Source organism: Dehalococcoidia bacterium (assembly GCA_022449765.1).
Lineage (GTDB): Bacteria > Chloroflexota > Dehalococcoidia > Lucifugimonadales > Australimonadaceae > UBA2963.
The window spans coordinates 1-44,802 of record JAKUPZ010000014.1; the positions used below are offsets into that span (position 1 = coordinate 1).

55 protein-coding genes and 3 tRNA genes are annotated in these 44,802 nt (G+C 42.6%); 17 read left to right on the plus strand and 41 right to left on the minus strand.

The annotated features are described in order from the left end of the window. A partial coding sequence (locus MK127_06805; protein MCH2532501.1) for a hypothetical protein occupies positions 1–508 on the minus strand: 508 nt, incomplete at its 3' end. Positions 509–586: 78 nt separating this feature from the next. On the opposite strand from MK127_06805, the gene MK127_06810 reads away from it, so the two are divergent. Further along, positions 587–1,246, plus strand: coding sequence for an LON peptidase substrate-binding domain-containing protein (locus MK127_06810; protein ID MCH2532502.1), 660 nt, complete (start codon positions 587–589; stop codon positions 1,244–1,246). Here MK127_06810 and MK127_06815 read toward each other — a convergent pair. Next, a complete protein-coding gene (locus MK127_06815; protein MCH2532503.1) occupies positions 1,243–1,782 on the minus strand; it encodes an NUDIX hydrolase in 540 nt (179 codons plus the stop codon). The genes MK127_06810 and MK127_06815 overlap by 4 nt on opposite strands. Beyond that, entirely contained in the window at positions 1,769–2,668 is a 900-nt protein-coding gene (locus tag MK127_06820; GenBank protein ID MCH2532504.1) for an NAD(+)/NADH kinase, read from the minus strand. Before MK127_06820 ends, MK127_06815 begins: the two co-directional genes overlap by 14 nt. A gap of 90 nt (positions 2,669–2,758) precedes the next feature. On the opposite strand from MK127_06820, the gene ispH reads away from it, so the two are divergent. Next, positions 2,759–3,721 (plus strand): 4-hydroxy-3-methylbut-2-enyl diphosphate reductase, encoded by a 963-nt coding sequence (gene ispH, locus MK127_06825; GenBank protein MCH2532505.1) that lies wholly within the window; start codon positions 2,759–2,761, stop codon positions 3,719–3,721. A gap of 10 nt (positions 3,722–3,731) precedes the next feature. Here the strand turns inward: ispH and MK127_06830 are convergent, their stop codons facing one another. Next, positions 3,732–4,802, minus strand: coding sequence for an isocitrate/isopropylmalate family dehydrogenase (locus tag MK127_06830; protein MCH2532506.1), 1,071 nt, complete (start codon positions 4,800–4,802; stop codon positions 3,732–3,734). 79 nt (positions 4,803–4,881) lie between these two features. Between MK127_06830 and MK127_06835 the strand changes: the two genes are divergently transcribed. Next, positions 4,882–5,790 (plus strand): inositol monophosphatase, encoded by a 909-nt coding sequence (locus tag MK127_06835; GenBank protein ID MCH2532507.1) that lies wholly within the window; start codon positions 4,882–4,884, stop codon positions 5,788–5,790. A gap of 52 nt (positions 5,791–5,842) precedes the next feature. Here MK127_06835 and MK127_06840 read toward each other — a convergent pair whose 3' ends face one another. The 5 genes from MK127_06840 to MK127_06860 form a co-directional block, all read right to left on the minus strand. Then, entirely contained in the window at positions 5,843–6,613 is a 771-nt protein-coding gene (locus MK127_06840; GenBank protein ID MCH2532508.1) for an SCO1664 family protein, read from the minus strand. Continuing rightward, entirely contained in the window at positions 6,613–7,101 is a 489-nt protein-coding gene (locus MK127_06845; protein ID MCH2532509.1) for a DUF3090 family protein, read from the minus strand. The genes MK127_06840 and MK127_06845 overlap by 1 nt, the downstream gene beginning before the upstream one ends. A 3-nt stretch (positions 7,102–7,104) precedes the next feature. After that, positions 7,105–8,055, minus strand: coding sequence for a ribose-phosphate pyrophosphokinase (locus MK127_06850; protein ID MCH2532510.1), 951 nt, complete (start codon positions 8,053–8,055; stop codon positions 7,105–7,107). A 77-nt stretch (positions 8,056–8,132) separates the two neighbouring features. Next, positions 8,133–9,227, minus strand: a complete 1,095-nt coding sequence (purM, locus tag MK127_06855; GenBank protein ID MCH2532511.1) for a phosphoribosylformylglycinamidine cyclo-ligase — start codon at positions 9,225–9,227, stop codon at positions 8,133–8,135. Positions 9,228–9,425: 198 nt separating this feature from the next. Next, entirely contained in the window at positions 9,426–10,292 is an 867-nt protein-coding gene (locus MK127_06860) for a hypothetical protein (GenBank protein MCH2532512.1), read from the minus strand. A gap of 130 nt (positions 10,293–10,422) precedes the next feature. Here MK127_06860 and MK127_06865 point away from each other — a divergent pair, with 130 nt between their 5' ends. The 6 genes from MK127_06865 (at position 10,423) to dapA (ending at position 16,583) form a co-directional block, all read left to right on the plus strand. Next, on the plus strand, positions 10,423–11,394 hold the full coding sequence (locus tag MK127_06865; GenBank protein MCH2532513.1) for an ROK family protein: 972 nt from the start codon (positions 10,423–10,425) through the stop codon (positions 11,392–11,394). Positions 11,395–11,487: 93 nt separating this feature from the next. Continuing rightward, positions 11,488–12,774, plus strand: a complete 1,287-nt coding sequence (locus MK127_06870; GenBank protein ID MCH2532514.1) for an adenylosuccinate synthase — start codon at positions 11,488–11,490, stop codon at positions 12,772–12,774. A 32-nt stretch (positions 12,775–12,806) separates the two neighbouring features. Then, positions 12,807–13,751, plus strand: coding sequence for a fumarylacetoacetate hydrolase family protein (locus tag MK127_06875; protein ID MCH2532515.1), 945 nt, complete (start codon positions 12,807–12,809; stop codon positions 13,749–13,751). 51 nt (positions 13,752–13,802) lie between these two features. Further along, a complete protein-coding gene (gene dapB, locus MK127_06880) occupies positions 13,803–14,591 on the plus strand; it encodes a 4-hydroxy-tetrahydrodipicolinate reductase (protein ID MCH2532516.1) in 789 nt (262 codons plus the stop codon). 40 nt (positions 14,592–14,631) lie between these two features. Further along, positions 14,632–15,648 (plus strand): aspartate-semialdehyde dehydrogenase, encoded by a 1,017-nt coding sequence (locus MK127_06885; GenBank protein ID MCH2532517.1) that lies wholly within the window; start codon positions 14,632–14,634, stop codon positions 15,646–15,648. A 38-nt stretch (positions 15,649–15,686) separates the two neighbouring features. Beyond that, positions 15,687–16,583 (plus strand): 4-hydroxy-tetrahydrodipicolinate synthase, encoded by an 897-nt coding sequence (gene dapA, locus MK127_06890; protein ID MCH2532518.1) that lies wholly within the window; start codon positions 15,687–15,689, stop codon positions 16,581–16,583. Here dapA and MK127_06895 read toward each other — a convergent pair. From MK127_06895 to rpsO, 3 genes are all read right to left on the minus strand, one after another. Then, the gene (locus MK127_06895) at positions 16,580–16,882 is read right to left on the minus strand and encodes a hypothetical protein (protein MCH2532519.1); all 303 of its coding nucleotides are present in this window, start codon (positions 16,880–16,882) and stop codon (positions 16,580–16,582) included. The genes dapA and MK127_06895 overlap by 4 nt on opposite strands. A 47-nt stretch (positions 16,883–16,929) precedes the next feature. Continuing rightward, complete coding sequence (locus MK127_06900; GenBank protein ID MCH2532520.1) at positions 16,930–19,137, minus strand: polyribonucleotide nucleotidyltransferase; 2,208 nt, start codon at positions 19,135–19,137, stop codon at positions 16,930–16,932. Between the two features lie 86 nt (positions 19,138–19,223). Then, positions 19,224–19,490 (minus strand): 30S ribosomal protein S15, encoded by a 267-nt coding sequence (gene rpsO, locus MK127_06905; protein ID MCH2532521.1) that lies wholly within the window; start codon positions 19,488–19,490, stop codon positions 19,224–19,226. 165 nt (positions 19,491–19,655) lie between these two features. Here rpsO and MK127_06910 point away from each other — a divergent pair, with 165 nt between their 5' ends. Continuing rightward, positions 19,656–20,747, plus strand: coding sequence for a mandelate racemase/muconate lactonizing enzyme family protein (locus MK127_06910; GenBank protein ID MCH2532522.1), 1,092 nt, complete (start codon positions 19,656–19,658; stop codon positions 20,745–20,747). A 42-nt stretch (positions 20,748–20,789) separates the two neighbouring features. On the opposite strand, the gene MK127_06915 is transcribed toward MK127_06910, so the two are convergent. Beyond that, the gene (locus tag MK127_06915) at positions 20,790–21,143 is read right to left on the minus strand and encodes a P-II family nitrogen regulator (GenBank protein ID MCH2532523.1); all 354 of its coding nucleotides are present in this window, start codon (positions 21,141–21,143) and stop codon (positions 20,790–20,792) included. Positions 21,144–21,194: 51 nt separating this feature from the next. Then, positions 21,195–22,388, minus strand: a complete 1,194-nt coding sequence (locus MK127_06920; protein MCH2532524.1) for an ammonium transporter — start codon at positions 22,386–22,388, stop codon at positions 21,195–21,197. A gap of 146 nt (positions 22,389–22,534) precedes the next feature. Here MK127_06920 and MK127_06925 point away from each other — a divergent pair, with 146 nt between their 5' ends. Beyond that, a complete protein-coding gene (locus MK127_06925) occupies positions 22,535–23,443 on the plus strand; it encodes an AEC family transporter (GenBank protein MCH2532525.1) in 909 nt (302 codons plus the stop codon). Positions 23,444–23,447: 4 nt separating this feature from the next. On the opposite strand, the gene MK127_06930 is transcribed toward MK127_06925, so the two are convergent. Together MK127_06930 and MK127_06935 are read right to left on the minus strand one after the other, a co-directional pair. Beyond that, positions 23,448–23,702: a hypothetical protein gene (locus MK127_06930; GenBank protein MCH2532526.1), complete on the minus strand. Its 255-nt coding sequence runs from the start codon at positions 23,700–23,702 to the stop codon at positions 23,448–23,450. Positions 23,703–23,732: 30 nt separating this feature from the next. Beyond that, positions 23,733–23,981, minus strand: a complete 249-nt coding sequence (locus tag MK127_06935) for a hypothetical protein (GenBank protein ID MCH2532527.1) — start codon at positions 23,979–23,981, stop codon at positions 23,733–23,735. 93 nt (positions 23,982–24,074) lie between these two features. On the opposite strand from MK127_06935, the gene MK127_06940 reads away from it, so the two are divergent. Next, entirely contained in the window at positions 24,075–25,781 is a 1,707-nt protein-coding gene (locus MK127_06940; GenBank protein MCH2532528.1) for an MFS transporter, read from the plus strand. Here the strand turns inward: MK127_06940 and MK127_06945 are convergent. From MK127_06945 to MK127_06965, 5 genes are all read right to left on the minus strand, one after another. After that, positions 25,778–26,533: a hypothetical protein gene (locus MK127_06945; protein MCH2532529.1), complete on the minus strand. Its 756-nt coding sequence runs from the start codon at positions 26,531–26,533 to the stop codon at positions 25,778–25,780. The two genes, MK127_06940 and MK127_06945, sit on opposite strands and share 4 nt — an antisense overlap. A 17-nt stretch (positions 26,534–26,550) precedes the next feature. Further along, positions 26,551–27,306, minus strand: a complete 756-nt coding sequence (locus tag MK127_06950) for a TrmH family RNA methyltransferase (protein MCH2532530.1) — start codon at positions 27,304–27,306, stop codon at positions 26,551–26,553. 20 nt (positions 27,307–27,326) lie between these two features. Then, positions 27,327–27,402, minus strand: a tRNA-Cys gene (locus MK127_06955). A 48-nt stretch (positions 27,403–27,450) separates the two neighbouring features. Continuing rightward, positions 27,451–28,503, minus strand: a complete 1,053-nt coding sequence (locus tag MK127_06960) for an Ldh family oxidoreductase (GenBank protein ID MCH2532531.1) — start codon at positions 28,501–28,503, stop codon at positions 27,451–27,453. A 75-nt stretch (positions 28,504–28,578) separates the two neighbouring features. Then, positions 28,579–28,664 (minus strand) — tRNA-Leu (locus MK127_06965). Positions 28,665–28,791: 127 nt separating this feature from the next. Between MK127_06965 and MK127_06970 the strand changes: the two genes are divergently transcribed. Further along, positions 28,792–29,154, plus strand: a complete 363-nt coding sequence (locus MK127_06970) for a hypothetical protein (protein MCH2532532.1) — start codon at positions 28,792–28,794, stop codon at positions 29,152–29,154. Here MK127_06970 and MK127_06975 read toward each other — a convergent pair. Genes MK127_06975 through MK127_07025 form a run of 11 tightly spaced genes read right to left on the minus strand, consistent with a single transcriptional unit; the run spans position 29,151 to position 36,550 of the window. Further along, entirely contained in the window at positions 29,151–30,563 is a 1,413-nt protein-coding gene (locus MK127_06975; protein MCH2532533.1) for an SDR family oxidoreductase, read from the minus strand. The two genes, MK127_06970 and MK127_06975, sit on opposite strands and share 4 nt — an antisense overlap. 8 nt (positions 30,564–30,571) lie before the next feature. Continuing rightward, entirely contained in the window at positions 30,572–31,996 is a 1,425-nt protein-coding gene (locus MK127_06980) for a DNA photolyase family protein (protein MCH2532534.1), read from the minus strand. Further along, positions 31,989–32,333, minus strand: coding sequence for a DCC1-like thiol-disulfide oxidoreductase family protein (locus tag MK127_06985; protein ID MCH2532535.1), 345 nt, complete (start codon positions 32,331–32,333; stop codon positions 31,989–31,991). Before MK127_06985 ends, MK127_06980 begins: the two co-directional genes overlap by 8 nt. 1 nt (position 32,334) lies before the next feature. After that, complete coding sequence (locus MK127_06990; protein MCH2532536.1) at positions 32,335–32,784, minus strand: SRPBCC family protein; 450 nt, start codon at positions 32,782–32,784, stop codon at positions 32,335–32,337. Then, complete coding sequence (locus tag MK127_06995) at positions 32,777–33,547, minus strand: SDR family NAD(P)-dependent oxidoreductase (GenBank protein ID MCH2532537.1); 771 nt, start codon at positions 33,545–33,547, stop codon at positions 32,777–32,779. The genes MK127_06990 and MK127_06995 overlap by 8 nt, the downstream gene beginning before the upstream one ends. Then, the gene (locus tag MK127_07000) at positions 33,528–34,283 is read right to left on the minus strand and encodes a DUF1365 domain-containing protein (GenBank protein MCH2532538.1); all 756 of its coding nucleotides are present in this window, start codon (positions 34,281–34,283) and stop codon (positions 33,528–33,530) included. Before MK127_07000 ends, MK127_06995 begins: the two co-directional genes overlap by 20 nt. Further along, complete coding sequence (locus MK127_07005) at positions 34,273–35,541, minus strand: FAD-dependent oxidoreductase (protein MCH2532539.1); 1,269 nt, start codon at positions 35,539–35,541, stop codon at positions 34,273–34,275. The genes MK127_07000 and MK127_07005 overlap by 11 nt, the downstream gene beginning before the upstream one ends. Continuing rightward, positions 35,541–35,993, minus strand: coding sequence for an SRPBCC family protein (locus MK127_07010; GenBank protein MCH2532540.1), 453 nt, complete (start codon positions 35,991–35,993; stop codon positions 35,541–35,543). Before MK127_07010 ends, MK127_07005 begins: the two co-directional genes overlap by 1 nt. A gap of 13 nt (positions 35,994–36,006) precedes the next feature. Beyond that, entirely contained in the window at positions 36,007–36,165 is a 159-nt protein-coding gene (locus MK127_07015) for a hypothetical protein (GenBank protein ID MCH2532541.1), read from the minus strand. Further along, on the minus strand, positions 36,162–36,347 hold the full coding sequence (locus MK127_07020; GenBank protein MCH2532542.1) for a hypothetical protein: 186 nt from the start codon (positions 36,345–36,347) through the stop codon (positions 36,162–36,164). Before MK127_07020 ends, MK127_07015 begins: the two co-directional genes overlap by 4 nt. Before the next feature lie 11 nt (positions 36,348–36,358). Further along, positions 36,359–36,550, minus strand: coding sequence for a hypothetical protein (locus tag MK127_07025; protein ID MCH2532543.1), 192 nt, complete (start codon positions 36,548–36,550; stop codon positions 36,359–36,361). Between the two features lie 99 nt (positions 36,551–36,649). On the opposite strand from MK127_07025, the gene MK127_07030 reads away from it, so the two are divergent. Both MK127_07030 and MK127_07035 read left to right on the plus strand, forming a co-directional pair. After that, positions 36,650–37,525 (plus strand): cobalamin-dependent protein, encoded by an 876-nt coding sequence (locus tag MK127_07030; protein MCH2532544.1) that lies wholly within the window; start codon positions 36,650–36,652, stop codon positions 37,523–37,525. 60 nt (positions 37,526–37,585) lie between these two features. Then, positions 37,586–38,332 carry a class II aldolase/adducin family protein gene (locus tag MK127_07035; protein MCH2532545.1) on the plus strand — a complete coding sequence of 249 codons (747 nt, stop codon included), beginning with the start codon at positions 37,586–37,588 and terminating at the stop codon, positions 38,330–38,332. Positions 38,333–38,389: 57 nt separating this feature from the next. Here MK127_07035 and MK127_07040 read toward each other — a convergent pair whose 3' ends face one another. The 4 genes from MK127_07040 to MK127_07055 all read right to left on the minus strand — a co-directional run bounded on the left by MK127_07040 (position 38,390) and on the right by MK127_07055 (position 39,863). Beyond that, the gene (locus tag MK127_07040) at positions 38,390–38,683 is read right to left on the minus strand and encodes a hypothetical protein (protein ID MCH2532546.1); all 294 of its coding nucleotides are present in this window, start codon (positions 38,681–38,683) and stop codon (positions 38,390–38,392) included. Next, on the minus strand, positions 38,680–39,192 hold the full coding sequence (locus MK127_07045) for a pyridoxamine 5'-phosphate oxidase family protein (GenBank protein MCH2532547.1): 513 nt from the start codon (positions 39,190–39,192) through the stop codon (positions 38,680–38,682). The genes MK127_07040 and MK127_07045 overlap by 4 nt, the downstream gene beginning before the upstream one ends. A gap of 66 nt (positions 39,193–39,258) precedes the next feature. Continuing rightward, a complete protein-coding gene (locus MK127_07050; protein MCH2532548.1) occupies positions 39,259–39,453 on the minus strand; it encodes a YqaE/Pmp3 family membrane protein in 195 nt (64 codons plus the stop codon). A 334-nt stretch (positions 39,454–39,787) separates the two neighbouring features. Further along, positions 39,788–39,863: transfer RNA gene (locus MK127_07055), tRNA-Trp, on the minus strand. Positions 39,864–39,992: 129 nt separating this feature from the next. On the opposite strand from MK127_07055, the gene MK127_07060 reads away from it, so the two are divergent. Both MK127_07060 and MK127_07065 read left to right on the plus strand, forming a co-directional pair. Continuing rightward, on the plus strand, positions 39,993–40,409 hold the full coding sequence (locus MK127_07060) for a MaoC family dehydratase N-terminal domain-containing protein (protein MCH2532549.1): 417 nt from the start codon (positions 39,993–39,995) through the stop codon (positions 40,407–40,409). After that, complete coding sequence (locus tag MK127_07065) at positions 40,406–40,840, plus strand: dehydratase (protein MCH2532550.1); 435 nt, start codon at positions 40,406–40,408, stop codon at positions 40,838–40,840. Before MK127_07060 ends, MK127_07065 begins: the two co-directional genes overlap by 4 nt. Here MK127_07065 and MK127_07070 read toward each other — a convergent pair. The 5 genes from MK127_07070 to MK127_07090 all read right to left on the minus strand — a co-directional run. Further along, the gene (locus tag MK127_07070; GenBank protein ID MCH2532551.1) at positions 40,830–41,363 is read right to left on the minus strand and encodes a GNAT family N-acetyltransferase; all 534 of its coding nucleotides are present in this window, start codon (positions 41,361–41,363) and stop codon (positions 40,830–40,832) included. The two genes, MK127_07065 and MK127_07070, sit on opposite strands and share 11 nt — an antisense overlap. Beyond that, positions 41,356–41,796, minus strand: a complete 441-nt coding sequence (locus MK127_07075) for an NUDIX hydrolase (protein ID MCH2532552.1) — start codon at positions 41,794–41,796, stop codon at positions 41,356–41,358. Before MK127_07075 ends, MK127_07070 begins: the two co-directional genes overlap by 8 nt. Beyond that, positions 41,786–42,730, minus strand: a complete 945-nt coding sequence (locus MK127_07080) for a HEAT repeat domain-containing protein (GenBank protein ID MCH2532553.1) — start codon at positions 42,728–42,730, stop codon at positions 41,786–41,788. The genes MK127_07075 and MK127_07080 overlap by 11 nt, the downstream gene beginning before the upstream one ends. A gap of 1 nt (position 42,731) precedes the next feature. After that, positions 42,732–44,063: a TldD/PmbA family protein gene (locus tag MK127_07085; GenBank protein MCH2532554.1), complete on the minus strand. Its 1,332-nt coding sequence runs from the start codon at positions 44,061–44,063 to the stop codon at positions 42,732–42,734. A 5-nt stretch (positions 44,064–44,068) separates the two neighbouring features. Further along, positions 44,069–44,802, minus strand: a 734-nt coding sequence (locus MK127_07090; protein MCH2532555.1) for a TldD/PmbA family protein, incomplete at its 5' end; no start/stop codon positions are given.

A 44,802-nucleotide genomic window follows, 5' to 3' on the forward strand; every position in this document is an offset into this window, starting at 1 on the left:
AAGCAGGGAAGCCAAAAGTTCCACAGCACGCATCTCTAGCGCCATGAGTGCAAATAAAAAACTCGCGATTACCAGCGGTTTCATTCTTGAAAGAGTCAAATTTCTGCAAATCATCAGTATCAAGTTGTAAGGCACGGATAAGGCCTGCAACTTCTGCTTCTGGAACAAGATAATCGTCTTTTTCAAATCCAGAAAATAATCCTTCTGGCCTGGACCAGCGAATCACATGCCGGAATCCCTCCACCGAGTAGTCGTCATCTGGAACCAGACCTAAGACCGTAAGATCCTGGCCTGAGTCCGCGACTTCTTTCACCACGCTTGGAACACCTTCAGGGATCGAAGCAGCTTCAACAAAATTAGATGGCCATGGGAGAGCGGATTCTAGGAAAATTAAATGATTAGGAAATCTTGCCTGCCCTATAGCCTCATCACCGCTTGACTCAGAAAACGGAGAACACTTCTGCATCGAATCAAAAGTGTCCTTATCAACAGTAATTTGATCTACCATATTAACCTCGCACTATCGTTTACTTAGCATATGATACCTCATCTTTAACATCCTGCTTAGACTGTGTAGACTTTTACGATGAGCGAAAATCAAGAATCGAAAAATTTAAGGTTATTCCCTTTACAGTCTGTAGTCTTATTTCCAGGTATGGAATTGCCATTAGTGGCCTTTGAACCGCGCTACCTGCAATTGGTTAGCGAATGCGTAGAAGCAAATGAGCCTTTCGGCGTATTACTTCTTAAAGAAGGTTTTGAAGTAGGCGACAATGACCTTAGTCCATTTGAAATAGGAACCACAGCTCACCTCTTAAACACTGAGAATACCCCCGATGGGCGTATTCGACTAACAGCAATCGGCGGATACCGATTTAAAGTAATCTCATTTCATTACGATATGCCGTATCTTTCTGCAGCCGTCGAATATATCGAGGACAGCAGCCATGAAATGATAGACCCTTCATTAACCGAGAACGTGATGCATGATGCCGGCTCATTTGTAAAACAATTTATTGCCTCTCAGGGAGGCTACATCCGTGAAGTCCCATTCCCGGAGGACCCAGTGATACTTTCCTACCAAGTTGCGCAGCTTTTTTCAGGCAACCCAGTCAAGCAGCAAAGGCTCTTAGAAACATCCACTTTTGATCGCCTATGGGAGGAATTAGATCTGCTGAAAGAGGCACGAGAACAGCTAAAAACTAAAAGGAAACATAATCCAAAGAGCTCTTTTTCTAACAACTAGTAATTACTGAGATGCTTCCTCACAAGTAGTAAAGAGGCTAAAGTTTTCCCGTCAATCACCTCACCAGCATCAACCATTTCCATCAATCGTGTATAAGGGATTCTTTCAAGGCTTATTCTTTCATCTTCGTCAGGGGGCAGCGGACTTGAATATAAATCAGTTGCATAGTAGGCATAAAGTTTCTCAGTAAGTGTCCCCGGGGCAGCAAAAAATTCTCCAAGCAAGACAAGCTTACCTGCATCTAATCCAGTTTCTTCTCTTAACTCGCGTCGAGCAGCCTCTAAAATACTGTCATCATCATCAATCACACCCGCAGGTAATTCCAGCAATACCAAGTCGGCTGCTTTACGAAACTGCCGGACCATAACAATATTCTGTCCTTCATCAATCGGAACAATAACAACAGAATTAGGATGGTAGATTACATCTCTCACCGACTCAGTACCGTCATCTAATAAAATAACTTCCTGACGAACGTTAACTCTTGTTCCCGTATATTCATTTAAAACACGGATAGTTGGTTCAGTTTGATCCAAGTCTTTTTGCATCCTCTTCTGCTAGCTGTCGAGCCAAATTCACGGACTGCTCCGCACCTCTCCTCAATCTATATACCAAGGTCTCATAAAAGCTATCAGCTGATCCTTTTCTTAAAAACTGAGTCCGATATGGACTACTACTCACCTGAATGTAGTTGCCTTGTGACATTGGAACGTCCATGAATCCATCAGCAGTCATAAAGGCATCATGATCGCTTTTAATCGTTAGCCGGATATTACTTCCTTCTGGAACAACTACTGGGGCATCTAGGTCACCGTGGGTAGCTACAGGTACAATGACGATATCTCCAGACGATGGGTACAAGATCGGCCCCCCCGCAGACAAAGCATATGCCGTGCTACCCGTTGCAGTAGCAACAATCACCGCATCAGCCTGGTAAGTCGTGAGCTCAACGTTGTTGATTGAAACGCTAATTCTTGAAAGATTAGCTATTCTACCTCTACCAACAACTACATCATTAAGTGCATGCATAGAAGTATGTAATCCATTGAAATTAGCTGTTTGGCAACTAATCATACGACGCTCATCAATCCAAAAAGCGTCATCCCCTGCTAGGTATTGGGGTACCTGCTCAATGGCATCGTTAGCTTCAATCTCAGTTAAGAAACCAAGCCGCCCTAAATTCACTCCCAATAACGGAACATTATGCCCAGCTGTTAGCCGAGCAGCACGCAACAAAGTTCCATCGCCGCCGATGGTTATCATTATTTTAGTCGCCTCAGGTAAATCAGTCGCCGGTTCATCTTTCGTTGAGAGAAGCGGAAGCCTTGCACCTAACATGCTGGCCAATTCATTGGCTAAAGGTAATGCTAAGTCAGAGTCTGAATTATAGAGAATTGAAATTTCATGCTTTTCTATACGCAAAATTATTTACCCCACTCAATTATAGACAATCACACAATCCAATAGGAATGAATAATAATTGAACCATTGTTATGATATCTAAGAAGACTTATGAAAGTATTACTTAGTGCACCCAGAGGTTTTTGCGCAGGAGTCGTTCGTGCAATTGATATTGTTGAAATTGCATTAGAAAAGTTCGGCTCGCCTGTATATGTGCGACATGAAATTGTCCATAATCAATACGTTGTAAATAGCTTGAAGGCCAAAGGAGCGATTTTTGTAGAAGAAATCGATGAAATACCCTTTGATAGTACGGTGATTTTCAGTGCACATGGGGTTGCGCCTGAAATCTGGCATTCTGCTAAATCTCGTAATCTACGAATTATTGACGCTACCTGCCCATTGGTTATAAAAGTCCACAATGAATCTCTCAAGTATGCAAATGATGATTATTCTGTAATTGTTGTAGGGCACCAAGGGCACCCTGAGGTCATTGGAACTGTAGGCCAATCACCAGATAAGTCCATATTGGTTGAAGATGAAATTGACGCATCCCAGCTTGAAATTAAGAATCCCGACAAAGTTGTTGCGTTAACACAAACTACTTTAAGTGTGGATGACACTAAAGAAATTATCGGAGCATTAAAAAATAGGTTCCCAAATATTGTGGCAAGAAACGATATCTGCTATGCAACAACTAATCGACAAGATGCGACAAAATTATTGGCACAAAAAGTAGAGGTTGTGCTGGTCATAGGAGCTGAGAACAGTTCAAATTGCAATCGACTTAGAGAAGTCGCAGAGCTTTCTGGAGTACCTGCGTACCTGATCAATGATGCAAAAAGCATCAACCCCGACTGGTTAGCGGATATCAATACAGTCGGTATCACGTCGGGTGCATCCACACCCGAGTCACTGGTTGAAGAAGTAATTGATCTTTTAAAACCAGAGTCAATAGATACACTTGAAATTACAAAGGAAGATGTTGTTTTTGTACTGCCCAAGGAATTGCGGGGAGGAACTGAGAATGAGAAATGGGCATGGCAAAGGCAAGGTGACCAAGCAGTTAGGTAAACCTTATTTTCTAGATCATATTAGCGATTATTTCACCTGCCCTTGCGGTGCCGCTTTCAGGCTGCCCTAGTCTATTGATTTTTAATTCTCCAGATCGGAGCGCGTCATTCACAGCGATTCTAATCGCATCACCTGCGCTAATTTCCCCTAAATAGTCATACATCATGGCCAAAGTCAAAATCTGCGATATGGGGTTAGCCTTATCCATTCCAGCTATATCAGGAGCAGATCCGTGTATTGGCTCAAAATAAGCATGCTCGTCTCCAATATTTCCGGAAGAACAAAGCCCTATCCCGCCAACAGTTGCTCCACCTAAATCACTGAGAATGTCACCTATGAAATTTTCCATTACCAGCACGTCAAACCGATTAGGGTTCAGTACTAGCTCTTGAGCTGCAGCGTCTGAATATAAATGTTCCTTTTGTATTTGGGGAAAAGTCTCGCCAACTTCGTCGAAAATTCTCCGAAAAAATGCCATCGATGGCAGCACATTTGCTTTATCTACACAAGTAACTCGTCTAATACCATCTCTAGGTGATCCATTACGTTTTTCCGCAATTTGAAAAGCACGCCTTACGACACGTTCTGTACCTTTACGCGTAATCATTAAGGTGTCTGCTGCAGCGGTATCCGTCTGCACACCTTTACCCCGTGACAGATATAACCCCTCAGTATTCTCCCTAACAATCACGTAATCAACTTCACCAGGGTTCGCATTAATTGGTGCCAATACCCCTGGTAATAATCTAATGGGCCTTATATTTGCATAAGTGTCTAATCCTGTGCGAAGCACACCACCAAGCACTCCAGCTTCAGTACCGTCAGACAACCTAACTTCAGGTAAACCCACGGGCCCTTTCATAGTGGCATCTGCGTTTCTAATGGCATTTAAGGTATCAATACTAAGATTACTTCCCGTGTTTTTAAAATGCAGGGCTCCGCCGGGCTCGATATCAATTTCAAGCCTAAACGTCTTAAATCTTGTTTCAATAGAACGTAAAACTAATGAAGCAGCATTCATTAATTCAGGGCCTATTCCATCTCCGTTTATAAATATTGCCTTATAAATTTGTTGCTGCATAATTCCCTCAGATATCTTATAAATTGGAGTATATCAACCGAGCAACATACATGTAGTGCATGTAGAATTAAATTATAAAATGATTGACCAACCTGAACTGAAAGAAATTGAATCGAAAGCCATTGAAATCGCTAGTAATGCCGGCGAATTGCTGCTTCAATATTTTGATAAACCATTGTCAGTAGATTACAAATCTGCAAATGGCCGGAACCCTGTCACAGACGCCGACCATGCGGCAGACGAATTAATAAGAAATGAAATTTCCAAATATTTCCCATCGCATACCACTGTTACCGAAGAAACAGAAAATACATCGAATGAAATCGGCCAATTTACCTGGGTAGTCGACCCATTAGATGGAACCACTAATTTTCTACATGGACTTCCGATTTTTGCGTCCATGCTGTGCCTGTTGCTTAATGGTGTTCCCGTAGTGAGCGCGGTTTACTTGCCCAAAATTGGAAGTGCAAAAGGGACCATCTACCATGCAAGCCATGGAGGCGGTACCTTCGAAAATAATATTCCTGTCCGATTAGATAATAGCGAGCAAGGTAGATTGATGGCTTCAGTCCCTGGGTATTTTTTGAGAATGTTTAATTATCACAAAAGCTTAAGAAGAAAATTAGGGGATATTAGAAGTTTAGGTAGTGCAGGCTTCGAACTGGTAATGACAGCTAAGGGTACCACTGATTACATGGTGTCAAGCGGCCCGCGTGTATGGGATATTGCCCCTGGCCTTCTTTTGATACTAGAAGCAGGTGGAGCTGCTCTGGTGAGAAATAAAAACACTCGCAACTGGGAAAACTTTGAATCGTTTTGTTCTTCACCTGATTTAGATCCCTCTCCGGAGGAGCTGAGAGATTGGAAAGAAACTCTAATACTAGGGAAACCCTATGCGGTAGAAAAAATCGCATCGGGTTTATCCGTACGTTCCTACCCTTTGCGCAGCCTACGCAACAAAATTTACGCGATGACTAAGCACTTCTAAAGGTATAGAAACCATCTTCGGTTATTCTAAACCGCGGTTCTCATAAGCTTTATTACACTAACGGCCATGGTAAATCTCTCCGGGTCTGAGGAGAGGGCAATTCTGGTTTTTCTATATACGCATCAAGTCGCTCTATTAACGATGTTATTTCCATGGGAAGTAAATAAGAGCTTATCTTCACTTTTTCAGTATCTTCGATAAGTTGAAAATGAAGATTTCTCATATCCGATACCAAATTATCAGGTATTTTTTCACCAGCAAAATCCCAAATAACAGTACGCAATTTATGTTCCAAATGAAACGTAAGGCCATTATCAATAGCCCAAATTTTCCCATCAATTCCTAGCAAGCAATGACCTCCTTTCCGATCTGCATTATTTATAAGCAAATCGAATACAGCTAATTGTAATAATTCCTCTTTGTGTTCTTCAAAAAATGTAAAGTAATGGGAATTGTTTTGATTTGGAATAAATAATTGAAGTGATCCAATTCCTGCCTCGCCTTCTCGTACTACAGTAGGTGGAACCAACCTCCAATTTAGCGCCTTACTCAGTTCGTACGTTGCACATTCACGCAAATACAAACTCCCAGGAGGAAAATCCCTAAGAGGAGCTTCTCCGATCTGGGGTTTGTAAACACCTAAGCCTTTGCCTTGTTCAGAGAGCAGCTCAACGATGAATGTATAATTGGACGCTCCGGGGTGTAACCAACCATCTCCAATTTCAGCGCCCACGAGAAATGATTCTCCATCTTGCAATAAAGCTGGCGCATAGGTATCTATATTCACTAATGCTTGGTCAGGGTAATTCGAATAAAGAGTCATTAGTTATAGCGGGGGCAAGAATGAGCTTTGTCATCTGCAATAAGTGAGTGGCATAAGGGACACTTAGAACGACCCGAACCATGAACTTCAAACGCACGATCTGCAAGCCAATTCATCACACTCGGTTCTAACCACATCAGTACAGCATCTTCGATTGAACCGGGGATTGAAGCTAATATCATATACCGTCCGGACTCTTGATCGTAACCAAGCGAAAGACCTGTGACTTTCTGGTCAACATCAACATCGATTCCCACGTCGGCACTATAAGTTGGTTCTCCAGTTTCTCTAACTGGGCTTCTTAATAGTTGTTTGATAGTAAGAGCAAGTTCGTATAATTCTTCTTTTTCTAGCCAAAGAAGTGCTGATTCATTCTCACCTAGTACGTAAAGGCGAAAGGTACGAGCCCCTGGAACCCCAACGAATTGCGGCTCAATTAAGCTACAAACTCCTAAATCATATCGAGCAAAAGACCACTCATTTACCATGGATCACTTATCAAACATTGCTCCCACAGACATCCCACGATGTATACGGTAAATAGCTTCTCCGATCACATTGTCAACGCTCACAATTTTTATCTTGGAGGTATTCTCCGTTGAAATGAACGGAATCGTATCAGTACACACTAGTTCATGAATTGGGCTTCCTTCGAATTTTGTAACGGCACCACCAGAAAGCACAGCATGTGTAGAAGAGGCGTATACGCCTTTGACACCCGCCTGTAAAAGCGCAGTCGCTGCGTTAACCATGGTTCCACCTGTATCTACTTCATCATCCATCAAAATAGCTGTACAGCCTTCCACGTCACCGATGATATTCAGCAATTCTGATTTATCTTCATTACCCATCCTTCTTTTTTCGATAATAGCTAGGGGAACGCCAAGTTTTTCCGCCATATCCCTAGCTCGCTTAGAAATACCAATATCTACGGCTACAACTATAGGGTTATCTAATTTAAGATTTTCAAAATAATGCACAATAATTGGCAATGCAGTCAATTCATCTACAGGTATGTTGAAAAATCCCTGTATCTGCCCCGCGTGTAGATCCATAGTAAGTACACGATTAGCGCCTGCAGTTGTAAGTAAGTCTGCAACAAGCCTAGCTGTAATAGGAACTCGTGGTTGATCTTTTTTATCAGTTCTTCCGTATCCGTAATAAGGAATGACTGCGGTAATACGACCAGCAGACGCCCGCTTGGCAGCATCAATCATAATCAGCATTTCCATAATACTGTCGTTCACAGGCATGCAAAAAGACTGAATTAGGAAAACGTCCCGCTCCCTGATATTTTCCTGAATCCTGACAAATGTATTGTCATTACTAAATTTGAAAGCCTCAATGGTTCCTAGGTCGATATCCAAGTACTCAGCGACTCTAGTCGCTAGAGGATTATTAGAATTCCCCGAAAAAACTTTTAATTCCTCATATATAGCCATTGGTGTTCTCCAAATAAATAGCGCATTACGCGTAGTTTCGGCCTGATTCTACACTCATCCCAGTTAGTTTAAAGTTCCTAGGTACTGACAAAATACCCTCGTTCGCCAAGGAGGCTGTATTCTTCAACAATCACATTACGTTTCCCTTTTTCTATACGCCCAATTACCTGAACATCGTCGCCGTCATTCTGAATCAACGATAACGCTAAATCTACTTGCGCTTCAGGTATAACTGCACAAAATCCCACTCCCATATTAAATACACGAAACATTTCTTCATTGCTGATTTTGCCTATTTCTTGAATTGCATTGAATATTGGTGGAATAGTAATCATATTATCGATTCGGTAAGTTACTTCAGCATCAAGGCGAAGCAAATTCAATAAACCATCGCCAGAAATATGCGCAAGCCCATGAATATCTACGCCAGAATTCATCATCTTCATCACTTGAGGTATATAAATTGCTGTAGGTCGTAACAATTCCGTCGCTACGGTATTTCCTGTACCTTTTATAGGAGTATCAATCTCACTGGAAGTGGATGTATTAAATATTTTCCTTGCCAAGGTCAAACCATTGGCATGTATCCCATTACTTGGAAAACCTAGAACAATGTCTCCTAGTTTTATACCCGCACCTGTAATTGGCTCTTTGTTTTCCAAAATTCCAATACAGGTTCCCGAAATATCAAATGCGTAACCGTCCCTTGGTCCTATCAGAGTATCCGGATGTTGTGAAAGTTCACCACCAACAATGGAAATGCTTGCTCTTTTAGCAGCATCACGCATTCCACGTCCAAGTTCCGATAACAAATCCTCATGCGGAAACTGCAGTGCAATGTAATCAACCATAGCCAATGGCGTCGCCCCTGTACAAATCACGTCATTCACATTGACTGCAACACAATCCCAACCAATTGCACTAAAATCACCCGATAGTTGAGCTAAGGCGCTTTTTGAACCTACTCCATCAGTAGAAATTGCGATCGAAAAGTTATCAGAAATTCTCAATACATTCGCAAAAAAACCTGAGGGGACTACCTGCTTCCCACGATCTTCAGAGAAATTTTTTGTCTCAGCGATCCATCGCAACAAACCAGATAAGCCTCTACCCGCAGCCTCAGTATCAACGCCCGAGCTCGCATATGTATTGATTGATTGGTCTTCATTCATGTCTGCACATTCTATTACGAAATCAACTATACCCCGAGGATTAGCAATTCGACGTAGAAATTACTTTTAAATCAGAGTATCTAGAATATTCTTCCCGCAAAATGACAATTATTCTCCAAAAATTCCTGAAGTTTCTCTACCTAAAAATCCCGTAAAACTAATGTACATTCAAGAAGTAATTAGGTATTATCTCGGCCGCTAAAAACCGTGCAAGGAATCATTCCCTTGCTTGTAACTCTGTAGCGATTGCATAGGGTTACGATTCACCAATGCCCTACCGTACATAGGGTGCAACATACTACGAACTTCGTGTTCAAGGTCGTACAATTTGTTTCCTGTTTTGAGGTCGGTAATCGAATCAAATCTATACTGTGATTCATTACTTTCCTCGGTAATTAATCCCATTTCATCTAGTCTTTGGTGAGGGCCCGAAAAATCAGCAATATATATTGCGATATGATGCCTATCATATTGCCTCTGGGGAGATTCGGATTCCCGGAAAATCAACGCCTGCCTTTTCCCCGCAGAATTAATTGTTACTGACTTGGCTCCCCTTCTTTCACCAAATACTACATCTGCTCCAAGGATGCTTTCATAGAAAGCACCTATTCCTTCTGCTGTACCCGAAGGCACGTTAAAGAGTAAGTACTCAAGACCAATGCTACGACCACCTAAATGTGTCCCTTGCTGATGACATCGAAATTCATTCCCCCAGGGATCACGCACGTCTACATAAGTGTCATGCAATGTAAATTCAAATTCAGATGTGTGGAGTTGAGGCTTAATTCCAATTAAGCGTGTTATAAGTTCGTGTATGTCGGGTACTACTAATCCAATTCTTCCTCTGAGTATTTGAGGTGTTTCACGTGTGGGTAAATGAAATTGCTGTTCTCCTGCATTAATCCACATATTGTTCAAGCCAACTGTCATATACGGATCACGGGTAAAACCTAAGCCCTCCACATAAAAGAGAGTAGCAAGTTGCTGATCAGGAACAGTCAAATTTAAGTGATCTAATGCAATAAGATTTCCCATATCCTGCGCAGTACGATCGTATTTGCCCATTTAAATGACCTCCTATCAACCCGCTACTTGTTACTCAACAATTGAATTAGAATTAGAGACCTACAATACTTCGATAAAAATCACAATATGATTATCAACTTTACCAACAGACTACCAGAAGGTACCTATATTGAATGAAGACTATTACATAGGAATTGATGTCGGCGGAAGCAAAATCTTGGCCCTAGTGGCAAACGGTAATGGAGTCATTTTGAGTTCAGCTACTCGAAAAACACCATCGCAAGACAAAGCAGAGTCTTTAATTGAAGCAATGGCAATGACGGCTAGAGAAGCTGCTTCTTTGGCGGATATAGAAATGGTCGGTATATCTGCAGTAGGGGTAGCAGCTGCGGGAGCTGTAGATCCTGACAACGGCACAATCGTATTTTCTCCTCACTTACCGTCAATGGATACAACACCAGTGGGAGCCATGTTAAGTAGTGAATTACAACGAAAAACATTCATGGGGAATGACGCAAATCTTGCGGCACTGGGTGAACAACATTTTGGTGCCGGACAAGACGTAAGCAATTTTATTTTCATCACCATAAGCACTGGAATTGGTGGAGGGATCGTATTGGACGGCAACCTATGCACAGGAAATTCTGGTTTTGCAGGAGAAATCGGCCATATGACTGTAGATGCTAATGGACCTTACGGAGTAAGCACGACTCCAGGAGCCTGGGAATCTTTGTGTTCAGGAAGTGCTCTGGTACGGATTGCAAAAGAGAGTATTGCGAAAGGTTCTGTTACTTCACTTACTGAAACAGATGAGACAGGGATTCGTAATGAAATAACAGCAAAGGAAATATTTTTAGCAGCAAGATCCGGTGATAATTTGGCCAATGAAATCATTGCTGAAGCTACTAAGTATTTGGGTACCGGACTTACCAGTATTGTCAATTTATTGAGCCCAGAAAGAATTATCATCGGCGGAGGGCTTGCAAATGAATGGGATAGCTACATTTCACCCGCTATAAATCTTATGCGTGATCAATCTTATGCTCGTATTGGCTATTCGGTCGACATCATACCGGCAGCTCTAGGACCTAACGCAGGAGCCTTAGGCGCTATTGTATTGGCATCCCACACCATTCAATAAACTCGCGAAATTCTAACTGTCTGATATACTCTGCTCGGCCTGTGCCTAAAGTGCAGGTAAATTTTTTGCCTTAGAGGCAAAAGGAGCGTGCCGTTGCCAGCATACGGCATCGTCGGAGCCCAATGGGGCGATGAAGGTAAAGGTAAAATAGTCGACTTCCTCGCTGAGAACGCCGATATGGTGGTGCGTTACTCCGGAGGGAGTAATGCTGGACATACCGTCATTAATCAAATGGGCGAATTTGCTTTGCATTTAGTGCCCTCTGGAATATTCCACAAAACTGTTGATGTAGTTATAGGCCCTGGTGTGGTTGTGGATGCTCCAGTACTACTGAAAGAGCTTGAAGGGCTTCATGCTAATAATGTCGATACGAGTCGACTCCTCATAAGCGACCATGCTCACGTAGTGATGCCATATCATTTAATGCTTGATCAGCTTGAAGAAAAAGAACGCGGCGGCAGTGCTATCGGTACTACTGGTCGTGGAATTGGGCCAGCATATGTAGATAAAGTGGCACGAGTTGGTATACGAGTTGGAGATTTGCTAGACCCTTCCTATTTGTCAGAGCGCCTAGAAAATGTTCTTCGTACTAAGAATAAGATTTTAGAAAAAATTTACGGAGCAGATCCCATACAATTCGAAAAACTTTACAAAGAAGCACTTGAATGGGGACAGGCATTACAACCATATGTCGCCTCTGTTGAGCAAAGAATTTTGGATGCTCTTTCTGTAAAATCCAAGATTGTCCTGGAAGGCGCGCAAGGCGCTATGTTAGACCTTGATCACGGAACGTATCCATATGTCACTTCTTCTTCGGTCTCTATTGGTGGTGCCTGCACCGGACTAGGCATACCGCCTTCACAAATAATTGGGATCATAGGTGTTTACAAGGCGTATTCCTCAAGAGTCGGAGCCGGTCCAATGGCTACAGAATTAAATGACTCTATGGGTCACGAAATACGCGAAAAAGCATGGGAATACGGAACAACAACTGGAAGGCCCCGCCGAGTTGGCTGGTTTGATGGCGTAGCAGCAAAATACTCGTCAACGATCAATGGCTTCACGTCTGCTGTTTTGACTAGACTAGACGTATTAGACGGCATTGACCCTGTGAAAATTTGCGTTGCCTATGAAATTGACGGTAAGCGAGTTGAGAATTTCCCTAGTCAATCAAAGCATCTGAGTAGTGCTGTCCCAATTTGGGAAGAGATGTCTGGTTGGTCAAAGCCTACGGCTGGCGCTACGAATTTAGCGGATTTACCAAATGAAGCCAAAGCATACGTAGAGCGGATTCAAAAAATCATAGGATGCCCCATAGATATAATTTCAACTGGGCCGAAGCGCGATGAAAGTATTATCGTCCGATCCTTAGTTGAATGATAGATATTTAAAGGTAACACTGGGAGGTCAATATGAAATTAGGTTTCTATAATGACGGAACGAATGACTGGATTCTAGGCGTTGTAAAAAACGATACTCATATCGTTGATGTATCCGAAGCGCTTGAAGGAGTACATGCTCACGGCGCACAGGAATTAATTACATTAATTATTGCCAATTTTGATAAAGTTAAAGATACCTTCCAGAAACTTGTTGATGTATCTGATGGCATACCACTAGAGCAAGTAAAAATTCGCCCTCCTTTACCAAGGCCTGATCAGATTTTTTGCATGGCTGTTAATTATCTTGAATTCGGGCAACGCCCAATGCCTCAAATAGATGCATTTCAAAAGTCTTCTGACTGTGTCATTGGGGATGGTGATACCGTCCGCCTAGATCCGAATTGTGAAGCAACAATTTTCCATCATGAAGCTGAGCTAGCAGTAGTTATTGGCTCAGATGCAAAAAATGTCTCCCAGGCAGACGCTATGGATAAAGTTTTTGGTTATACAGGCTTTATAGATGTATCAGCGAGGGGTTTTGAACCAGGCGGGCGAACAAGTTTTTTCCAGGTGAAATCATGGCCTACTTTCGGACCTATGGGCCCATTCATCATCACAAAAGATGAAATTGAAGATCCTCATGCAATCAGCCTTCACATAACCAACAATGGAGAAGAACGGCAGGCCTTCAGCACCGATGATATGGCTCACAAAATACCTGAATGCATTGAATTCATTACCCGCATAGCACATTTGGGTCCGGGGGATGTCATTAGTACAGGCACAAATCACCAAGGACTGGGTGCACTTCAACATGGTGATCAGATCCAATTCACCGTGGAAAAAATTGGCACCCTCAGCGTCAATGTCGACGACCCGGCCCGCAGAGAATGGCGAAGGGGCGTAGACGAAGAAATGGCTGCGAGAATGCGAACATCTGACGGAACTTCAATGGGCATGGGGGATAGAAAATAGCCCTCTGTCTATTGCATGCTAGCCCTTGATATACTATGCATGTGAATTTCAATGGCTAATAAAGAAAAAATTAAAGTCGCGGTTCATGGAGCTGCGGGGCGAGTCGGTCAAGAAGTAATTTCTGCAGTAGACAAGGCTGCAGATTTAGACCTGACCTGCGCGATAGATAAAATCAGCGAGTATCAAAGCAATGTGCAAGTCCCTTATTACAATAATGTGCACGAGGCTTTATCAAATCACCCTTCAGACGTCATCGTAGATTTCAGCCTAGCAGCTGCATGCTTGGAAATGATTCCGCAGGCAGTTGCCCTTCATGTCAGCCCTGTAATAGGTACAACCGGTTTCAATGAAAGCGACTTGGAGACGATCAAAAAAACCTGCAATGGAAACAACGTCCCAGGGTTTATTGCACCTAATTTCACGATAGGTGCAGTTCTGCTCGGAAAATTAGCTGCGATGGCTGCACCTTATTTCGAATATGTCGATCTAATAGAAGAACATCACGAGAATAAAATCGATTCTCCGTCTGGTACTGCTATCCAAATAGCAAAGGCAATTCATGATGCGCATCCAAATTCTTTTTCTCAAAATAATCCGCAAAGAGAACCTCTGGAAGGAGCTAGAGGAGCTTCATTCCATGGAATAAATATTCATTCTTCCCGAATGCCAGGACGCCTAGCACATCACCAAGTTACTTTCGGAGGCCCTGGCCAAACTCTCGTTGTCCGACATGATACTAACGATCGAGAGTGTTACATGCCTGGAGTTCTACTAGCGGTACGTCGAGTTTTAACTTTGAGTACATTCACTACGGGACTAGAACAATTACTGGATTTTTAAATTCCAAAAATAAATGTAACGGCAATTACGCTTAGGAGGCATGGTGGCAGATCCACGAGTAACAATTATCGGAGCAACAGGTGCCGTAGGGAAAATTGCACTTGAAGTCTTATCTCAAAGAAATTTCGCAATGAGCAATCTGAGATTAACTGCTTCAGAAAGATCAGTAGGGAAGAAAATAGATTTTGCTGGAACTTCAATTACTGTTGAAGCCACGACAGAAGAAGTTTTTAAAGAGACTGATATTGCATTTATATCAGCGAACGATGATATAAGCAGAGCGCTAGCGCCGATTGCCCGACAAAACAACTGTATAGTCATCGACGATAGCGGTGTTTGGCGTATGGACGAGAAAGTTCCCCTTGTCGTACCTGAAATTAATGCTAGTGATTTAATTGAACATAGCGGAATTGTTTCAATACCTAACTGTTCCACCACCCCACTAGCTATGGTTCTGGACGCCTTACGAAAAGAAAACAACATTATTCGCGTCATTGTAGCCACTTACCAATCAGTATCAGGAACAGGTGCAGCGGCAGTCGCTGAATTAGATCAGCAATCACGGAATATTTTAGACAACAAACCTTTAAAAATAGAGCAATATCCCTATCAGATCGCCTACAATCTTATACCGCAAATTGGATCGTTTAATGAAAATGGCTACACTTCAGAAGAGTTAAAAATGCTCAATGAAACTCGTAAAATTTTGCACGAACCATCTTTACCAGTTTCAGCCACGTGCGTCAGGGTGCCAGTGAATATTTGCCATAGTGAATCGGTAAATATTCAACTCGAGAGACCATTAGAAGTCGCAAAAGCACGTGAATTACTTGCTAATTATCCCGGTATAGTAGTGATAGACAATCCTGAAGATAATTCGTACCCGATGCCGATTGATTGTACAGGGGAAGATGAGGTTTTTGTTGGCAGGGTTAGGCAGGACAATGCTTTGGAAAACGGACTCTCGTTGTGGATAGTTTCTGACAATTTACGTAAAGGTGCAGCAACTAACGCAATTCAAATCGCTGAAGAGATAATAAAACTCAATGCCTGGTAGATTGGCATTATAGCTTTGTGAAAACAAGAGGAGTGTAGATGTATATCGGAAGATTACTTACAGCAATGGTTACACCATTTGATGCCTCTTTAAGAGTTAACTATCAACAGGCTAAAATTTTGGCGAATTCATTGGTACGTTCAGGAAGTGAAGGACTGGTCGTTACCGGCACTACAGGAGAAAATCCCGCACTAGATCATGAAGAGAATTATTATCTTTGGTCTGAAATTAAAGAAAGCGTCGGCAATGATATCCCCATCATTGCAGGCTCGGGGACTAACGGGACTGGGGAAACTATCAAGCTCGCGCAAATGGCTGAAAAAGCTGGTGCTGATGCGCAATTACTTGTAGTTCCTTATTACAACAAGCCCACACAAGAGGGGCTCTATCAACACTTTAAAGCTGTAGCAGAAAGTACCTCATTACCATGCATTTTATATAACGTCCCTAGTAGGACAATTGTAAATATGACACCTGAAACAACGCTTCGTTTAGCGGCAGATGTTCCGAATATAATCGGTACCAAGGAAGCTTCTGGTGATCTAGGGCAAATTAAAGAAATTATCGACCACGCGCCTGCTGAATTTCGAGTCTGGAGTGGTAACGATAGCGATACATTCGATATTTTAAAGCTAGGTGGGTGGGGTGTTATAAGTGTCGCATCTCATCTTATTGGAAGTCAGATCCAAAACATGATCACACTTGCCACTCAAGATAAATGGGACGAAGCAGAAGAAGAGCATAAACGGCAACTCCCGATTTTCACCGGCCTATTCACAATAACCAGTCCCATTCCAGTGAAATATTGCCTAAACAAAATTGGCTTTAATGTAGGAGGATTGAGGCTGCCATTGGTGAATGCCGACAAAGAAACTTCTTTGTTTTTAGATGAATTGATATCAAAATACGAAATTGACCTACCTTTGAGTAGCTAGGAGTAACGTAATCCGATCAATCCAATTCCAATCAACCCTATGACTATAGTCATACCTGTTATGAATTCTGAGCCACCTACACGCTTTAATTGTGCTTGGGCAAAATAGTTCGTAAAAGCTGCAGCGATTGCACCAAAAAACGCAAGCCATAAACCTATTACGGTTCCATTAAATGCTGCAGTTGCCATATCAACACGACCGTCTTCAGTCCAAAAAACTGAAATTGCCGCGCCTGAACCCGCTCCTATAGGCAAAGCTATAACTAACCAAAGTACCAACCGTTTAACGAAACCGCTCATCAATAAACCATCTATAAATAGTCGTTATATAAACTTTGATTCAACTATTAGTCTCTAGGGCGTCTAGGACCCCTGTCCCTGTCCCTGTCTCTGCCGCCTCTTCGGTCGCCTCCATCACGTGAACCGCCAGAGCTTCGGCCGCTTGGACTTGGTCGCCTTGCTACGACTTCTTCTGGACTAGAATCCTCTAATATTGCTCTATGGGACAAATTAACTCTACCCATACGATCAACTTCATAAACCAAAACATCTAGTTCGTCACCAATTTTAAGGACGGATTCAACTGACTCGACTCGCTTTGTATCTAGTTCACTTACGTGAACTAGTCCATCTTTCCCTGGGAGGATTTCAACAAACGCACCGAAGTTCTCAATACGGGTAACCTTACCGGTATAACGCTCTCCGGTAACAACTTCTTTCGTCAGCCCTTCAATCATTTTTATTGCTTCTTCAGCTGATGCTCCATCGGAGGAGCCAATAGTTACAGAACCGTCATTATCAACATCTACCGAAGCACCTGTAGCTTCTATAATCCCTCGGATATTCTTGCCGCCGGGTCCAATTAAAGCACCAATCTTATCAACGGCGATGGTTAGTCGAGTCATTCGCGGAGCATTTGAGTTCAACTCGCTTCTTGGTTGCTCAATAGTACTTAGCATATGGTCGAGGATGAACGATCTTCCTTCTTTTGCTTGCGCTAAGGCCTGGCGAAAAATTTCCTGAGTGATTCCCGCAACTTTTATGTCCATTTGGAGCGCAGTAATTCCTTCGGTAGTACCAGCAACTTTAAAATCCATATCTCCGAAGAAATCTTCAACGCCTTGAATATCAGTGAGTACTTGAAAATTACCATTCTCATCTGTCATTAATCCCATTGCCACACCAGAAACTGGCCGCGTGATTGGGACACCAGCATCCATCAAGGACATTGTGCTACCACACACACTTCCCATCGAAGTGCTTCCATTTGAAGCTAAGGCCTCAGAGACTACTCTGAACGCATATGGGAAATCCACTTTATCTGGGATCACCGGCAATAATGCTCTCTCTGCTAAAGCGCCATGCCCGATCTCGCGCCTGCCAGTACCCATCCTACGGGCTTCACCTGTTGAATAAGGAGGGAAGTTGTAGTGGTGCATATAGCGCTTAGTATCTTCAGGATTCAAGCCGTCGAGCTTTTGTTCCAATGTCAGAGAACCCAAAGTTGCAATTGTTAATATTTGAGTTTCACCCCGTTGGAAAAGAGCAGAGCCATGAGTACGTGGTAGTAGCCCAACTTCACTTGACAATGAACGCACCTCGGTAAGCTTTCTTCCGTCAGGGCGTTTACCTTCCTTAATCACTTTTTCACGAACTATTTTCTTAAGAACTTCATCAAAAACTTTAGCAACGTCTGACGATTCATATTCCTCTGCCAGAGCAGTAATAGCCGAATCCTCAGCTTCCTTTATATTTTCGTTCCGCTCTCCTCTTCCCTGGCCACGGTCAATAACACCTTCAATTGAAGAACGCACTATGCTGTCAACTTTAGATACTAGGTCTGGGTCAGATTGACTCGCTAGCGTAACCTCTGCTTTTGCCTTACCAATATCTTTTACGAGCTGATCTTGCAATTCGATAATCTTGACATTAGTTTCTTGGCCAATTCTCAAGGCTTCCAACACGATTTCTTCACTAACTTCTTTTGCTCCAGCCTCAATCATGATTACCGCATCTCGACTGCCAGCAATAGTCAAATCTAATTTACTTTCCTCTAATTGTTCAAATGTGGGATTAACCACTACCTCATCATTTACATAACCCATACGAGTCGCGGCTACAGGGCCATTGAATGGAATTTGGGACGTAGAAAGAGCAGCTGATGCACCAATTATCCCAAGAATATCTGGTTGGTTTACTTGATCAGCAGATAACACCGTAACTATTACTTGAACTTCATTTCGCATGCCTTTTGGAAAGCGTGGGCGCAATGGCCTATCGGTCAAGCGTGCAGCCAAAGTAGCTTCGGTAGTAGGACGACCTTCCCTTCGGAAGAAACTCCCCGGAATTCTACCGACAGCATAAAGACGCTCTTCGTACTCAATTGTGAGAGGGAAGAAATCGAGTCCTTCACGAGACCCTCCCATAACGGCAGTAACTAAAACCACCGTATCTCCATACCTGACAACTGCTGAGCCATGGGCCTGCGGTGCAAGTTTTCCGGTTTCTATTGAGAGAGTTCGCCCCCCAATTTCGATTTCATGGTAAGTAGGCATGTATTCTCCTCGCTTATACAAGCAGCACTAATCTATCTATGAATTTGATTCGGTAAAAACGCTAGTGTCGAAGAATAAAGTATGGCTTAGCCGCGTAGGCCCAAGCTTTCCACTACGCTTCGGTAACGACCAACATCCTCTTTTGCAAGATATCGCAGTAAGCGACGTCGTTGTCCAACCAATTTCAAAAGACCTCTTCGTGTTGCATGGTCTTTGTGATTCTGGCGGAGGTGATCTGTCAGGCCGCGTATTCGCTCAGATAGAAGCGCAACTTGCACTTCTGTAGAACCAGTATCTCCTGGCTTCTTCTGGTATTGACTAATAATCTGTTGTTTTGTTTCTGTACTTAACATTACTGGTCCGCGGACCGAGTCCTTCTTTTTCCGCTCTTTTCTTATTTCGAATTCATTATAACATGACTGTGCTAATTGTCCCACAAAACGTACTTTTAAGAGTACCAAGCGTATCTCTGATTAGCATAATTCAATGTTTTCGTTCTTTTATATGAGGGAGTTTAAATGAAGATCACCAGAGTGTTAGCCACTACCCACAATGTACCTGTACCAGTACCACTTCTTGAAGAGCCTGTAATGAGGCCATTAGTTTTCTGTTCAATCGAAACAGACACAGGGATTTCAGGCTATGGTATTTCTGGTCCAATTCAACGTAATGCTGTACGTGAGCACATTAATACTGAAATGGGTCCAATGATCTTAGGTTCTGATCCGTTCAATACTGAACGAATATGGCACCAACTCTATGTCGAGCATAACCCTCGATCTCAAACTGGTACTTGGTCGTCTGCAATAAGCGCAATTGATATTGCGCTGTGGGATATAAAAGGAAAAGCTACAAATCTACCAGTATGGAAATTACTTGGAGGAGCGCAATCAATAGTGCCAGCGTATATCACATTTGGTCTCCCTGAGTATTCACAGGAACAATTAGTAGAAGTAGCAAAATCTTTTGTTGATCAGGGAGAGGATAAGCTCAAAATGGTAGTGGGCGTCGCAGGTGATCATCAAGGATGGAAGGAAGATTCAAAAAGAGTACATGCGGTCAGAGATGCTATTGGCCCTGATGTGCAGCTCTCTATGGATGCTAACTACATGTTCCAATTCAATAATGCACTGAACCTGGCGAAAGCAGTTGAAGAATGTAATATTGAATGGTTTGAAGAGCCCGTATGGGGAAATGATGCTCAATTGTTGCATGATCTAAGGATGCGCACCAGCATTCCTATATCTGCTGGTCAGAACGAAGGCCATCGCTTCCGTGCGCGAGATCTATTGGTGAACAAGTCTGTAGATATTTTACAACCAAATGTTGCCTATTGCGGTGGGTTTTCAGAGGGTATGAAATTTGCGACTCTTGCGCACTCGTTCAACCTTCCAATTGCTAATGGCGGAGGCTGGCCCCACCACAATATGCATCTGCAAGCAGCAGTGCCCAATGGCTGGCGCATTGAGTATCACTACGTAATGTGGAAATGTGGCGAAATATTATTTGACGGATGCGTGGGACCTGAAAAAGGGTGGACAATTATGCCTGAAGCCTCTGGCTTAGGACTTGACCCTAAATGGGACGCATTAAAAGAATACCAAGAGTAATTTAAAAGGGGCCAGATATCGATCTGGCCCCTTTTAAAACCGTTAAATTGCAGATTCCCCTCGTTCTCCGGTTCTAACACGCACAAGATCAGATACAGGAGAAACAAATATTTTCCCGTCTCCAATTTCTCCTTCATCAGGACTACGGGCTGCATCAATAATTGCATTAATTACCACTTCCTGCATGTCGTCATTGACTACCGTTCGTACTAATGTTTTTGGCACCGAAGATCTACTTGCCATACTTCCCCCGCGGCCGACAAATACTTCAACGCCTCTTTGTCTCCCCTGGCCCGTAACATTGTAATAGTAGAAACCCTGACACCCTACAGCTTCAAGAGCTGCGGTAACTGAACCCACTCGCTCAGGTCTAATAACAGCTTCAATACTAATCATTTTATCCCTCATTCTAAGACTGATGTCGCAAGTCTTTTTAATTGTTATTCTTTAGTCAGCACCGTCATGGACATATGCTCTTTCACCATGAGCAGAAACGTCTAGTCCCTGATCCTCTTCTCTTGCTGAAACTCGTAAACCTAACCCAGGAATAACATCCAATATTTTAAGAATGATCAAGCTTGCTACAAATGAGTAAACCAGCGTAGCTCCTACACCAGTTAATTGAATGCCAAGTTGGGCAAAATCACCCTCAATCACTCCTTTTACCCCTGCAAAAGCCTCCACGGTGAAAATCCCAGTAGCAATGGCACCCCAAATACCACCAATTCCGTGAACAGCAAAGACGTCCAGTGAATCGTCTATACCTAATCTAGGGCGGAGTAAAACCGCACCGTAGCACAATAATCCAGCACCAATACCAATACCCAAAGCGCCCATAACACCAACTGCACCAGCAGCAGGAGTAATCGCTACCAATCCTCCAACTGCACCTGTTGCTACACCCGCAGCGCTCATTCGATTATGCTGAAATTGTGAAAGTAATCCCCAAGTAAGCGCAGCCGAAGCTGCAGCTGTATTAGTAACTAAAAATGCGTTGATCGCCACACCGTCAGCCGCCAATCCTGACCCCGCATTGAACCCAAACCACCCAAACCACAGAAGCGCCGCACCAATAACAACGTAAGGTACATTCCCAGGTTCAAGTCCTGGATTTCTTCGTTTACCAATCAGAAGAGCCGCCGCTACCGCAGCTACTGCCGCATTTATATGAACCACTGTCCCACCGGCAAAATCCAATGCACCTAATTCGAATAGCCATCCCTTTTCAGCCCATACCCAATGGCAGATAGGTGCATAGACCAATGTTATCCAAGCAACTAAGAACACTAGGTATGTGGTGAACTTGAACCTCTCCACAACCGCACCAGTTATAAGTGCTGGAGTTATAATCGCAAACATCATTTGGAATATTGCGAACAACATATCTTCACCTGGTTCAATCCCGCTAAGACCTAAAAGGCTAAGATCTCCAACCCAGGCATTGCCTTCACCAAAAGCTACGCTGTATCCCCATAGTACCCATACAACACTAACTACTGCCATACTCATAAAGCTCAGCATGATCGTGCTAAGGACATTTTGACTTCGGACCAAACCCCCATAAAAAAAGGCTAATCCTGGAGTCATCAGTAACACTAAAGCTGAGGCTGTTAATAACCAAGCTATTGAACCACTATCCATAATGGCAACTCCTTTTAAAAATTCTATGAACTTACAATGCCATCCAAGTTTTACGTAAGTGTTACTTCATGGTTACAAACATGTAACAAAAATAGACTGGTATATTTTGACTGCTGGGTATTAGACTCCTTGCACAGAAGGCCATATTGCTAAACGTATTCTTCACAGTTGTACTGCCCATATTCTTGGTCGCAAGCTCAGGTGCTCTATTGCAGCGCCTCCGGCCAGGTGTATTAGGAATGCTGGGTCCAGCTGCGCTATACCTACTCAGTCCTGCACTAGTATTGGATGGGCTTCTAGAAACAAATCTGTCAGCTGATGTCTCTCTCAAAATAATTGCAGCCACTGTTAGTGCAGTCATTTCAATGGCCGCAGTTTCATGGCTTGTATCCAAACTTCTCAAGCATGACAGGCCAACTCAGAGTGCATTCCTGCTAACGGGGACGTTTGCAAATGCCGGGAACATGGGATTACCAATTGCATATCTTGCGTTTGGTGAAGAAGGCCTAGCCGTAGCAATTTTAATTTTTGTGGCACAGGGGTCTTTAAGCTGGCCTTTAGGTATATACCTAGCTGCTAGAGGACGCACGAAAGGTTGGCAACCATTGATTAAGGCAATCAAGGTTCCTACTCTCTATGCAGTACCGCTAGCCCTAATAATTAGGGCTTTTGGGTGGGATTTACCTCAAACATTTGATACCACTATCAGCTTAATGGCCGACGCGACGATTCCTGCAATGCTACTTGTATTAGGCTACCAACTTGCTCAAGGCATACAGCTGGACAAAGCACTCAGCCTAGGCAGTGCACTTTTTACAAGGCTAGTGCTAGGAGCCATTATTAGCATAGGTCTTGCTGAATTGTTTGGTCTCGACGGTACCGCACGTAATACTGTAGTAGTGGTATCTGCAATGCCTACAGCAGTATTCACCACAATTCTTGCTACAGAATTCCAAGCCATGCCAAGGTTCGTCGCAAGTGCAGTCGTAACCAGCACGCTAGCCAGTCTTATAACCCTTACAGTATTAATTGATTTATTACAGAAGTACGGCTAGTAATCTAAAGAGGGTTTCCATTTAAAGTAATGACTGTTGTCGTTTCAACATTTTGAATCATTGACTGCATTGCAAAACAACTAGATTCTGCCATTTTTACCAAATGTTGAATTTTGTCAGGAGGCTCGGAAGATTCAATATCGAGATTGGACTCAAGTCCGACTGGCCCTCCAGTTAGGGTTCCAGCCAAAGCCGATCCATCTCTGTAAAATCTTGCTGTCTGTTTTACTCTTGCCTTCGTGTATTCAATGTGCAACATCTCGCTCAACCGAGCAAGCTGTGTAAGCAGTCAGAAAGCTATACCTGCAGAAAAATACGCTAATGGAGGGGGAGCAGTATCATCTCCTCCTAAATATTGTCCTTCATCAGATAGCATCTCGAATGTGCTACCGCGCCCTGCATGAACCCTTGCAATTTTTTTCTGACGATCCAAGGTTTCTGCTTCTAAGCTAATGACTATCTCCCGGCGAGATCCATCTTGACCTCCTAAGCCTGGCTCAGATTCTTTTAACTCTATTTTTCTAACAATTTGTTCCACAATATCACCCAATCATTTAACAGCTACTATGTAATGATCACACGATGAGTTACTATCTCATCGCTATCAGCATACCGTAAACCGGAGCATTTGTTGAAACTATCGGATCTATCGAAGCAAGAACGTAAAATTATTCGCGCGTGGTGCATGTACGACTGGGCAAACTCAGCGTTTGCTACCAGTGCGATTACAGCGATACTACCTGTTTATTTCGTTTTCCTTTTTCAAGATGCTCTCGGATCTGAATTGCTGATAGGCGGATTTTCATTCACCGGAAGTTCTCTTTGGAGCCTAGGGGCCGCGCTATCAACATCAATCGTTGCAGTCACTAGTCCTGTTTTAGGTGTGTTGGGCGATAGAATGGCCATCAGGAAAACCCTATTGGCTATCTATATGACAGCAGGATCGCTTTTCACAGTACTTGCGTTTTTTTCTGCATATACTTCGTCTCCATGGGCTTGGCTACTAGGGACATTTTTCTTAGGTAATATTGGCTTCGCAGGAAGCCTAGTCTTCTACAATTCTTTGCTCCCTCATGTATCCCCAAATGATGAGCTTCTAGATGATATTAGTTCACGGGGATATGCATATGGATATCTAGGAGGAGGTCTTCTTCTTCTCGTACATCTTGGCCTTAATTTAGCCTTCTCAGGTTCCTCATTCGCAGATTTGGTTACTCGGCTATCTCTCGCATCCGTTGGAATATGGTGGTTTCTTTGGGGTCTGTGGACGATTAAAGTTGTTCCTGAGCCGCCACTTTTGAATGCAAATAAAGCTGCTCCATTTAGTTCTGCCTTCAAAGATTCGTTCAGCCAATTAGCAAAAACTTTCAGAGAACTGAAAAATTTTAAAGTTATGCTTCTGTATTTTGGGGCGTTTTTATTATTCAACGATGGAATTCAAACAATCCTAGCAGTAGCCGGTGCATTTGCGGCAGATACCTTAGGCATTTCACTGACCTTCAACATGATTACTATATTAACCATTCAGTTTGTTGCTGCATTTGGAGCAATGCTATTTAGTCGCATAGCCAAATTAACCAGTACCAAAAAGGCTCTTACTGTTTCCCTAGTCGGATGGTCTTTCATAGTTTTATTAGGAGTAGGAATTGCACCTTTGGAGCCAAGTAAGCTAGAGGATCATGACTATCAATTTGTTTATGTAGAAAATACAAATATTTACAAAGTAGATGTAGCTCCTGATCTGAGTGATTCAAAGCTTGATAAAGAATGGGAGCAAAATATTGAAGGCCTCATAGATGCAAATACTAAGACCTTATCGATTGATCAAGCGCACAGCTTGCACAACTTAGTTGCAGAAAAATCGCAATATAGCAGTATGCTTTTCCAAGGACCGCTCAACGTATTAAATGGTGCCAGTGCAATTGGTCCAAATCATCCTTCCACATTAGGGTCAGGGACATTGGACTGGTGGCCAATCGCATTGCGCGAAACTGTATGGAAGCCTTTAGGCATTCCTGCAGACTTTCAATGGTTATTGCTCGGTATCGGCGTAGGCCTTGTTATGGGAGGTAGTCAAGCGCTTGCCAGGAGTTTATTTGCGCAAATTGCTCCTAAATCAAGAAGTGGAGAATTCTTTTCTTTCTTCGGTTTCCTTAATCGCGCTTCATACGTTTTTGGTCCTGTCCTGTACGCATTAGTTACGGGCATACTGGACACCCGTACAGCTGTTTTTTCGATACTAGTAATAATTGTTGCAGGCGCAATTCTTTTAAGTCGTGTAAATGTTGAGGAAGGGATACGCGTTGCTAAAGAAGAAGATGCGAGGATGGGACTCTAAGCATATCCAAGGCTTTGGCGTGCAATGGACGGCCAGTTTACGGTGATTCCATGTATTCCAAGCGAAGAAGCTCTTTCGATATCGCCTTCTGATTCAATACCCCACGCACCGACAAAAAGTTGATTACCAATTGCCTTGTTAACAATCTCTTGTTGCATCATACCTATATAAGGTAAAAACCCTTTGATTTGATTATCAAGGCAAAATTCGATCGCGTCATTTGACGGCTCGATCATTAGGAACCCATGCATCGCAGCACCAGGAATTATTTCTTTTGCACGAACAATCTGATCAGGTAAAAAGGAAATTAGCGATACTCCAGGTACAGGTATTTCCGTGTATGTCTGTTTTTCCAATGGATCTATCCAGCCCTGTTCAATAAGAAGCTCCCCAACCGTTTCCAATAGAGCTTCTTCATTAGATTTAATTTCGATAAATATGTGTGCTCTGTTCTTATATCGGATGAGAATTTCCTCCAACGTAGGAACCTGTTGATTGGAATATGCAACATCGAACCAAGAGCCTGCATCGAGTTTCTTAATTTCTTCTAGTGTCAATGAATTAATGGGCCCTGTACCATTAGTGGTTCTATCAACGTCAGAGTCGTGCATAACCACGGGAATTTTATCTAGCGTTAAATGTGTATCGAGTTCAATCAAGGGAAACCCAGAATTTACAGCTAAGTCAAAGCTAGCAATCGTATTTTCTGGCCTTTCAGCTGAATAGCCTCTATGAGCGATTATTTCAATCAATTTTACCTCGAATTTATTTATTTCTTGTGCATAATTGCTGTGTATAAAACTATCCCGACAGTTGCAGCTAAGTTAATACTACTTACTCCATGTCTCATTGGTAGTCCCAAAGCCACATCAGCTAAATCCGCCAAATTACTACTCAGCCCCTCTCGTTCGGTTCCAAATGCAAAAATTGCATTCTCAGGTAAATCATACTCCGTAATAAGAGATCCTTCTGGGTCTAAAGCAATAATTGGACGTCCAGAACCTATCAATTGATCTAAAGTCGCGGTTACCACTGGAATTGCAAATTGGAGGCCAGCTGCCCCGCGTATTGCAGCTGGTTCCCAAGGAGATGCACCGCTAATCAACATTACTCCAGCAGCTCCAGTTGCAGCTGCAATACGTATGCAAGCACCTAAATTCCCATAGTTATAGGGATTTTCCAATAACACAATGTGGCCAGGTGTCTTTAATACATCAGGTACCTTGTAATCAGGGCGTACTGCCACGCCATAAACACCCGTCCAATGAGAACGAGTTTTTCTTAATTTATCAACTATATTGGGCTTAATTATTTTGCATCGTCCCAAAAATTGACTATCTAGGTCAGGAGCATAATCGCGAATAAGGTCCTTGAGTTTTGAAGGATATGCACAAGCGATAAGCTCAATCTGCGCATCAAATCGCAACGCATGTTTTACAGAGTGAAAGCCATCCAAAAATACTAATTCATCGCGTTGAAGTGCATTAATTAGCAGATTATGGTCGTCTGTTGTTATGGGATTCATAAAAGAAGAATTATTAAATTTGGAGGCGACGGGCAGAATCGAACTGCCGAATAGGAGTTTTGCAGACTCCCGCCTTAACCACTTGGCTACGTCGCCTTACAAACACGTAGGTTACTGAGATGTCATTAGAGTCGTCAAATCATTCTACAGTTCTAGTAATTCACTAACGTCATATTCAACTGATAAATCAACTAATTTCCCCCACGTTGAATCCTCAACAAATATTCCATCCTGTAATCTTTTTTGAGTATTACGATGCTCTATTTCACCCGGGTATAAGATCTCTTCAAAGCCAGCAGCCATTTTTGAAGCTTTCAAATAACCTGCGAGATCGGTCACTTGTTGCTTGAATTCCTCAATAGGCCTGAACGCAGATACATTGAAAACCGCCATAAAACACCCATCGTTATGAAAACCTCGCGGGTCATGACCGAACCCAAGACCAGTCAATATTCCTGACAAAATCTCTACAATTACGGATAAACCGTATCCTTTATAACCCTCAGACCCGCCTAAAGGCAGGAGTGCGCCACCTTTTTCTCGCAACACCGATGGATCTGTAGCAGGGTTTCCTTCACTATCTACTACCCAACCTTCAGGTATATCAACTCCTCGTGCTTTTGCAAGCTCTACCTTCCCCGCAGCAACTGCGCTTGTTGCCATATCGATAAATAACGGACCATCTAAATTACTGGGCACTGCCACACATATAGGATTTGTACCCAATCTGGGTTCTCTTCCACCAAAAGGTGCGACGGCTTTGGCAGTTCTCCCAGAATCCGCAGTCATTAGTCCAATTAGCCCCTCCTTAGCGGCCATTAAGGGATAATCAGCTACTCTACCAACATGACTTTGCCTGTACACTGTTGCAGCAGCAGCCCCTTGTGTCTTCGCCTTTTCTATAGTCATTCGCATAACATGTTCGGAGACTACATAACCGAAGCCCCAGTGACCATCCGCAACAGTGGTAGAGGGAGTTTCTTGGACAATATCAAAAGGAGCCCCTGGGATAATATGACCGCGCTTTACCCTATCTATGTAAGTAGGTATTTGAATAATCCCATGCGAGTCGTGGCCTGCTAAGTTAGCACCAATAACATGCCGTGCAATAATTTCAGATTCATCTGAGCTTGCTCCTGCGCATTGCAATAATTTATCTGTAATCTCTAAGAGACGCTTGTGTCCCACAATAGGCATTGTTTCACCATGTTTATCTTTTAGTAGGGTTAAAATTGGAAGCCCCACTTGCCTTGCATGGAGCGTTGTCAGTAATGGTGCGCAGGAAGAGACTCGAACTCTTACGGGATTGCTCCCACTGCCCCCTCAAGACAGCGTGTCTACCATTCCACCACCTGCGCGGGATATGAATTGTAGAACGCAAACGCAGCTCTGCCAACAGGTATAGCTTTAATATCATTAATTACTATAAAAACACCAGTGTAAAAAAGAGCATATACTCGTACAAAAATTACAAAAGGAGCACAGATGGGAACTTCGAGGATGTACGCTGATGTTAACGGCGACACGACTTGGCAACCGATTAATTTAGATGATCACCCAGAATGGATAGATGGATTTGAAGCTAAAGATATCAAATTTGGAATTAGACAGCCTGATATTGAGCAAGATTGGCATCCTGCACCAAAACGTCAGTTCGTAATTATTTTATCAGGGGCTCTTCAAATCACTTATCCGGATGGTTCTAAAAAAGTCTTCGGATCGGGAGAAGCACGTCTTATGGACAATATTACAGGCAAGGGCCATAAAACAATTGCTGTCGGTGGAGTTCCTTGCATAACGGCAACTGTAGTACTGAACGATCAGGAGCCCCGTATCGGAGCTATTTAAGTGAGCGATCGGTGCTTTCGAGAAGCTAAGTAAGCAACTCTCTTTGCCAATCCATCAAAGACAATCCTGTGGATTGGCAAAAGGGCATACCAGTAAATAATTCCAAAGGATCCCTTGGGAGCAAAATAAGACTGCTGTACAAGAGTATTAGTTTCGCCGTTTGCGATCACTCTGAATTCCAACCATGCGTTACCAGGTACTTTCATTTCTGCCCGGAGCAAAAGCCGTGAATTTCTTTCAATACTTTGTACACGCCAAAAATCTACTGCATCACCAACTGAAAGCATTCCATCCGGCCGACCTTTGCGCAATCCTATACCACCGAATATACGGTCTATAAATCCTCTTAATCTCCAGCCCCAATTAAGGTACCAACCGCTAGAACCGCCTAAAGAGCAGAATGCTTGAAAAATTTCCTCTACAGTAGCATTCACTTCTACTTTTCGTGTTTCAACAATCATGCCTCGCTGAACAGATTTGCTAAATTTGGATCGCGCTAATGGATTGTAATTGAGTTTATCGGGGTTTAAATCTTGCAAAGCAATTCGAACCGAATCTCGGTACCCTAACGGGTTAATTCTGGGGAAAATCTGTTGGCTGTCCTTACTTCTTAAAACTACTTCACTTCTTAAACCTTCGACTAGAGGTCGAGCAAAGCTGGCTTTCAATGGAGTGACCCAGTGTACCCAATACGACGATAGCCTAGGTGTTAAAACAGGGACTCGAATCATCGCACGTTTCAATCCCCGTTCTTTCGCATAACCTGTCATCATTTCTCCGTAGCTAAGTACCTCTGATCCTCCTATTTCAATTACTTGATGGCCTTGTTGCGAAATATTCAAACTACTAACTAAATATTCCAATGCGTCGCCTAAGCCAATTGGTTGAACTTGTGTGAACACCCATCTCGGGCAAATCATTATTGGCACTCTTTCAGTCAGGTAACGCACCATCTCGAATGGCAAGCTACCAGCTCCTACTACAGGACCTGCCCTCAATTCTATGACATCAGCGCTAAATTTCGCTAAAGCCTTCCCTGTTGCATGGCGAGATTTCAAGTGTGATGTGAGAAGGGAATCGGGATTTCCCAATGCGCCTAGGAAAATTATACAAACTGAATTGGACGCGGCCGACTGGCCAAAAGACTCCGCTGCCTTTATGTCGTCGTGATGAAAAGAATTGCTTGAACCACGCATACTATGAATCAAATAATATGCGACTTCCACCTCATTAAGAGCAGCGTCTACAGCATCTTTATTGCGAGCGTCCCCCACAAATATTTTTATTTTTGATACCCATTCAAAAAATTCCAATTGTTGGGGATCACGAACCAGTACTGAAACATCATGTCCATCGTCTAATAATTGAGGTACTAAGTTGCTCCCAATATAACCAGTCACACCCGTCACTAGAATCCTCATCGATTGTTTCCTCTAGTAGTTTTGTATACCGATAGCGCTCGATCGCGGGCTGCATTTAAATCTACAATTGGAGAAGGGTAGTTCTCTGAGTCAGAATTTTTTCTATTTTGTTCATTAAGCAACCAGGGTTCATGAATATTTTGAGATTGGATAGATGCAAGCTCAGGCACCCAACGTCTCACGTATTCTCCATGGGGATCGTATTTCTTCGCCTGAAGTACCGGATTGAAAATTCTGAAATAAGGAGCAGAGCCAACGCCTACTCCAGCAACCCATTGCCACCCTCCTGAATTTGCAAAAGGATCTCCATCAATTAATTTTTTCATAAACCAATCGGATCCCCAGCGCCAATCGATAAGTAATTGCTTGGTGAGGAATGACGCAGTTACCATTCTTGCCCTATTAGAAATCCAGCCCTCGCTGCACAATTGGCGCATAATTGCATCAATAATTGGTATTCCCGTCTGGCCGGCGCACCACTTTTCATACTGTTCAGTATCGTATCTCCACGGAAAATATTCTGACGAATCTGATCTTTCTATTTTTTTTGAACTAAGAAAGTGATGGGTTTTGCTAATATAAAAATCTCGCCAAGCTAATTCAGAAATCCACGAAGTGGCACCTGTAAAAGTACTGGCATCTGTACGCAGAATTTCAATAGCCTTTTTCGCCATTAGCCTTGGAGAAATTAGACCAAATCTCAAATAAGGGGACATTTGAGAAGTCGCAGTCATATCTAATCTATCTTTATATGAATTGTAATTAGATAACATCGAACCCGATTCAGCATTGGAAAAAAATAACGAAAGTCGTCGATTCGCTTCTATTTCAGACGCAGGAAAATTTTTGTTCAATCGAGTTGGAAAGCTACCAAGCAGTGAACTCTCACCAGAATTTGTAAATCTTCCTATATTCAATGATTCGTCAGCCTTAGTGATTTCAATCAGTGCTTTGGGCATCCATGCACGATAGTATGGAGAAAATATTTTGTAAGAGTTACCACTCCCAGCTAGTACTTCATCAGGGTTAGTGATAGACAATCCAGGAGTCATAGTTAGTGGGAGTATTTTCGCAACTTCAGCATCTCGTGATCTTGAGTAAGAGCCTGGATCGTATTGAGCAAGTACTTCATCCGCTCCTGAGCTAGCTAAAATTCTAGGTAAAAGCTCAATGGGGTTCCCGTAATGTACGGATAATTGACCTCCGCAGCTCTCAATACTATTGCTCAATGAGCGTAATGAATTAAGCATAAAATCTAATCTGGGGTTATCTTCAGGATAATTATTAAGTATTTTTGGATCGAGCACGAAAACAGGATGAACAACTAATCCTTTTTTCTTTGCAAGTAGCAACGCTGGATTGTCAGTCAATCTCATATCACGCCGGATCCACCAAATTGCTTTAGAGGTAGATCTATTCATTCTTATTACTAAAAAATGTATTGATTTTTTTTCGGTTCGCTGCAAACAAGCGGTAAAAAGGTATCAAGCACAAATATAAAGGCCACACTGACATAATACGTGCACTCAATCCAATCAAGCCTTTAGTTTGCCCTATTGCAATGAGCACAGCCCTAGTGCCTACAATTTCTTTCCCTCCTGTGTCTATAAACCCAAGTCCATTAGAGAATCTGGCGTTTTCGCCCGATCCTTCAAACTCCAATTGCCCATGCTCATCTCTTGATTCAAGCCAATCTTTGAAATTACTGCATATACGGCAATCGTCGTCGTAAATTACTTTAGATTTACTAAATCCCATGCTATATCTTTACTAATTCACGAACATTCAGGCATTTTTCTAGCCCCGCTGCAGCTTTATCTCCAGTCCGATTAAAAATTAGCTGCATTAGAGGTGAAAGTAATTTCCAAAAACCAGAAAAATTCAACTCTGCTTGGTATTGGACAACAGTACCCCCATTATTTTCCCGAAATTTCATAACATCACGTGCTACAAAATTAGGTGCTAAAGCCATGAGCTCAATCTCACGAGAAGCAACAAGTTTTACAATTTCATACCGCAAAGGAACTTTGCTGACTCCAAATTTCGCAATGACTTCGTAAGAGGATCCTATTTCGGCAGAGGACCCGACAATTTGGTTGGCTTCAATAACGTTTGGATCCCATTGAGTAACACTGCAGAAATTTGATAAGTATTCAAAGACATCTGCAAGATCGTGCTTCGATTGAATCGTCGCTTCGTATTTAACCATTTGATCTCCTCTTCGTAATTTTCGCTATTAGGAATCTCTTCAAGGATTCTGGCAAAAGCCTTATTATTTTTAAAGGCACTGTAAGTTTCCATGGAAAATGGATTTCTTTAGATCCTCCTTCAATTCCTGTAATAATTGCTTTGGTCGAATCAGCTACCGAACCTAAAAACGGCATATAAAAATCGTTTTTCTCTGTTAGTGGAGTGTCAATAAACCCTGGGTTTACCTCAATTACTTCGATCTTCGTATGAACTAGGTCAATTCGAAGTGATTGCAGAAAATACATTACCGCTGCTTTGCTTGATCCATACGCTTCAGCACGCGGAAGAGGGGTATAACCAGAAGCGCTTGAAATACCAACTATAGCACCACTATTCCGCTTCATCATTCCAGGTAAAACAATCGAAACAGCCTTGGCTAATCCCAGGAAGTTGACCCTTACTTGGTAATCAAATTGCTTTGAATCCCATTGAGGTATATCAATCGGCTTCCAACTACCTGCACTATAAATTAGAACATCTATAGGATCCTGTAACTCTGGAAAAAGATCGGGCCATTCTTCATCTGACACATCTAGTTTTAGCGGCTCTATTCCATTCAACCTCAGTCTTTCTAATGCATCGTCGGATCTTCCACTACCAATGACAATTGCTCCTGCTTCAGAAAGCTCTTCAGCAAGACCTAAGCCTATGCCACTAGTGGCCCCAATTATCCAAACTCTTTTACCTCTCCAATACGATTTTTTAGCGTGCCACATGGTCATTATCTCTTTCTTCTTGCTGAGGCTCCAGATAGGGTAGGCCTTTTAGTTTTAATTTCAGTGCCTGCAGATATATAGCGGCTACTGTTCTCCATGGGATAATCGGATGTGTGAACAATGATGCAGCCAAGTTACGGTCATTCAATGGAAAGGCTTTGAGTTCAAGTGAAGCTTGAAAAAGTAAGCCATTTGAATCATATTCATCAAAATTTAGCTTTATGAATTTCTCTTCATCTACGATTGAGAATTCATACCAGCAATCCATTGAGAGAAACGGAGAAACATAAAATTTTTTATCAAATCGAGCTCTTTCTGTTCCATCTGAAACGATGGAATGAAGATCATATAAATGACGCTGACCAATCCGATTATGAACTTCAGCAACCACCGTAGTATCCCGTATGTCCTCATCTAACCCTATATAGAATGAGACTGGATTAAAAACGTAACCATAAGCGCTAGGTTGTGTAATCAAACGTAAATTATTGGGAGTTTTTCCTTTGCTGCGCATATGCCAATACATTGATTTAGTTAACCCCATATTGTCATGTGAGAAGTGGTCTTTATCATTCACCGCGTACGCATTAAATTTATTTCGACTTAATAAGCGTAACTGATATTGCAGGGTATCTAATTCATCGCAATCGAGATCTAGATATAGGACTTTTTTTCGAAATTCGTTGACAACAGGTCGGTGTCGTTTGTGCCAAAGTACCCCTTTCAATAATTTAGACTTCAATGGACTTGCTCCAATTAATTAAAGAGTTAGCCGCAAATAAGCCTGACTGAAACCCATCCTCGTGAAAACCATGGCCTAAATACGCGCCTGCAAAAAAAGTCGGACTATGGGAAGCATTAAGCGCTTGAATAATAGATTGGGACTTTAGGCTATTTTTTGAGTACATTGGATGAGACTGCTTAAACTCAGATAATACAGCATCATCATTAATCTGATCGCCCATATTCAAAGACACAAAATAATTTCTTGCCGAATCTAGTCTCTGCAATCTGTTCAAATGGTACGTCACTTGAGAAGTTTCTGGTCTAGAGGCACACTCATCAGTTCTATAATTCCAAGAGCACCAGGCTCTGGGTCTTTTGGGCATCACCGAATCATCAGTATGCAAATATACATTGCTCTCACTATATTTAATTCCGCCCAAAGCTTTAAATTCAAGTTCAGATGGATCAGAAAGCAAGGAAAGGCTCTGGTCCGAATGAGTTGCCAAAATCACTGCATCAAATTGTAGTGGAGCACGTTTCTTAAAACTTAGCGTCACTTTAGACGCATCACGGTTTATGCCTGTAACTGTTGTATTTAAATGTACTCCATATGGAAGGCGAGACACTAATGAATCGACATAATTTTGCGATCCGCCTTTTATTGTTTGCCATACTCGTCGTTCAGTGAAACTGAGCATGCAATGGTTATCCATAAACCCAAAAAGATACTTTGCAGGAAAAGAACCTACTTTAGCCGCTGGAGTAGTCCAGACAGACGCAACCAACGGAATCACCAAGTGGCGAACCAGCTCATCGCTATATCCCCCTTTGAGCAGAAATTGGTCCAAACTAATTTCATCATCGCCATCTAAAAGCAAGGATCGAGCGTCCGTATAAAACTTACGCATCTGAAACGGAATAGTAATCCATGAGGGTCTGAATATTGCTGAAGGCTGCGCTAACATGCTCTGTAGTCCTCTGTTCCCGTATTCAAAGTCACATTTTGAACAAGTTACCCCAAAGGACATATCACTGTCTTGTTGCTCTACTTCAAGTTCCTCAATAAGCCCAGTAAAACCAGGATAGTTGGTATTGTTGTAAACCATAAAGCCAGTATCTAAGTGCAACTGAGAGTTGGGTTCCTCAACAGAGAACGTTCGGGCATGGCCACCTGCTTGATCTTCTGACTCATATACATGCACATCATGCAGGGCTCGAAGATAGTAGGCAGCAGTTAATCCACTAATTCCAGATCCTACGACTGCAACTCTCATTAATCGAAAATACCCTTCATTGTTTCAGCGCGATAGTTAAAGATTTTTTGCAAATCGCGTCTGACATAAAAAAAGTTCAAGATTGGAGCCAGAGGTCCGCCAGGAACCTTATACCAGATTTTATCTGTAACTAATGTACCAGCGCCATTTTCTTCGAATTTATGCTCATGTCTCCAATATTTATAAGGCCCTTTAGTTTGTTCGTCTGTAAAACCAAAAGGGGGATTCCAATCCATGATAGTACTTGTCCATTTCACAGGAATTCCACGAAGCTTAAGCCTATAACTAATTCTTGTGCCTTCCTCCATTTTGATAGGAGGTGAAGTAACAATAGAGAATTTTAGAAACTCTGGTGTTATCCGCTCTAAATTGTATGGCTCAGCAAAAAAATCGAATACATCTTGAAGCGGTGATTTGAATTCCTGTGTGCGCTCTAACATAAAATAAGTCATCTGCCACCATATCTCAATCTCGTATTTTGACAGGGACGCGCTCTAATTGAGCGCGTTCCTCATCATGTTGCTGAATTTGCTTCATAGTAATTATTCCACCAATCATAGACATCGTGAAAACTACAAGCCCAATGCTGAAAATTGTTAACTGGAGTGTGATGTCACCAATCATTTCGTTCTCCTTCGAACAAGTGTTCCAAATGCGAGTATTGAAGGGACCCATGTAGCAACAAATAGCCCTGTCATCTGATCGACAAAGAACCAAATTGCAACTGAAAGCAAAAACGAGGCGAACGCTGCAAGCAGCCATAGGGTCAACGGCCAATCCAACCATTTACTAGAGTCTGTATCCATTGTTTACTCCTTCACGCAGCCTTCTTAGTTTTTTGTGCACTGCGAGTTGTTTTCCTACGCGACGATCTACGACGTCGCTTTTCTACTTGATGCCCACATTGAATACATTCTTTGTATTCCCCCCAGATATCAGAAACGTCCGTCTGATCGCCGGAGCATCGGGGGCAGGATCGAAGATAAAACTGTGCTTTTGTGTTGTGCATATTCAACATCCTGTAATGTAATGTTAGTAATATCTTACATACTTGCAGATTTGTCAACTATATGCAGATAATTAGTAAATAAATTGGTAAAAGGTCGACATGAACCAAGATTACAGTCCGCTCCACGCAGCTTGCCAAAGCTATCTTGATGCCATCCTGGCAGGAGACAAGAATCTCGCTCATCAGGTTATTTTGGGGGAGCTTCAGTCTGGGACGATGCCTATGGATGCGTATTTGCATATTCTTGTTCCTGCGCAGCGTAGGATCGGCGAATTGTGGCTAAATGGTGATTTGAGTATTGCCAACGAGCATATGGCAACTGAAATTACTACTCTGGAAATGGAATTACTCCGTGGAATTGCAAATAGGAAACCTAGTATTAATCGAAAAGTATTGGTTGCCACTGCCCCAGGTGAACGCCATTCCCTCGGTGCTCGAATAGTTTCTGATTTTTTGTACATTAATGGATGGGATGTAGATTTTTTGGGAACAGATATACCAGCTGACGAACTTGGTATATTTGCAAAAGAGCGAAAACCCGATGTAATCGCGCTTTCCATTGTACTTTCAGAAAATATAAACGGTGCCAAGGAAGCCATTACAATGGTCAAACAGTATGCTCCAGCAATCCCAATTATGATTGGTGGGCCAGGAGTTAATGGGGAAGATCAAGCAAAGGAGCTTGGTGCAGATGGCTTTGCAGCAGATGCATCTGCCGCAGTTCGCACTGCAAGGGATCTTGCAGGAATAGGCCAAACCGAAAGCCTTGAGCAAGCTTTAGCCGAGCTCGGAAGCCGCATTCAGGCTGCTAGGCGTGCAGTTAATTGGAACCAACAAAACTTGGCAGAATCAGCAGGTATGGATCGGACATATATAAGCGCTTTAGAAAACGGCAAACAAAATTTGACAATTAGCGCGCTACTAAAAATTGCTAACGCTCTTGATGTACCTGCAAGTAGCTTAATTCCGGATTAAAATGCTTTGGATTTTTATGATTGATCGCTATCATTACGATTGAGATTTGCAGGAGGCTCTATGGCACTAAAAGCGCAGAAAGCAAATATTAGCGATGAAGAATGGCAAGCGCGAGTAGATTTGGCTGCAGCGTACCGGCTCACAGACTATTTCGGCATGACGGATTTAGTTTATAACCATATTACTTCAAGAGTACCTGGCACCCACGATCAATTCCTTATCAATGAATTCGGGCTTGGTTACGATGAAATAACCGCATCAAATTTAGTGAAAATTGATATTGATGGGAATATTCTCGAAGAAGGAGAACATCGAATCAACATACCTGGTTACGTCATTCATTCTGCTGTTCACGCCGCAAGGCATGATGTGGTGACAGTGATGCATACTCACACCATATACGGCATGGCAGTATCTGCACTTGAGGATGGGTTTATTCCCTTACAACAGGACACCTATCAGTTTTATAACCGTGTGGCTTATCACGAGTTTGAAGGCCTCGCCTTTGACACTGATGAAAGGGAAAGGCTTGTGACAGACCTTGGTGACAAGGATGCCATGATTCTCAAGAATCACGGCCTCTTGACGGTTGGTAGATCAGTTGCAGAAGCTTGGACTTCAATGTGGCAATTAGAACGAGCTTGCCAGGTTCAAGTTCTTGCCCAATCTACGGGACGTGAAATACATCAGGCTCCCGAAGAGGCGATGGAAAAAACTGCGAGTATTTTCGACAAAAGAAATGGTGGCATCGAATGGCCATGGCTATTACGAAAAATTGACGCAAAGGATCCGTCCTACAAGAATTAATTCTATCCTCAATGCAATTGGAAATAATATCGGGATTCAGCAAATAATTACGAATCGTCAGTTCAATAACGCTTCATGTTTTTTCCGGCGAGCAAATCGCTTAATTCTTCGAACTATGGCTAGTAACACAATACTTAGACCTGTTGAACCGGCAATTGCACCCGCCTTGGCTATTGATCCAGTATTTTCCACGTATGGTATACCCGCGGTAATAATGTAAATTATTGCGGTAATAGCAAAGAAGGTTATAAGCCATTGCAATAAGTACGCTAGTTGAGCTAATCCAGTGTATATCCTATACATGGGCAAATCGTACCAAAAGTTCCTAGTAAAAACTAATCCTTCTTTCAAGTCTTTTTCCCTTTGTAAAGTCTCCCTCTATTTCCAATCGTTCTTTCTGCATCGAAAGACATTACAGGAACTCCATACCCACAACTTGTGCTTGTACTTTCAATATCGATAACAACCAATTGCCTCTCAGGTAATGCAATATTCTCAGCTACTTTATGATGAAGTAGCTCTGACAAATTCTCATCGTTCAAATCCCTTATAGAGGCACGTCCATATAACCGGACTACTGCAGCATTTTGTTGATCAAATGCGCAAACCATTATGGTGATAGGCCCACCTTTTAGTGAATGTCGAACCGTTTCATTTCCACTTCCAACATAATCAAGATAGGCAACCTGATTTGGATTTAATATTTGCAAGGGGACACCCCCTTTAGGGGAAAGATTAACCGGGCCTGCACCTAAATTGCTAAATCCTAAGCTTGGGTCTGCAGTGGCAACAAAGAAAAGCTTAGAGTCCTGGATCAACTTATCTTGTTCAGGTGTGATGTAATCGTAAAAATCAGCCATAGTTCCTCCCTGAAACTAAAAGATTATTGATTCCATAAATTTAGTGATATTTCAAGGGAACTTGATTCACTTTTTATTATTTATCGCATCTACAATCTTTTGATTTCTTTTTTCCGCTTTAGAGTTGTTTACGACAATAAATGCGTGGATTACACCAGGAACATAAAAACATAGCGTTAATATTGTATTAAATACGAAAGACCAGAAACCGCCTGATATTAGGGCCGCTAGCGGTGGTAGAAAAATACATAAAATAAACATCTATACTCCTTAATTTAGTAGACGAATTAATCAATTAATTCGTCCAGTGAGTAAACAATATCAGTATTGTTATGACTTGTATCCGATTCACCGTCTAGTGTTAGCGTTTAAGGTAATAATTTACTGATCTGCGAGTATATTTTCTGACCATATAGTCAATGATACGGTATTGCTGGTAACTGACCAGATCACGAACTCTCGTCCCAAAGATCTTTATTTCATACACACGCCAAGGGTAGTAATTAAGCTGCAAAGTTAGGTTGCAAATGCCCATTTGAGTCTTTTACCGTTGGTGGTTCTGGGCCATTTGGCTACTATTTACTCGTAAAACGACTGGCAGGAGTGGAAGGATTCGAACCCTCGGCCCTCGGTTTTGGAGACCGATGCTCTGCCAGCTGAGCTACACTCCTGCGTATTATCGATCAGCGTCGTTCATATGAAGGTAATTATACCAATTATTTAAATAAAATTCTCTTCCATATATAGTAGGCTAGGCCTAGAGAAAATTCCAAAATATATTTTACTTAAAGGTTTAATCCATGTCCCTTATAACAGAAAAAATGAATGCGACCATCGGAATTTACAGTGAGCCTGAGCAAACAGTAGTTGAACGAGGAGCAATTGAACGATTTGCAGCAGCTATTGGTGATGGGAATTTTTCTTTCCCTGATATCGCTCCGCCTACCTTTCTTAGGTCAGTAGGAAGGGCAATTCCCGATATTCCCAATCAGGAAAGTGTTCCAAGAGTGATTGATGGTGGAAGTGAATGGTCCTACGGTACCGTAATTCGCTCGGGGGACGTAATTACTTACAAGTCTAAAATAGAATCAATGACTGAACGAGAAGGTCGCATGGGACCCATGCTAATCATTATTTACATCACGGACTACATTAATCAAAATAATGAGTTTGTTGCATCACAACGTAATACATTAATTAGGATGCCAGCAGTATGAATAACATACCGTTCTTAGAAGACATTTCGGTCGGTGATGAAATACCGCCTCTGACTAAATCTGCGACAACCCGTCAATTGGTAATGTACGCAGGAGCATCTGGTGATTTTTATGAAATACACTACGATCAAGAGTTCGCAACAAAGCAAGATCTTCCAGGAGTGATCATTCACGGAGCTCTTAAAAGTGCATTCCTTGGACAGTTAATGACCGATTGGGTAGGCGCCGAAGGTAATTTAAAATCTCTTTCTGTCCGCTACCGCGATATGGATGGCCCAGGAGACTTACTCTCATGCAAAGGTGTTGTTACCTCAATTAACAAAGAAACAGCAACTGTTAGCTGTGACATCTGGATTGAGCGAGATGACGGAAGGAAGACAACTACAGGCGAGGCGACAGTGATACTGCCGTCAAAGGAATCTAATTCCTAGTCTTGAGCCAGTTTTCTCGTAAGATTTCCATTAATATAAAATCCCTGCCTGCACGGCGAACTGGTTCAACCTCTCTAAAGCCACAACCTGCAAAAGCCCGTCGAGCTCTCGCATTCCATGCAAGCGTGTGCAGATAGAGGCGTTTCATATTGTCCATCTTGAAGCACTCATTAATAAGTAATCCCACTGCCTCTCTCCCGTAACCAGATCCCCAGTAATTTCGATTACCCACCAAGATGCCAATCTCACATTGACCACCTATCGTATCGATATCGTAGATCATGCAGTTGCCAATGTGCTCTCCTTCTAGAGTATCAATCCCATATCGATGAACCCAAGGTGTAGGAAATTTGAGTTCATTTTCATAATCTCGTAAAAAATCTTTTAGCGACTGACGAATAGGCATGGCTGCATCCAATTCCGCAAGCTCTGGATTTGCCCTCCAGTTATGGTCATTTTCTCCATCTTCATAGCGTTTTTCGCGGATTAATACCTTTTCGCCTTTAGCAATAATGTCATTCATTATCATTCCTCAACACTAGTGCAGATACTGCTTTAGTAGCGATCTCTTGCTCAGATACATGAGTTAGCATTTCAGGGAATTTCCCCTTCCCTAGCCAATGAATTTCATCAAATTCATCATCATGGTAATCGGTAGACCCACCGGTAGCTTTCATGAGGAAAAAGTACACTCGTTTATGGAACATACGGTCAGATTTTTCAAAAAAATACTCAATAAACCCTAAATCCGATTCAATCTCTATTTCAAGGCCCGTTTCTTCCGAAACTTCCCTCAAGGCAGTTTCGGCTATCGACTCGCCTTCATGTGGAGTACCTTTAGGCAATGCCCATAAATTTGATGAGTAACGATGGCATACTGCAAACTGCCATTCGCTAGGTGCAATACGGTAAACTATGCCTCCCGCCGACACTGCTTCAATAGGCTCAGACTTCATCAATGTAATCCTCATGGGTGTTTAGCATTGAAAAATCAGATTCGTCTGACTCAAGTTCTTTCAATGCCTGCTCTGCTGCCTCGCTGATTGGAGCATCGCCGTTTTCTATGTAATTGTGTAAAAGCTTCTTAGCATTTACACCTCCAATACCACCAATAGCGTTCACAGCAGCGATCGCTACCTGTGAGTCAGAATCACTCACCGCATCGTGCAAAACAGGCAGGGCTTCTGGGTCTGCAATTTCGCGCGCAGCATTAGCAGCCTCATATCTTATAGCAGGCTCTTCGTTTTCAAGTTCATCCAAAATTACAGGCATCCATCGTGAATCGCATGTCCTGCCCATTGAATACAAGGCACTTTGTTTCATGTCTAAGCTTTCATTTGCGTAAGCCCAATGAATCCAGTTATTTATAGAATTCGTATTAGTCGCCGCTAACGCCTCTAGTGCTCTTCGCCTGACAGCCAAATCAATATTTTGGTCTTCTAAAATACAATTGAGGGATTCACAGAGTTTGTTGCCGTCCCTCTCTATCAACTTCCCAGCTACGTAAAGTTCGACAAAATGCGCTAGAGCAATTGCTGCTGCTGCACGAACATCCAAAGATTGATCTGCTTCTAATGTGTTAATTAAAGGAGCAATAGCATTACGATCAGTGGTTTCCCATAGGCCAGAAGCCGCAAGTATCCGTATATCGGGTTCACTGTCGGCTAGTGATGAGCAAAAAACTCCAAGGAAATCTAGCTCAATATTATCGTCAGACATTGCCACTAATGACGTTAATATCTTCCGCCGCCTAAGGGCAGGTATATCTGCAAAAACTTCAGCTATTTGTTCATTTTCTTCACGTGATAAGCCGCTCAACTGCCCCAGCATGCCCGGAGTTAAATCTAATTGCTCATTGGATAGATCCTTTGCTAGCGATTCAAAATCCATTTCAACCCTTACTAGAGATCGATACGCCTTCAATCATAATCGAAGGTGTATATAAACCGCCGCCAAGCCATCTACTATCACTACCAATCTCAATCAGCTGATTAAGCACTTTATATGTGTTGCCAGAAACCATTGTATCTTTGACGCGACCTACGATTTCACCATGTTCAATTTTATATCCAAGCAACACATTAGCATTGAAATCCCCACCCAAAACATTGCCTTGCCCTGCGCCTAACAAACGCTCGATTATTAATCCTTCGTCTAAAGAAGCGATCATCTCGTCCAAGCCAGTGTTGCCAGGGCCTACTTGCAATACTCCTGTTGAAGGCGACGGTAATGACCCTAAGCCACGTTCACCTGAACCAGTGCTGATGGTGCCTGCCTTGCCTGCAGTTTGTAGATCATAAAAAAAAGCCTGAGCAATACCATCTTCAATTAATGGTAATTTCTTTGAAATCACGCCTTCATCGTCACAAGGTCTGCTACCCGGTACGAACGGAAGAGTCGGATCATCCACTAAGTTAAATCTGCTATCTAAGATTTTCTCGCCTAATTTCCCAATCAGTGGAGATGTTCCCAATAAAACTGATTTCCCATTTAACCCTGCTAGTAAAGGAGACAATAGAATGCTGGATACTGCGGTAGGAAGTAATATCACGGGCAAAGACTCATTACCCACGGTTGCAGTTCTTGCAGCCCAGCGCAGTTGCCGTTCAATTGAATTCACTACAAAAGAAGAATCCATTAAAGGGGAAACGCTACTTTGTCCATCGAAAGTAAAGAGCATATCTTCACCTCTAATGACTGTCCCTTCAAAACCTAGCCCAAACCGCGTTCTAGGGTATTGAATCTGAGCCCCATTACTATTAATTAGAGTAATAGTTGAAGATGACTTGGAAACACTACCTTCGACTTGCACCTCATCTGATAGCGAACGTAAGTTTGCAATCGCGTTCTCACCCAATGCAACCATCTCTTCTAAAGTTGTTTGCTCTACCGTATTGTCATACCCACTAACGTCAGGATAATTCTGACGTTCCGGAAAATTAAATTGTGCTTCTGCTCCGAAAGGTGCTGTTTCCAATGCGGCCTCTACCAATCCAGCAATGTCGTCTAGATTAGAGGTAGAACTGAAGCCTATTCGTCCGTTTTTAATTATCCTTAGCGCAATCCCAGCAGCATCATTAGCATCAACTCCTTTGATAGCATTTGCCTCAAAATAGACTGGCGTTGATGATGCTTCCACGCAGAACACTTCTGCCTGGTCGGCAACATTTTGCGATAGTGCTAATACTTCCTCAGCTTTAGCAAAGGCGTCTTTTGAATGCACAATAATTAGACACCCCCAATCAAACAGTTTTGGATTCGTATATGAGGGCTTCCATTCGAGACAGGCAAAGGGCTTTGCCCTCCTTTACCACATCCTCCGCCCTCGTTCATGAGTAAATCATGCGCAATTCCATCAATATTATGAAGAGTAGTAAAAACATTACCCGAGAGCATTACAGGACGACATAGTTCCGCAATTTCACCATTACGGACTCGATACGTTTCACCTGCAGAGAAGGTAAACATTTCCATTGAGGTCATTCCGCCATACCAGTTTTTGACATATAAGCCATCTTTTACACCTGAAAATAAATCAGAGACGGTAGATTCACCTGGTACTATGAACGTGTTAGTCATACGAACAATAGGGGCAAAGCGGTAATTCAATGCTCTCGCATTACCAGTCGGTCTTTCTCCAAGTTTTGCAGCTGTTTCTCTAGAATGTAACCGACCGACCAAGATTCCTTCCTTAATCAGGTCAGTCTCTTGCCCCTGCACTCCCTCGTCATCGTACGCATAAGACCCACGTAAAGTTGGACTAGGAACAGTAGCTCCGTCTTTAACATTCAGGTGAACGCCGCCAAATCGTTTTCCTGGCTTCATTAATTCCTGCAGGCGTGGTTCTGCGTAAATATGATCTGCCTCTGAAAGATGTCCAAATGCTTCATGTATAACTACTCCTGCGAGGATTGCGTCTAAAATTACTGAGTACTCCCCTCCATTTACCTCCGGAGCGTTTA

Bases quoted from the DNA above. Each gene is read 5' to 3' on its own strand.
- MK127_06810 (MCH2532502.1), top strand. From the start codon at position 587: ATGAGCGAAAATCAAGAATCGAAAAATTTAAGGTTATTCCCTTTACAG.
- ispH (MCH2532505.1), top strand. From the start codon at position 2,759: ATGAAAGTATTACTTAGTGCACCCAGAGGTTTTTGCGCAGGAGTCGTT.
- MK127_06830 (MCH2532506.1), bottom strand. From the start codon at position 4,802: ATGCAGCAACAAATTTATAAGGCAATATTTATAAACGGAGATGGAATA.
- MK127_06835 (MCH2532507.1), top strand. From the start codon at position 4,882: ATGATTGACCAACCTGAACTGAAAGAAATTGAATCGAAAGCCATTGAA.
- MK127_06840 (MCH2532508.1), bottom strand. From the start codon at position 6,613: ATGACTCTTTATTCGAATTACCCTGACCAAGCATTAGTGAATATAGAT.
- MK127_06845 (MCH2532509.1), bottom strand. From the start codon at position 7,101: ATGGTAAATGAGTGGTCTTTTGCTCGATATGATTTAGGAGTTTGTAGC.
- MK127_06850 (MCH2532510.1), bottom strand. From the start codon at position 8,055: ATGGCTATATATGAGGAATTAAAAGTTTTTTCGGGGAATTCTAATAAT.
- purM (MCH2532511.1), bottom strand. From the start codon at position 9,227: ATGAATGAAGACCAATCAATCAATACATATGCGAGCTCGGGCGTTGAT.
- MK127_06860 (MCH2532512.1), bottom strand. From the start codon at position 10,292: ATGGGCAAATACGATCGTACTGCGCAGGATATGGGAAATCTTATTGCA.
- MK127_06875 (MCH2532515.1), top strand. From the start codon at position 12,807: ATGAAATTAGGTTTCTATAATGACGGAACGAATGACTGGATTCTAGGC.
- dapB (MCH2532516.1), top strand. From the start codon at position 13,803: ATGGCTAATAAAGAAAAAATTAAAGTCGCGGTTCATGGAGCTGCGGGG.
- MK127_06885 (MCH2532517.1), top strand. From the start codon at position 14,632: ATGGTGGCAGATCCACGAGTAACAATTATCGGAGCAACAGGTGCCGTA.
- dapA (MCH2532518.1), top strand. From the start codon at position 15,687: ATGTATATCGGAAGATTACTTACAGCAATGGTTACACCATTTGATGCC.
- MK127_06895 (MCH2532519.1), bottom strand. From the start codon at position 16,882: ATGAGCGGTTTCGTTAAACGGTTGGTACTTTGGTTAGTTATAGCTTTG.
- MK127_06900 (MCH2532520.1), bottom strand. From the start codon at position 19,137: ATGCCTACTTACCATGAAATCGAAATTGGGGGGCGAACTCTCTCAATA.
- rpsO (MCH2532521.1), bottom strand. From the start codon at position 19,490: ATGTTAAGTACAGAAACAAAACAACAGATTATTAGTCAATACCAGAAG.
- MK127_06910 (MCH2532522.1), top strand. From the start codon at position 19,656: ATGAAGATCACCAGAGTGTTAGCCACTACCCACAATGTACCTGTACCA.
- MK127_06915 (MCH2532523.1), bottom strand. From the start codon at position 21,143: ATGATTAGTATTGAAGCTGTTATTAGACCTGAGCGAGTGGGTTCAGTT.
- MK127_06920 (MCH2532524.1), bottom strand. From the start codon at position 22,388: ATGGATAGTGGTTCAATAGCTTGGTTATTAACAGCCTCAGCTTTAGTG.
- MK127_06930 (MCH2532526.1), bottom strand. From the start codon at position 23,702: ATGTTGCACATTGAATACACGAAGGCAAGAGTAAAACAGACAGCAAGA.
- MK127_06950 (MCH2532530.1), bottom strand. From the start codon at position 27,306: ATGAATCCCATAACAACAGACGACCATAATCTGCTAATTAATGCACTT.
- MK127_06960 (MCH2532531.1), bottom strand. From the start codon at position 28,503: ATGCCTATTGTGGGACACAAGCGTCTCTTAGAGATTACAGATAAATTA.
- MK127_06970 (MCH2532532.1), top strand. From the start codon at position 28,792: ATGGGAACTTCGAGGATGTACGCTGATGTTAACGGCGACACGACTTGG.
- MK127_06980 (MCH2532534.1), bottom strand. From the start codon at position 31,996: ATGAATAGATCTACCTCTAAAGCAATTTGGTGGATCCGGCGTGATATG.
- MK127_06985 (MCH2532535.1), bottom strand. From the start codon at position 32,333: ATGGGATTTAGTAAATCTAAAGTAATTTACGACGACGATTGCCGTATA.
- MK127_06990 (MCH2532536.1), bottom strand. From the start codon at position 32,784: ATGGTTAAATACGAAGCGACGATTCAATCGAAGCACGATCTTGCAGAT.
- MK127_06995 (MCH2532537.1), bottom strand. From the start codon at position 33,547: ATGACCATGTGGCACGCTAAAAAATCGTATTGGAGAGGTAAAAGAGTT.
- MK127_07005 (MCH2532539.1), bottom strand. From the start codon at position 35,541: ATGAGAGTTGCAGTCGTAGGATCTGGAATTAGTGGATTAACTGCTGCC.
- MK127_07010 (MCH2532540.1), bottom strand. From the start codon at position 35,993: ATGACTTATTTTATGTTAGAGCGCACACAGGAATTCAAATCACCGCTT.
- MK127_07015 (MCH2532541.1), bottom strand. From the start codon at position 36,165: ATGATTGGTGACATCACACTCCAGTTAACAATTTTCAGCATTGGGCTT.
- MK127_07020 (MCH2532542.1), bottom strand. From the start codon at position 36,347: ATGGATACAGACTCTAGTAAATGGTTGGATTGGCCGTTGACCCTATGG.
- MK127_07025 (MCH2532543.1), bottom strand. From the start codon at position 36,550: ATGCACAACACAAAAGCACAGTTTTATCTTCGATCCTGCCCCCGATGC.
- MK127_07030 (MCH2532544.1), top strand. From the start codon at position 36,650: ATGAACCAAGATTACAGTCCGCTCCACGCAGCTTGCCAAAGCTATCTT.
- MK127_07035 (MCH2532545.1), top strand. From the start codon at position 37,586: ATGGCACTAAAAGCGCAGAAAGCAAATATTAGCGATGAAGAATGGCAA.
- MK127_07045 (MCH2532547.1), bottom strand. From the start codon at position 39,192: ATGGCTGATTTTTACGATTACATCACACCTGAACAAGATAAGTTGATC.
- MK127_07050 (MCH2532548.1), bottom strand. From the start codon at position 39,453: ATGTTTATTTTATGTATTTTTCTACCACCGCTAGCGGCCCTAATATCA.
- MK127_07060 (MCH2532549.1), top strand. From the start codon at position 39,993: ATGTCCCTTATAACAGAAAAAATGAATGCGACCATCGGAATTTACAGT.
- MK127_07065 (MCH2532550.1), top strand. From the start codon at position 40,406: ATGAATAACATACCGTTCTTAGAAGACATTTCGGTCGGTGATGAAATA.
- MK127_07070 (MCH2532551.1), bottom strand. From the start codon at position 41,363: ATGAATGACATTATTGCTAAAGGCGAAAAGGTATTAATCCGCGAAAAA.
- MK127_07075 (MCH2532552.1), bottom strand. From the start codon at position 41,796: ATGAAGTCTGAGCCTATTGAAGCAGTGTCGGCGGGAGGCATAGTTTAC.
- MK127_07080 (MCH2532553.1), bottom strand. From the start codon at position 42,730: ATGGATTTTGAATCGCTAGCAAAGGATCTATCCAATGAGCAATTAGAT.